Genomic DNA, 40,470 nt, shown 5'->3' with positions numbered 1-40,470 from the left:
TAGTATCATAAAAATTAAACTTTAAGCTAGCTAATTTTTTATAGAATTTGATCAGCTGAGTAAATACTATCATTATTTTTCACATAAAAAATATCCAATCTCATAAGTAAGAGTTTTAGAAGAAAAAGATTTTATCTTAGAGATAGAACTTTTTTTAAAACCAGTAACTCCACTATTTTTTAGATGCTTTAAAGCATCTAATGGTGTATAAAATTCAAGAGAGGTACTCTCTTTTTTATACTTAACTTTTTTAAAATATTTTCTTAATATATTTTCAATCTCCTCAATTTTAAGATAATCAAGAGATATATTAAAATGCTCATTTATCTCTTTTAAATTTCCTGAAATATAGATTGAGAAATATAGATTTTTACAAAAAGATAGTTTTTCTATTAGCTTTTCAAGAGGGGATATCCATTGAAAAACAGAACTAGAAACAATAGTTTCAACTTTTGGAAGTTCAATTTTTAAAATATCTCCAACTAAAAAAGAGTTATAAGGAATATTATTTAAAAATCTTTCAACTTGGAAAAAATCATTTAAAATAATTTTATTTGGAGAGTAACTTTTTAAAAATTCCCTTGTAAATATTCCAGTTCCACAACCAATTTCTAAAATAGATTCAAAACTATTTTTATCATTTTTTATCTCTTTAATAAGTTTAATTAGATGAGAAGCAACTTTTTTTTGAACTATTGCATTTTCATCATAACTATCAAATTTTTTATTAAAATTCATCTTAATTTTCTCCTATTATATCTAACCAACTTTTAAAAAAATTAAAAGGGTAGTGTGGACATTGAATAATAGATACTTCAATGTTGTGACTATTATAGTATTTTTCTTGCCTAAGAGCTGGAATAATTCTATCTTTTTTACCAATAAAAACTTTACTAAAAACATTTTTTTCAGGAGAATAATTATCTTTAAAATATTGAAGCTCAGCTTTTATCTCTTGAAAATTTCTATTAGAAAATAGATTTTCACTATCTACTCCCATATTGTGATAAAATTCCTTTAAAGTCTCAGGAGTAAGGTTTTTAAGAGTAGCTTCAAAAATTCTTTCAGGGATTCCAAACTCCCCTATTGTTTCAGGAACTCCATTAATAGAGATAACTTTATCTAATTTTATATTATTATAGTTTAAATATTTGCATAAATAGTAGCTTCCAAAAGACCAACCAATAGCTATTACATCTTCATAGTTTTTAAAGATAGAGCTATCTAAATCATATGGGAAATTCACTATTTTAACCTCATAATTTTTAGGGATAGTAAGATGATCAACAGCTTTATTATCCATTCCCCAGCCATTAAAGAACACTATCAATTTCATATTTTAACTCCTTTACAAATCTTTCCAGATCTTCCTTAGAAAAGTTAGGGTTTAATCCTATTCTAAATCTAGCACTCCCTTTTGGCACTGTTGGCTCTTTAACTCCATATACTAAAAAACCTTTATTTTTTAGATTTTCAGCTATTTTTATAATTTTTTTATTATCTCCAATTATAATACTAACAATATGTGTAGTAGAGGAAGTATCAATACTATTTTCTTTTAATAGAGATAAAAAATATCTTATTAGCTCTTGTAATCTCTCTCTTTTTTCTAAAAATTCAGGCATCTTTTTTAAAATAAATAGATTCCAGCAATTATTTACAGGAGGTAGAGCAGTTGTAAAGATAAATTTTCTATTTTTATTGATAATATAATCTTTGCAAAGTTGGGAACAAAGAAGATATGAACCAACAGATCCCCCACCTTTTCCTAAGGGGATAACGAGAAAATCAATATCTTGTACAAGATTATTTTCATAGGCAATTCCATATCCATTAACCCCATAAGAGTGAGCTTCATCAACCATCAGATCAAAGTTATATTTTCTTTTTAATTCAACTAATTTTTTTATATCTGCCACATCTCCATCCATACTATAAACAGTTTCAGTAACAACAAGGATATCTTCATATTTATCTCTATATTTTATTAAAAGATTTTCTAAATTTTCCATATCTAAATGCTTATATCTCAATAGTTTTGCTCCAGAGTTAACAATCCCATCATAGATACTTGCATGGTTTAATCTATCACTGATAATAAGTGTATCTTTATTATAAAAAGTCTCAATTATAGATGAATTGGCATCAAAACCAGAGTTGAAAACAATTCCAGCTCTATTGTAGATTTTTTCTAACTCTCTTTCTAACTCCATAACTTCAGGATATGAACCATCTATTAAACGAGATGAGCTAGAGGATAGTTTACAATGATAATTTGAATAAAACTCATTTAAAAGCTCTTTGTCATTTGCTAATCCTAAATAATCATTAGAAGAAAAATTTATAAGTGAAGAGTTACACTCTTTTAAAACTCTAAAGTTGTTAGTTTCTTTAAGAGAGTTTAATTCCTCTTGTAAAAATTTATTATTCATTTAAAGCCTCCAATTTTAACTTTAATATAAAGATAATATCACTAAAAAAAATATATTTCAAATAATAACTAAAATGAAAAATTCTATATAGCTAAATTTCAATAAATAGTATAAAATAGTAAGGTAAAATTTAAAATTTTTGGAGGGAGTTACGTGAATCAAAATAGCTTTATTAAAAAGATTCTATTTTCTATCTTTTGTTATCTTGTAATTATCACAGCAACTGTGGATATGACAAAAAATATCTCATTGGGAAGTGAGAAACCTGAAACAACTACGAAAAGTGAAAATGTAGTTAAGGAATTAAATATGTTAGAGGATAAAGAAGAGGTAGCTGGAGAGAAAAAAGAAGTTGTAAATCCTGTAATCGAGGAGAAAAATATAACTACAACTGATAAGGTAGAGGAAAAAAATACAGAAGTTACAACTGAAAATAAAGGAGAAGAGGTTGTAGTTAAAGAAAATATTGAGGATAAAAAGGTATCAAATAAGTATAAATATGCTAATAAAAGTATAAGAGTATTTGCTGATACTAAAATTACTCCTAAAGCTGAGGATAACTTAAAAATAAGTACTAGGGTTGAAGTTTTAGAGAAAAGAACAGTTGATATTATAAAAAATAAAACTGTTAAAAAAGCTGATGGAAAAAATGAAGTTCAAAAAATCGTTATAAAGGATAACTGGGAAAAAATTGCATATACTAAAAATGGTAAGAGAAAAACTGGTTGGATAAAAGAAAATCAACTTGCTGGAACTATGCAAGAGACTTTACCAAAAAATTGGAAAAATCTTGATTTCTCTCCAGTTGAGAAAAAAGAGTATCCAGATAATAAAAGGGTAAAAGTAAAAGGGATCTATGTAACAAGTAGTTCAGCATCTCTAAATAAAAAGATGGATGAATTAATTGCTCTTACAAAAAGAACTAAGATAAATGCCTTTGTAATTGATGTAAAAGAAGATGATGGAACACTTTTATTTAAAATGGAGGCTGGTGAAAAATATAATCCTTTAGCTAATAGACGTGCTCCAATTAAAGATATTGAAAAATTTATGAAGAGATTAAAAGATAATAATATCTACACAATAGCAAGAATAGTATCTTTTAAAGATCCTACTTATGCTAAGGCAAATCCTGATAAAGCTATAATTAGTAAAGCTACTGGAAAACCTTTTACAAATAGTGATGGTGTTATTTGGGTTTCTCCTCACGATAGATATTTATGGGAATACAATGTAGCGGTGGCAAAAGAAGCAGCAAAAGCTGGATTTGATGAGATTCAATTTGACTATGTAAGATTCCCAGCATCAAATGGAGGAAAGTTAGATAAGGAACTGAATTATAGAAATACAAAAAATGAATCTAAGCCAGAGACAATTCAAAAATATTTAGCTTATGCTAGAAAGGAATTGGAACCTTTAGGAGTATATATAGCAGCAGATGTTTATGGGCAAGTTGGAAGTTTACCAGATGATATGGCATTGGGACAACATTGGGAATCTGTAAGTAATGTAGTTGATTACATCTGTCCAATGATCTATCCAAGCCACTATGGAAGAGGGGTTTATGGACTACCTGTACCAGATGCTTATCCATATAAGACAGTTTATCATTGTACACAAGACTCTATAAATAGAAATGCTAATATTGATACACCAGCTATGATCAGACCATGGATACAAGCATTTACAGCAAAGTGGGTAAAGGGACATATTAATTACGGACCTAAAGAGATAGAACTTCAAGTTCAAGCTCTAAGAGATTTAGGAATAGAGGACTATATATTATGGAGTCCAACAAATAAATATAGAATAGAATAACTATATTTTTCTAAAAATCAGAAACAGTGGTAAAAAAACGTAAATAGAAAAAATTTATAAAAATGTTTGAAAGATGAATAATATATGTTATAATAAAGGATAGTTCTATGCAGGAGTTGATGTTTTGGAAGGGATAATAAATGTAAATAAACCTAGTGGAATAACATCTTTTGATGTAGTTAGAAGGTTGAGAAGATGTCTTCACGAGAGAAAAATAGGACATACTGGAACACTTGATCCATTAGCAACAGGGGTACTTGTAGTATGTGTTGGGAGAGCAACAAGACTTGTAGAAGATATTGAAGGATATGAAAAAATATATACAGCTGGATTTGAACTAGGATATAGAACAGATACTTATGATGTAGAGGGAAAAGTTCTTGACAAAGTAGATGAATTTAATGTTTCAACAGATGATTTGAAGATAGCATTAGAAAGATTTACTGGAGAGATAGATCAAGTACCACCTATGTATTCTGCATTAAAAGTAGATGGAAAAAAACTCTATGAACTTGCAAGACAAGGAATTGAAATAGAGAGAAAATCAAGAAAAGTAACTATCTCTTTTATTGAGATACTGGAATTTGATGGGAGAAAAGGAAAGATTAGATGCAAAGTTTCAAAGGGAACTTATATTAGATCACTTATTAATGATTTAGGAGAGACTTTAGGGACTTTTGCAACAATGACATCTCTAGTTAGAGAGGAAGTTGGAACTTCTAATATTGAAAAAGCCTATACATTAGATTCTATTGAAGAGATGTGTAACAGTGGAGATAGTAGCTTTATAAGTAGTGTTGAAGAATTCTTTGATTATCCAAAGATAACTTTAACTGGAGATAAAAACCTACTTTTATTTAGAAATGGACATACAGTGAGATTTACTACAGAAAATGGAAGATATAGAGTGTATGATATTGAAGGTAAGTTTTTAGGATTATGTAATGTAAGTAATAATTTATTAAAGGGATATAAATATTTTTAATTCCCGTAAGGAAGGTTGAAAAATGAAAATCAAAAACATAGCAATTATTGCCCATGTTGACCACGGAAAAACAACATTAGTAGACTGTCTATTAAGACAAGGTGGAGCATTTGGGAGCCATGAACTTGAAAAAGTAGAAGAAAGAGTAATGGACTCAAATGATATTGAAAGAGAAAGAGGAATAACAATTTTCTCTAAAAATGCCTCTGTAAGATACAAAGACTATAAGATCAATATAGTTGATACTCCAGGACATGCTGACTTTGGAGGAGAGGTACAACGTATTATGAAAATGGTTGATTCAGTAGTACTACTTGTAGATGCTTTTGAAGGACCAATGCCACAAACAAAATATGTATTAAAGAAAGCTCTTGAACAAGGGCACAGACCAATAGTTGTAGTAAATAAAGTTGATAAACCAAATGCAAGACCAGAAGATGTATTATACATGGTTTATGAATTATTTATTGAATTAAATGCAAATGAACTTCAACTTGAATTCCCAGTAATCTATGCATCTGGAAAAGGTGGATTTGCTAAGAGAGAGCTTACTGATGAAAGTTCAGATATGATACCACTATTTGAAACTATTCTTGAGCATGTAGAAGATCCAGAAGGAGATGCTACAAAACCTATGCAATTCTTAATTACTAATATTGCATATGATAACTATGTTGGAAAACTTGCAGTAGGAAGAATCCACAATGGTATAGTTAAGAGAAACCAAGATGTTATGCTTATAAAAAGAGATGGAAAAATGGTAAAAGGAAAAATCTCTGTTTTATATGGTTATGAAGGATTAAAAAGAGTAGAAATTCAAGAAGCTCAAGCTGGAGATATAGTTTGTATAGCTGGAATCGAGGATATTGATATTGGAGAAACTCTTGCAGATATCAATGATCCAGTAGCATTACCATTAATTGATATAGATGAGCCAACACTTGCTATGACATTTATGGTAAACGATTCTCCATTTGCTGGAAAAGAAGGAAAATTTGTAACTTCTAGACACATTTGGGAAAGACTACAAAAAGAATTACAAACAAATGTAAGTATGAGAGTAGAAGCAACAGATGCTCCAGATGCCTTTGTTGTTAAAGGAAGAGGAGAACTTCAACTTTCTATACTTCTTGAAAATATGAGAAGAGAAGGATTTGAAATTCAAGTTTCAAAACCAAGAGTTCTTATGAAAGAGGAAAATGGACAAAAAATGGAGCCTATCGAAATGGCACTAATTGACGTTGATGATTGTTATACAGGTGTAGTTATTGAAAAGATGGGAAGTAGAAAAGGGGAAATGGTAACAATGACTCCTGGAACAGATGGATATACTCGTCTTGAATTTAAAGTACCTGCAAGAGGACTTATTGGATTTAGAAATGAATTCTTAACAGATACTAAAGGAACAGGAATATTAAACCATTCATTCTATAGCTATGAACCATACAAAGGAGAGATCCCTACAAGAACTAAAGGGGTATTAATAGCAACAGAACCTGGAGTAACAGTTCCATATGCTTTAAATAATATTCAAGATAGAGGAATATTATTCTTAGATCCAGGAATTCCTGTATATGAAGGAATGATAGTTGGAGAGCACAGCAGAGAAAATGACCTTGTTGTAAACGTATGTAAAACTAAAAAACTTACAAATATGAGAGCAGCAGGAAGTGACGATGCAGTTAAATTAGCAACTCCAAGAAGATTCTCACTAGAACAAGCACTAGATTATATTGCTGAAGATGAGTTAGTAGAAGTAACTCCTACAAATATTAGACTTAGAAAGAAAGTTCTAAAAGAGGGAGAAAGAAGAAAAGCTGAAAAAAGAAATGAAGACTAATTAACTGGAGAGGTTAAATTTATGAGAAAGCTAATATGTCTAAGTATAATAATAATTATATTTACAAGTTGTTCAATGCTAAAAGACAAGAAAAATGTGGTTATTGCACCTGAAGAGGTGGTAAATGCAATTGAGACAGATAATAGTTTTTTATTAAATAGTTTTTTTTCAGAAAATTTTCCTGTAACATATAGCAAAGATGGAAAAAGTCTGCTTATGATAGCTGTTGAAAATGATAGCCATAATGTATTGGATATGATTCTAATAAGAGGGGCATATCTTGAAGAGGAGATAGAAGATGGAAGAACACCTATTTTCTATGTGAGAAGCTCTGAAGCTTTAAATAAACTTGTTATAGCAGGAGCAGATATAAATAAACTAGATAATAAGAAAGAGAGTGTAATTAGCTATTTTATAAAGAATAAACCTTTTGAGTATAGTGAATATTTAGTTTTAGCAGGGGCAAATTTAGATATAGAAAACAGTGAAGGATGGACACCTATTTTTGATGCAGTAGTTTCTGGTAATATTAAACTTGTAGAACTTATGTTAGAAAGAGGTGGAGATTTTAAAAAAGAGGATATTTATGGAAATATTCCTATTTTCTATACTAATGATGAAAATATGCTTTTAAAACTTTTAGAGATAAAAGATTATAATCTAAATATGAGAAATAGAAAAAATGAGAATATATTTGGTGAAATATATTTGAGAGCAGTAGATAATGGATATGTAAATGTAGTTAAAAAACTATTTGAATTGGGAGTAAATCCTTATTATATGTCTTATGGTGATAGTGCTATATCTATTGCTAAAGAAAAAAATAATTTAGAGATGATTGAACTTTTACAAAGTAAAGGTTTAAAATAGGCTTATAGAAAGGTGTTGAGAGATAGAAACTCAACACCTTTTTTAAAAAAAATAAAAAAGCAGGAGGATCTGCCAAATCCTCCCACATAAAACTTTTATGAATAAAATCTAGTATAAGTTTTTAGATAATAAAAAGAACATTATTATCATGACTAAAATATAAAATAGCCTCTTCACTTCGCACCTCCTTTCTTGAGATGTTCAGATTCGAGGCGGAACTTGATTATTATATCATTGATTTTATTAAAATGCTATGGTATAATTAAGTTGACTAAAAGATAAAATAGTAACAGGAATGAAAAGACAAGGGCTGCCAAAAACCTTGTCTTTTTTATTTTTGCTAAATGACTTCTATATTAGTTTGAAAATTTTTTAAAATAATAGATTATTTTTTAAGAGAAAATAAAAATTTTTTTGACATTTTTTAATATCTTTATTATAATCATTAAAGGTAAAATTTTTTTAAACCCATGTTATCTAAAATTAAATTATTATATATGGAGGTCTAATTCAGTGAAACAAGGGAAAAACACTCTTGCAATAAAGATGACAATAGCTTTAATTGCAGGAATAGTAGCAGGATTTATTTTTATTCTTTTAAGAGAAAAAGTTGGGGGAAATAGTGATACTTGGAAATTTATTAATTCATTACTTTTCCAAGATATTTCAGCTAAGGGAGCAGAAAGATCATTAGGTATTTTCTATATTATAGGGCAACTTTTTGTAAATTCATTACAACTAGTAATAATTCCAATGGTATTTACATCTATAACTTTAGCTATGTGTCACATTAGTGACTCAAAAAAATTAGGGCGTATATCATATAAAACTTTAAGTTTCTTTTTAATTTCTTCACTAATTGCTTTAGTTATGGCAGGTATTGTGGGAATGCTTGTATATAAATCAGGTGGATTTAATGTAAAAATTTCTACTGGAATTAACATGGTAAAAGGAAAATCAGGAAGTAACCCATTACTTGTATTTATGAGTGTTGTGCCTAACAATATTTTCTCAGCATTTTCAAATAATGGTGGAGTATTAGCAACTGTATTTTTAGCAGTTTCAACAGGACTTTGTATAAATAGTTTAGGAGATAGAGTAAAATATTTAAAAAATGTACTTCAAGAGATCAACGATATAGTTGTTAAGTTCTTATCTTTTGTTATAAATAAATTTGGACCAATAGCTATATTTGTACTTTTAACAAGAACATTTGCATCATATGGAGTAGATCACTTAAAACCAGCTATGGTGTATGTTGTGGTTACAACTATTAGTTTATTGATATTCTTAGTATTTGGATATTCACTTCTAATAGCAGTTTCAACAGGATTAAGTCCAATTCCTTTTGTTAGAAAAGCAGCTAAAGTTGCATTATTTGGATTCTCAACTTCTTCAAGTGCAGCAACACTACCTTTAAATAAAAAGACAACAGTTGAAGAATTGGGAGTAAGTGATGATATAGCATCATTTGTCCTACCTTTAGGAATGACAACAAATATGAATGGAACAGCAATAATGCAGGTTATAGCAGCAGTATTTGTTGCAGCAGCAGCTGGATATGAAGTTACAATGACAAATATTTTTGTTATAGGATTATTAGCTTTAGTGGCATCAGTAGGAACTCCAGCAGCACCAGGAGCTGGAGCAGTAGTATTATTTACAATTCTAAGTGGTTTAGGATATGTAAATGATGCAGCTATCTTAGTTTATTCATTGATTTTAGCAATAAATAGACCTATTGAAATGCTAGTTACTTCACTAAATGTAATTGGAGATAGTGCAACAAGTATTTATGTAGCAAAGAGTGAAAATATGCTAGATATAGATACTTATAATAAATAAAAAATATTAAAGAAAAAATATTATTGAGGATAATTAATAGTTATCCTCAATTTTTTTTAAAAGATTATAAATAAAAAAAGTTTTTTATTGAATATAGTGTAAAATATAACTATCTAGGTATTATTTCTATTGACAATTCAATAAAATTAGAGTAATTATTGTATTAAGATATTAAATCAACAGAGGAGGAGCTAATATGAAAAAACTTTGGAATGGTAAAATAGATAGCTTTGAAGAGGATGATTTAAAATTATGGCAAGTTGTAAAAGATATAAGCGAGGCTCAAGAAAAAGGTGGAGTTTGCTTTGTTGGTTATGATACAGAAGATGGAATTTTAAGAGATGAAGGAGTAGCTGGAGCTTCTGAAGGTGCTAATGCTATTAGAAAAGGATTAAGTGAACTACCAAATATTAAAAATTTAAGAATATATGATTATGGAAACTTAGAGAAAAAAACTTTAGAAGAGGCACAAGAAGAGTACAGTGAAAAGATAGCTGATATTTACTCTAAAGGGCTTTTTCCTATTGGTTTAGGTGGAGGGCACGATATAGTTTATGGAGCTTATAAAGGAATAAGAAAGGCTTTTCCAGATAAAAAAATAGGAATAATTAGTTTTGATGCTCATTTGGATATAAAATCCTATGATGAGAGAATGACATCTGAAACATCTTTTAAAAAGATATTAGATGAAGATAAGAATGTAGAGTATGCAATAACAGGTTTTCAAAGATTGGAAAATAGTAGATCACTTATAAAAAATGCTGATGAAAAAGGTGTTTTAGTTTTAGAAGAGGAGTATCCAGAAGAGTTTACAATATCATCTTTAAAATCTTTTGTTAAGAAGATGGATATAGTTTATGTGACAATATGTATGGATGTCTTTGATGGGGCAGCAGCTCCAGGAGTATCATTTCCAACTGTATTAGGAATGGATTCTAAAAAAGGAAAGAGAATTTTAAGAGCCTTAATGGAAACTAAAAAAGTTGTATGTTTAGACTTTGCAGAGATAAATCCTAGATATGATGTAGCAAATAGAACAAGTAGATTAGCTGGATATATGATATATGAAACTATGGAAAAATTAGTTGATATGTATAGATTTACTAAATGGTTTGATAAAATAAAATAGAAAAAATGTTTTTGATTTTATATAAAGAATGGGGTATAATTGTAACTAAAACAGATATTTTTTAATAGAAAGGGACATAGGTTATGAAGAAGAAAATACTTGGATATTTAGACGACAATTATGATAGCTTTAGTAAAAGTTTTAAAAAAATAGCTGATTATATAAGATATAATCAAAGTATAGTTTCATTTATTTCAATAAATCAATTGGCGAAAGAGACAGATACAAGCCCAGCTACAATAACTAGATTTTCTAAAAACTTAGGGTTTAGAGGATACCCTGATTTTCAAAAGATATTTCAAAAAGAGGTTGAAAAAGAGACTTCTTATATGAAAGGGTTAAAAAATAGTATAGATGAGATGTCTGGTGGAACAAATATTTTACAAGAGGTAATAGATACAAATGTTGAACTTTTGCAAGAGATTGATGTTCTTGAAATTGAAAAGGCATTGGACCAAGCAGTAGAATGGATAAAGAGCAGTAGAAAGCTATATATCTTAGGAGCAAGAGGGTCATATGCACTAGCTTATTATCTATACTTTATGCTTAAAGAGTTTAGAGAAGGTGTAGAACTTATGATCTCTGGAGCTTCAGATTTTACAGATAAACTTCTTTATTCTCAAAAAGATGATCTTTTATTTACAATTTCATTCCATCCATATACAAACTTCACTTGTCAAGTGACAGAATTCTTTAAGGAGCAAGGAAATAAGGTTATAACAGTAACAGATAAAAAAGATTCAACTCTTGGAAATATATCGGACTTAGTTTTAACAACTAAAAATGGAGAAAAGGCATATACATTTGTACCAGGAATTGTTATTTTAAATGCTCTTTTATTGAAACTTGGAGTAGAGGATAAAGAGGAAGTTTTAGATAAATTTGAAAAACTTAAAGAGATAACAGATAGATTTAATATCTATATAGATAAATAAAATATTTTTTAGGGGGAAAAGATATGGAAAAAATCAAATATTCAGATTTTGCAAAACTTGAAATGAGAGTAGGAAAAATAGTTGAAGTTGAGAAGGTAGCAACTGCAAATAAACTATATAAAGTTCAAATAGATATAGGACATGAAAATACTATTCAAACAGTCACTAGTTTAGTAGATTATTATACTGCTGAAGAATTAATGGGGAAAATTGTAGTTGTACTTGTTAATCTTGAGCCTGCTAAAATGAGAGGAGAAGTATCACAATGTATGTTACTATGTGCAGAAACTGAAGATGCTAGTAAGAGTATTTTATTAACACCTGAAAAAGAGATTGCATTGGGAACAAAAATAGTTTAAATATATAAGAGAGGGAAAAGGAAAATGAAAAAAGTAGGATTTATTGGTTGTGGAAACATGGGAGAAGCCTTTTTAAAGGGGATAATTAATTCTCTTATGGTTGAAATCAATGATATAAGAGTCTATGACTTTTTAAAAGGAAAAGAGATAGAAAAAAAGTATGGAGTAAAAGCATTAGATAGTGAAGTTGCTATTGCTGAAGAGTGTGATATTATTTTCTTAGCAGTAAAACCAAATGTATATATGGATGTTATTGATGAGATAAAAGAGAGTATCAATAGTACAAAGGTTCTTATTGCTATGGCTCCTGGAATAACTATGGAGGATATTTTAGAGGAAACAGAAAATACAAATAGCAAAATAATAAGAACTATGCCAAATCTACCTTTAATGGTTCAAGAGGGATGTGTTGCATATAGCTTTAATGAAAATATTGAAGATGAAGAAAAGGTATATTTTAAAGAGCTATTTGAAAAAATTGGAATGGCAGTAGAGATAAAAGAGGAACTTTTTGATGCTGTAATAGGAGCTTCAGGATCTTCACCAGCATTTATGTTTATGTTTATTGAGGCTCTTGCTGATGCTGTTGTATTAGAGGGGCTTCCTAGAGCAGCAGCTTATAAATTGATTGGACAAACTTTAATAGGAGCAGGAAAGATGTTCCTTGAAAGTGGAAAACACCCTGGAGAGTTAAAGGATAATGTATGTTCACCTGGTGGAACAACTATTGAAGGGGTAAAAACTTTAGAGGAAAATGGATTCAGAGGAGCAATAATAAAAGCTGTTACTGATACTATAAAAAAATCTAAAGAGATGACTTTAAATAATAAATAAGAGATAAAAGCTCTTTGCACTGCATTCAAACTTTTAAAATAGTATGGATGCAGTTTTTTTATAGATATATATTTTATAGGGTTAAAATTTGTGTTATAATAAAAAAGTTATAAAAATAAAAAGGAGTTATATTTCAAAATGAAAGTAGATTTACATTTGCATGATAATAAATATTCTACAGATAGTCACATATCTATAGAAGAGATAGTTAGAGAAGCAAAGAGAAAAGGACTTGATGGGATAGCACTTACAAATCATGAAAATCCAGATGTTATAAAAGAAATTGATGAGCTTGTAAAAAAATATGATTTTGTTATTTTTCCAGGGGTAGAGTATCTAACAAAGGATGGAGATATTGTTGCTTTTGGAATAGATAAACTGCCAGAAGAACAGATGAGTGCTCAAGAGTTTATTGAGTATGTAGATAAATTTGGTGGAACTTGTACAGCAGCTCACCCATATAGAACAAATAATAGAGGGTTAGAGGATAAACTATATACAGTTAAAGGACTTACAGCAATAGAGGGATACAATGGAAGTACAAGTGATTATCATAATGGATTAGCAGTTAAAGCAGGAAAGGAACTTGGAATACAAGTGATTGGTTCAAGTGATGCTCATGTAGTAGAAAAAGTTGGAGTATATGCAACACTTTTACCATACAAAGTTAAAAATGTAAAAGAGTTAATTGAAGCATTGAAAACTAATAGATGTAAACCTTTAAAATATGTAAATAATAACTATGAAATAATAGAGTAAACCTGAGGAGGAAAGAATGAAAAAGAGAGCATTGACATTTTTAATTTTTTTATTAGGATTAAGTAGCTTAGTTTTTGCAGAGGGAAGTTTAAAAGTTGTAGCTGCTTATGGAGGAAAAGAAAAGATATTTCAACAATTTACAAAGGATACAGGAATAAAAGTTGATTTTATAGATATGTCTTCTGGAGAGCTTTTATCAAAATTAGAAGCTGAACAAGGAAAACCATCAGCAGATGTTTGGTTTGGTGGAGGATTAGATAGTTTTATAGCTGCTAAAAATAAAGGACTTTTAGAAAAATATGTTTCTCCAGAAATGGAAGAAGTTCCTTTAAAATATAGAGATAAAGATGGATATTGGTCTGGAGTATCATTGGTACTAGTAGGATTTATGGTAAATAATGATATTTTAGAAGAAAAAGGATTAAAAGCTCCAAAAACTTGGGCTGATTTAGCAAAACCAGAATATAGAGATGAAGTTATAATGGCAAACCCTGCTATTTCTGGAACAAACTATGCTTTAGTTCACAACTTAATTCAAGCATTAGGAGAGGAAAAAGCATGGGCATACTTTGAAGAATTAGGTAAAAATATTCCATTCTTAGCAAAAAGAGGAGGAGAACCACCTTTAAAAGTTACAAGTGGAGAGTTTGGAGTTGCAGTAATTCCAATGTCAGGTGAATTTATATTAATGGAAGGAAAATATCCAGTAACAACTATTTATCCTGAAGATATGATTCCTTGGGTACCAGCAGGAATGGCTATATTTAAAAATGCTGAAAATCTAGATGAAGCTAAGAAATTTATTGACTGGGCACTATCAGAAAAAGGTCAAATAGTTATAAGAGATGAAGATCCTAGAGCTATGGTAAGAAATGGAGTAGAGATTCCAAAAAGCATAAAAACAGTTGATATGAATAAATTAGTAGATATTGATATTGAAAGACTAGGAACTGAAAGAGAAAAGGTTTTAAATGAGTGGAAATCAAGATTTGGAAATAAAGCAAAATAATTTTAGCTATAATTTAATATTATTTCTAGTTATTATTGGGGTAGTACTTTTTTGTTTCTACCCCATTTATAAAATTATAGTTACTAGTTTTTTTGATAATAATAGTTTTACTTTAAAATTTTATAAGGGAATTTTTAATGAAAATTATTTGCTATTGAAAAATAGCATGATAACATCATCAATATCAGCTGGGATTGCATCTATATTTGGAGGAATAATAGCTTACTATATGCTTTTTTCTAGTGAGAGAGTAAGAAAATTTTATTATTATCTATTGATGTTGACTATGATCTCTCCACCATTTATATTCGGGATCTCTTATATAATGCTTTTTGGGAGAAGAGGACTTATAACATATAGAGTTTTAGGACTTCATACAAATCCATATGGTTTAAAAGGGATAGTTATGCTTCAACTTATTGGAGAGATCTCCTTTGCAACCTTTATGTTATATGAGATATTTAAAAATTTTGATTATACTTTGATAAATGCCTCAAGAGCTTTAGGAGCTTCACCTTGGGAAAGTTTAAAGAGAGTGGTTTTTCCAATCTCTGTTCCAGCTTTTTTAGGGACTTTTTTTATACTTTTTACAAAAAATTTATCTGATTTTGGAAGTGCTATAATAATAGGAGGAAGAGAAAGTACTTTAGCAACTGAGGCATATTTGACAGTAATTGGTGAAGGAAATATGCCAAAAGCAGCGGCAATGACATTGTTACTTATATTTCCAGCACTTTTAGCTTTTCTATTGTACAAGAGAATACTTTTGAAAAAATTTAGCAGTTTTTCAGTGGGAAAGGGTATGGAGTCTAAAAATATCTCTTATTCTCTTCCATTGGGAGTAAAGATTCTTTTTAAAGTAGTAGCTTATCTATTTGTATTGATAATGTTTATTCAATATTCAGCTATATTTTTTTCAGGGTTTTATAATTATACTTCAAAAGGGATAGAGTTTACCTTAGAGTATATAGAAAAATTTAAGCTTTCATCTACAAGGGTATTTTTAAGAACAATAGTTTATGCTTTTATATCTGGTGCAATATCCTCTACTATAGGAATTTTAATCTCGTATTATAATAGAGAAAGAAACAGTTATTTCTTTAAGGGGATAGAGTTTTTAGGGGGATTGCCTTATATTATTCCAGGAACATTTTTTGGATTAGGATATATTTTAGCTTTTAATAGTGGAATCTTTACTTTAACAGGAACAGCTACAATAGTGATTTTAAACTGTGCTTTTAGACAGATAAGTATTGGAATAAAAGCTGGAGACTCAATATTTTCTACATTGAATCCAAATATAGAAAAAGCAGGTAGAGATTTAGGAGCATCTAAGATGAGAATACTTTTAGATATAATATTTCCACTATTGAAACCAGCATTTTTAATCTCTTTTGTTAATTGTTTTATAGCAACAATGACAACTATAGGGGCTATAATATTCTTGGTGTCTCCAGGGAATAATGTTGCCACAATAATGCTTTTTACACAGGTTGCACAAGGGGAGTATGGAGCAGCTTCAATAACAGCTTTAGCAATAACTTTTATCACTTTTTCTTTAAATATTTTTGTAGCAAAAGTATTAAAAAAATAGATTTTGGAGAAAAATATGTATTTAAGAATTGAAAATTTAAAAAAGATTTTTGAAGAAAATAGAGGAATAGAAAAGATAGATTTTAGTATAGAAAAAGGGGAATTAATCTCTCTATTAGGTCCCAGTGGTTGTGGAAAAACTACACTTTTAAATATAATAGGTGGATTTTTAAAACCAGATAATGGAAAAATCTATTTAGAAGATAGAGATATAACAGATATTCCACCAGAAAAAAGAGATATTTCAACAGTTTTTCAAAGCTATGCACTTTTCCCCCATATGAATGTTTTAGAAAATATTAAGTATGGTTTGAAATATAAGAAATTTACAAAGAAAGAGCAAAATGAATTAGCTTTAGAATACTTGAAAATAGTTGGTTTAGATGGATATGAAAAAAAATCTATCCAAGAGTTAAGTGGTGGACAACAGCAAAGAGTAGCACTGGCTAGAGCTTTGGTGCTATATCCTAAGATACTTTTATTAGATGAGCCATTTAGTAATCTTGATGCTAAATTAAAAATCAGCATGAGAGAGGAGCTAAAGGAGTTACAAAAAAACTTAAAAATAAGTATGATATTTGTCACACATGATCAAGAGGAAGCATTGAGCATATCAGATAAAGTAGTGGTTATGAACAATGGAAAAATAGAGCAAATAGGGACTCCTGAAGAGATCTATTACTCTCCTATAAATGAGTATGTAGCTAATTTTATTGGAAAATCTAATTTTATATTAAAAGATGGGGTTAAAAAGTTGATACGTCCAGAAAATATAAAGATAGAAAAAAATCAAAAAGGTAGTTGGAAAATTATAAATAAAGAGTTTATGGGGGCTTATACTATCTTAAAAATAAAAAATGAAACAGAAGAAATCTATGTAAATATTCAAGGAGAAGAGGGAAGAGAGTATAAATTAGGAGATTTAGTAGAGATATCTATATAGTTTTATCAATAAAAAAAGTTATTGTAAGTTAAAAACTACAATAACTTTTTTGCTATTTAGAGAAAAGATTCATTTGAGTACATCTAAATAGTGCTATAACTTTTCCAGTTTTCTCATCAGAAACTTCAGCATCCCAAACTTGTGTATTTCTACCTAAATGCATAGCTGTAGCAACACAGAATATTCCACCCTCTCTAACAGTTCCTAAATGGTTACTTTTAAGTTCAATAGTACAAAGACTTTCGGCTCCCTCAGGAAGATGAGCAAAAGAGGCATATCCACAAGTTGTATCAGCTAAAGATATTACAGTAGCAGCATGAAGAAAACCATTTGGGGCTATATGATGAGGCTTTATAGTTAATCTACTTGTCATCTTTCCTTCTTCAATTGAAAGTATTTCTACTCCCATAAATTCAGGAAGATATCCTTTTCCCATCTCTTTTAAGAATTCAATAGTTATATTTTTATTTAACATTGCTTTTCTCCTTTTAAATAATAATATAAATTATATGATTATTTAAAAAACATGTCAAATAAAAGGAGAAATTAATATTATTTTACTTTTGCTACCCAAGCATTTATTCTTTCATCTGTAAGGTTACTTTGATTATTTTCATCAATAACTAATCCTATAAATTCACCATCTTCAGCAGCTCTTGAAGAAGAGAAAGAGTATCCATCAGTAGAAGTTTTTCCAACTAATGTAATTCCTTTATCTTTTATTTCATCATAAATAATTCCTATACCATCAACAAAAGTATCTCCAAACCCCTCTTGATCTCCAACTCCAATAAATCCTATTTTTTTACTAGTAATGTTAAGAGTTTTTAATTTATCAAGTGCATCTATCCATTCATCTTGAAGATCTCCCATTCCCCAAGTAGAAGTTGCTAAAATAGCAAAATCATAATCACAGATCTTTTCAATGTCAGAAGCTGAAAAAATATCAGCATTTAAAAGTTTTCCAACTCTTTCAGCTATATCTTGAGTAACTCCAGTAGTACTTCCATAAAAAATTGCAGTTTTCATAATATTAACACTCCTTTGGTAATTTATTTTAATCTGTTTTAATTATAAAACATTTTAATTTGAAAATCAATATATTTTTTAATAAAATATTTTTTGAAAGAACTTTAAAATATAATTTATGGCTCTAATAAAAAGTAAAAATAGATTATCCCTAACATCAAGTTGACGTAATTTCCAAAAGTAAGGGAGTGCAAACGACTATTACTTTTGAGACACAAGCGAAGTACTGTGCTACATTAATTTTTTAGAAGCCCTTAGCGAAATGCAGTTAAGAAAATGCAACGTGTTTGAGCGGAGCCTGCGGAGCGAGTTTTGCATTTTCAACGGAATAAGCTATAGGGATTCTTTATTCACTGACATGGAGACAACTTGATGTTAAAAAAAGAAATAGAGATAACTAAGCTTGACTAATAATCGCTAAATCCAAAGGTACTTTGTCAAAACCTAGTGATGTGCTAGATAACTGAGCTTAGGTAGATAAACTATAGTTTAGTAATAAAAAAGGGTTTGCTTTAAAGCAAACCCAAAATTATTAAACAAAACTCTTTGTAACCCACTTTTTACTTTTCCATCTTAAATACATTGCTATACCCCTAAACCATTCATCAGCAGCATTGGCAATCCAGATACCAACAAGTCCCCAACCTAATTTTATTCCTAAAATATATGAGAAAGGAACTGCTACAATAAATATAAATATTATTCCCATAAACATAGGGAATTGAATATCCCCAGCAGCATGAAGTGAGTTTATAATTACTATATTAAAGACTCTTCCAACTTCTAAGATAATCATAATAGGGAAAACTTTTAATGATATTTCTAAAATAGCGGCATCATTTGTAAATAAACTCATAACTTGATTTTTAAATAGAGCTATAATTGTTGTAACTAAAAATGCAAGTATAATTGACAGTTTAAGACTTTTAAAACATTTATCATATGCTTCTTCAGTTTCATGAGCTCCAACTAATTGCCCAACTTGAATAGCAGTAGCATGTCCTAAGGAAATAGAGAAAGTCATAACAAATGTGGCAACTAACATAAGATAAGTTCTTGATGCAATAAAGTTAGTTCCAAGAGCATTAACCATTGCTAATATCATAAGTTGTCCAATATTCCAAGCTAAGTTTTCTCCGGCAGTTGGAATACCAATAGCTAAAAGATTTTTTATAACATGGAAGGGGAAAGGTTGAAGATATTGTTTTTTAAATCTAAATTTACAATATCTCATCATAACTATTACTCCAACAATACAACCTATACCTCTAGAGAATACAGTGGAGATTCCAACCCCAGTAGTTCCTAAAATTGGCATACCAAACCAACCAAAGATAAACATACCGTTTCCTAATATATTAATAAGGTTTACCCCTATATTTACAAATAACATAGGTTTAGGGTTTCCATGGCTTTTCATTATAGCTCCACAAGTAAGAGTGACAGCTTGAAATACACACAATCCTCCAACTAATTTAAAGTAAGTTTTTCCCATATCCATAAGTTCGAAAGGAAGTTTAATTTTAATTAGAATTTGTTTCCAAAAAACTAGATAGATAAGTCCCATTAAAATTCCAAGGCAGACATTTAAAAAGACAGAAACAGAGATAACCTCTCTAATCTTTTTGCTGTTTCTAGCACCGATATACTGAGCAATTAGAATACTTGTTCCCAACGAGATAAAACCGAATATAACATTCTGGATATTAAGAACTTGGCTAATACCTCCAACAGCTCCAACAGCTTTATCACTGTATTTTCCAAGCATAATAGTATCAATATTTCCAACTATATTAACTAATAAAAGTTCTAAAAATATTGGAATAGTAAGTGAAAGTAAAGATTTTATTTTGATTTTCTCCAAAATATTTCCCCCCATTAAAATTTATTTCAACAAGTATTTTATAGTATTTTTCCAAAATAATCTATAAAAATTTAGAAAAGAAAAGAGAAATATTTAGACAAACTTATTTTAAATATATGTAGCCTATGATATAATAAATATTGATAAAAAATAAAGAAAGGATAGGGAAAAATGGAAGTTATAAGTAAAGATAAACCAAAAGGATTAGCTTATTCAAAATATAAGAAAATGAAAAAAGCAAAGAGATTAGAAGAGGAAAAGAAATTTAGAAGATTAACAGAGAATAAGAGAAAAAATGCTGAGAATAGAAAAGAGAGAGCTATTGAAAAAGAAGCAGAAAGTAGAGTTTCAGAAGTGACAATTTTAGGGTACAATAAAGGTATGCTTATTGTTATGATAGATGGAAAAGAGGAGAAAAGAGCATTATTATTTGATAAAAAGCTTATTAATAAAAGTAATATAAATAGTGAAATTAGAAATTGTGAAGTTAAACTTTATGGTGAAAATTGGAAGATATCAAAACTTAAAAATTTTGATGAAATAAAAGATCAACTTATTTGGGAGATCTCTGAGGAGATATAAGATGATATTAAATAGAGATTTTTACATTAAAGATGGTATTACACTTGCCAAAGATCTTTTAGGAAAAATCTTAGTTAAAGAGATAGATGGAGTATTATACAAAGGAAGAATTGTTGAAACAGAAGCGTATATGGGAATTATAGATAAAGCTTGCCACGCATATAACAACAGGAGAACCAAGAGAACAGAAGCAATGTATAGAGAGGGTGGATATTCATATATTTACTTAATCTATGGAATGTATCATTGTTTCAATGTGACAGCCTCTATTAAAAATAATCCAGAAGCAGTACTTATAAGAGCATTAGAACCTTTAGATAATAAAGATATTATGTTAAAAATAAGAAAAGTTAAGAGTGAAAAATATATTGCTAATGGACCGGGAAAATTGACAAAAGCTTTAGGAATAATCTCTGATGACAATAACATGGATTTAACATTGGGAAAAAATATCTGGATTGAGGATGACGGATATGTTCCTAATAAAATTACAGAAACAACAAGAGTAGGAATCGATTATGCAGAGGAATTTAAAGATAAACCTTGGCGATTTTATATAAGTGAAAATAACAATGTCTCTAAAAAATAAAAAATAGGAGTGTTGTCTATTTTATGAATTAAAAAAACTTTTTGTTGAAATGTTAAATTTATGTTGACAAAATGTTAAATTGAGGGTAATTATTATAGTAGATAAAAAATTAAGGGGGAAGTCTGATGGATAATATTATCATGACCGTAGGAACAAGTTTAGTAGAAAATTATATTGCTAATAATCCTAAAAAAGAAAATATCACAAAAGAAGATATCTTAAGATATTATGAAGAGGAAAAAATCGAGGATTTTAGAGATAGAAGATATGGAGCAGAGGTAATCGCTCTTGAGAATCTTTTAGAAAAAGGAATTTTCTCTGGTGACAGAATATTTCTTGTAATACACAACACTGTAAATGGAAAATTAGCAGGAGATGTACTTGAAGAGTTTATTCTTGCAAAGAAAATAGCTAAGAGAGTTGAAAAAAGAATAATTTTTGGACTAGATAAAAGAAATCACGAGGTATTTAGAACAGAAGGATTAACTAATCTAACTGAAGAAATTAGAAATATAGTTAATAAAATTGGAAATAAATACAATGTAGCTGTTTGCACAGTTGGTGGATATAAAGCTGAAATATTTATGGTAGGATTAATGGCTCAATTACTTCATATTAAATCATACTTTATGTTTGATGAATTTACTGAAGTAACAGAAATTTCTCCTCTTCCAATAAAAGCAGATCAAAATATCTATCTTGAAAATAAAGAGTTCTTTAGATTGTTAGATAGAGTTGGAAAAGTAAAACTTTCTGAAGTTAAAGCTGAACTTGATTCAAAAATTGACTTAAATAACTTTATTGAATTTGTAGAGGAAAATGGAGAAACTTATGTAAGATTCTCTTCAATGGGAGAATATTATGTAAGAAGAATGAGAGAAACTAGCTATCTACCACCAGCAAGCATGATCAGTCATGCTCCAGCAGGAAAAATTATGGAAGGAAGTGTACAAGTAGAAGAGTTAGAAGGAATTGTAAACTCTTTATCAACATGTTCATATGTAGAAAAATTAAAAGTTGTATACTATAATCCAGATAGAAAAGTAGCCTTCTCAAAATTTGCTTTAGCTCAAAACTACCATGAACAAATGATAATTACATTAGAGTATAAATGTAAAAAAGGTGTAGCAAGAGTAGATGTTTACACAGTAGGTGGAACTGAAAAAGAGATGGATTCATTAGTAGCTTACTTTAATGAAAACTTCTTAGATTAATTTTATAATGTAAGATAAAAGGGAGTACTGTTTAGCAGTATTCCCTTTTTAAATAGTAACTATTTAGATTAAAAAACCGTCATCTATAACAGAGATATTTTTTATAGATTCCTTTAAAGAGGAGATAAAATTTTTAATATAGATGCTTTGTTCTCTCTCTAAAGAGTATACAAGGATATCTTTTGTTATAATTTTTAAATCAGCACACTCTCTTTGAACTAACTTATTTCTTTTTAGTATATTTTCAGGAAGTATAGGTACCCACATAAATGCCTCTTTTACATTTACCAAAAGATTTACATGGCTCCCCCTATCATAGACACTTATACTTTGAGGAGAGGGTTGGTAAGAGGTTGAAAGGTTGCTGCTTTTATCAACAGGAACTTTCATATCACCTTGGACAATTTCTATATATTTTTTTAACATTTCAGATTTTATCTCTTTTTCAGATATAAGAGAATGATTTTCAGAGAAAGTTAAAAATAGTTTAGATTCCCATAGAGGCTCAAAAATAAGATTTTTACTTTTTAAAAGTGATACAAAGTAATTTTCGTGAATATTTTGATAACGAATAATTCCTATTTCAGCATTTCCATTTGCCACTTCATTGATAACATTTAAAGAGTTAGTCTCATTAAAATTAACTGTCATCCCTTTTTTATTTTTTAAATTATTTATAAAATTTGAGATAGCTATTGTAATATAAGTAGCTCTACATGCAGCAATACTGAAATGTATAGGCAGATTATTAGTATTAGGTTTATACAAAGATTTTAACTCATTAACTTGAGAAATTATTTTTTTAGCATGAAAAAGAAACTTCTCCCCCTCTTTAGTAGCAAATACTCCTTTTTTACTTCTGTAAAAAATAGAGATTCCCAGTTCCTTTTCTAGCTCTTTTATAGCAGCACTTAGATTTGGTTGTCCCATATAAAGATTTTTCGCTGCTTTATTTATAGAGCCAGTTTTATCCACCTCAACAACATATTTTAAATATTGAATATTCATCCTTATCTTTCTCCCCTTATATCTATAATCATATAATATGATATATAGATTATAGATTATACAAAATATTTTTTCAATGCTAAAATATAAAAAGCTAAAAAAACAGTAGGAATATTGAACATTTTATACTAAGGAGTGATTTTAATGGCTGAATTAGTAGCGGTTTTAGGTGGAGGAAATGGAGCACATGCAGCAGCAGCAGATTTTGCAAGAAGAGGTTTTGAAGTACGTATGTTTGAAGATGCAAAATTTGCAGGGAAGATGCAAAAAGTTTTTGAAACAAAACAAATAGTTCAACATGGAGCTTTAGGAGAAGGAATAGGAAATCTTGCAATGGTTACAACAGATATTGTTGAAGCTATAAAAGGTGTAAAATATATAGTTATTGCAGTTCCAGCATTTGGACATAGTTATTATGCAGATCTTCTTATAGATCATTTAGAAGATGGGCAAATAGTTTTAATTCTTGCAGGAACATTTGGTTCACTTATTTTCTGGAACAAGATGAAACAAAAAGGTATAAAAAAAGATGTAGCATTTGCTGAATCATATACACTACCATATGATACAAGACTTATGGGACCAGGAGAATCAATGGTAATGGGAGTACACTCTCCTTTAAAAACAGGAGTTATGCCAGCTAAGAAAACAGCTGAAGTTATAGAAGAACTTAAAAAATTCTATCCTGTATCTGCAAGTGAAAGTGTAATAGAAAGTGGATTATTTACTCTAAATCCTGTTGTTCATGTGCCAGGATGTATAATGAATGCTGGAAGAATAGAGCTTATGAAAGGTGAGTTTTGGTTCTATAAAGAAGGAATTACTCCTTGTGTAGGAACAGTAACAGAAGCTCTTGATGAAGAAAGAATGAATATTATGAAAAAACTTGGATATAAAGCTATTTCTGTAGTAGATGCTCTTGGATCTTCAGGAAGTGTAAAAACAAATATCTATGAAGCTATTACAAAAAATGAGCAATTTGGAAAAATCAAAGGACCTGATGGTTTAAAAAATAGATACTTTACAGAAGATATTCCATTTGGTTTAGTAGGTTGGAGCGTAATTGCTAAATTAACTGGAGTTGAAACTCCTATAATGGATGCTCTTATCACTATAGGAAGCATAGCTATGGGGCAAGATTGCCGTAAAACAGGAAGAACTGTGGAAGAATTAGGACTTTCAGGAATGAATATTGAGCAATTAAAAACTTATTTATATGAAGGATAAAATTAGAAATATGGAGGAAAGTAATTATGGCATTTCATGAAATTAAACCTGCTGAGTTAAAAGAAAATACTTTTAATCTTTTTGCAAAAGATTGGTTTTTAATGACAGCAGAAAAAGAAGGAAAAGTAAACACAATGACTGTTGGTTGGGGTGGATTTGGAGTAATGTGGAAAAAGGATGTTGTTTTTGTAGCAGTACGTCCTGAAAGATACACTTATGAATTTTTAGAGGCAGCAGATACATTCTCATTAACAGTTTTTGATCCATCTTTCAAGAAAAAACTTGCATATTGTGGAGTAGTTTCAGGAAGAGATGAAGATAAAATAGCAAAATGTGAATTTACAGTAGCACATGATGGAGAGACTCCTTACTTTGAAGAAGCAAGAATGAGTTTTACTTGTAGAAAACTTTGTACTACTCCTCTTAGACCTGAAGATTTTATGGATTCTGAATTTGCAGGAAAATGGTATGGTGGAGAAAATAATGCAAATGGAGAGGGTGGAGGATATCACCTTATCTATATAGCAGAAATAGAAAAAATTCTTGTAAAAGATTAAAATTAAAAAAGCATATAAAAAGAGAGAACTGAATGAATTTTCAGTTCTTTTTTTGTTTGAATAAACTTTACAGAAAGTAAAATTTCAGTTAAAATATTAGTGAGGAAAATCTTATAGATAACATAAATAGTTACATATATACTTAAAAAGAGGGTGGAAAAAATGATAGTAGGTCTTACTGGTGGAATTGCTAGTGGAAAATCAACTGTAAGCAATTATTTTAGAGAGTTTGGAGCAGAGGTATTAGATGCTGATGTAGTAGCAAAAGAGTTAAGTGAAAAAGAGGAAAATGTAGCTAAAATAATTGAGATATTTGGAAATGAAATTTTAGATGAAAATGGAAATATCTCAAGAAAAAAAATGAGAGAGAGAGCATTTTTAGAAAAGGATAAATTAAAACAATTAAATGAACTTCTTCATCCACAAGTTATAGAGGTATTTAAAAATAAAAAAGAAAATACTAAAGAAGATGAGATTGTAATATTTGATATTCCTCTATTGTTTGAGGCTGGAATGGAAAACCTATGTGATACAGTAATAGTGGTTTATATAAGTAAAAGAGTGCAGCTAGAAAGAATGATGAAAAGAGATAGACATGGAATAGATTTAGCTGAGAGAATTATTGAATCACAGATGAGTATGAGTGACAAAATAGATAAAGCAGATATTATTATAAATAATAATTGCACTTTGGAAGATTTAAAAAATAATGTAAATGTGGTATACTATAATCTACAAAAAAAATAAATGAGAGGTAGAAGATGAAAATAGTAGCTCCAGCAGGAAATATGGAGAGATTTTATGCTGCTGTAAAAGCAGGGGCACAAGAGATCTATATGGGATTAAAGGGATTTGGTGCTAGAAGAAATGCAGAGAATTTCACTTTAGATGAATATAAAGAAGCTTTAGATTATGCACATAAAAGAGGAGTGAGAATATTTCTTACTTTGAATACTATTATGATGGAAAAAGAGATGGAGTTTCTCTATGAAAATGTAAAGGTATTGTATGAACATGGGCTTGATGCAATTATTGTTCAAGATTTAGGATATTTTAGATATCTGAAAGAGAATTTTCCAGAGATTGAGTTTCACGGTAGTACTCAAATGACAGTAGGGAATCATGTAGAAGCTGAATATCTTAGAAAATTAGGATTTAAAAGAGTTGTACTTCCTAGAGAGATGACTTTTGAAGAGATAAAAAAGATAAGAGAGAATACAAGCATAGAGCTTGAAATCTTTGTATCTGGTGCATTGTGTATCTGTTATTCTGGAAACTGCTATATGAGTAGTTTTATAGGAAGTAGAAGTGGAAATAGAGGAATGTGTGCTCAACCATGTAGAAAAGAGTATACAGATAGTACAGGAAAGAAAGGGTATCTATTAAGTCCAAAAGATCAACTTTATGGATATGATGAGATACAAAAATTAAAATCTATTGGAATAGAAAGCATAAAAGTAGAAGGAAGAATGAAAGATCCTAATTATGTTTTTGAAACAGTAGGATATTATAAAAATCTTATAGATGGAGAAAAAGTTCAAGAAAATGTGTCTGAAATATTTAATAGAGGGTATAGCAAAGGATATTTTAATGGTGCAGATAATAGAATTATAAATAAAAATTACTCATATAATCTTGGAAAAGAGATAGGAATAGTTTTTGGTAAAGAGTTAAAATTAAAAGATAGAGTTGTTCTTGGTGATGGAATAATATATCTATCTAAAGATTTTGAAAAGCTTGGTGGAGGATATCTTAATAAAATTGAGATAAAGAACTCAAGAGATAAGAGAAAATCTGCTGAAGTGGGAGAAGCTATAATTTTAAAAGACGTGCCAAGAGGAAGTAAATATGTATTCAAAAGTTTTGCTAAAGAGATCAATGATAATATAGAGTTAAAATTAAAGAAACAAGATCAAAAATTTGGAATAAAAGCTAAATTCTTTGCTGAACTTGGAAAAAATCCATATATAGTTTTAGAAGCTTTAAATAACAATGGTAAAAAAATTATTGTTGAAAAAGTAGGAGATACTGTTATAGAAAAAGCTAGTAAGAAAGCTGTTACATCTCAAGATATTAAAGATAAACTTATGGAAACAGGAGATAGTACATTTGTTTTAAATGAAGTAGAAACATATATTTCAGATGGGATTTTTCTTCCTGTATCTGTAATTAAATCTTTAAGAAGAGATGCCCTTGTTGAATTGGAAGAAAAGCTAGTTGAAAGTTATAGAAGAAAAGCAGGTGTAAGATATCAACTTCCTAAATTGTCAGAGGAGAAGAGGGATGTAGTTATATCTGCAATAGTTTCAACTGCTTCTCAAAGAAAAGTTGTAGAGGAGTTTGGAATAGAAAAAATCTATAATAGAGGATTTGATATAGCTAGAGAGGGAGCTTTAAATGAGCAAGATTTAAATAGTAATTTAGCCTCAAATTTATATCAAGTTTTAGAAAATAAAAGTGATAAGATTATAGTTAACTGGAACTTGAATATCTCTAATAGATATACAGTAGAGGAACTTGGAAAAATAAAAGGTGTTGAAACTGTTATTCTATCTCCAGAGTTAAGTTTTGAAAGAATAAAAGAGATAGGGGGAACATCTCTTAAAAAAGCTATCTTAGGATACTCAAGATTAAAGGGAATGTATATTGAAATTGATATTCTTGGAAAAAATAGAGAAAAGATAACTAATGTTGAGGGAGATAGTTTTACAGTGGTACAAAATAGAATTGGAAACAGTGAGATTTTCTTCGAAAAACCTCTTAATATCTTAAACGATATGAAAAAGCTGCCAGATCTATTTATAGATGAGGTTGTACTTGAATTTACCATTGAAACTCCTGATGAAGTTAGAGAGATATTACAAGGAATGAGAGACAGAAATGGAGTATACCGTGCTTACAACTATGAAAGGGGGGTATATTAAAATTGGACAAAAATAAAAAGATTATAAGAGATTTAGGAACTTGGTTTGGATTGGGAGATCTTCCAAAAGCACCGGGAACTTTTGGGACTTTAGGAGGAATACCAGTTTTCATATTGCTATCATATATTAGAAGATTTTTCCCTAATAATATGGTATATAATTCATTTTATTTTATGTTTTTAATCACATTTTTTGCTGTTGCAGTATATGTTTGTGATATTTGTGAAAGAGATATATTTAAGAAAAAAGATCCTCAAAATGTTGTAATAGATGAGGTTCTAGGATACTTAACTACGCTATTTTTAATAAATCCTGTTGGAGCATCTAAAAATATGATAGCTATGGCACTTGCCTTTGTAATATTTAGATTTTTTGATATTACAAAGCTTGGACCAATAGATAAATCACAAAATTTTCCACATGGAGTGGGGGTAGTTTTAGATGATTTCTTAGCAGGAATAATAGGAAATTTTTTATTAGTATGTATTTGGACTATATTTTTTTAGGGGGCATTTCAAATGAAAGCAGCTTTAATTCTTGTAGGAACAGAACTTCTTAATGGAGGAATGTTAGACACAAATAGTTTATACATTGCAGAAGAGTTAAATCAATATGGGATAGAGATTGAATTTAAAATAACTGTAAGAGATTTTATGGATGAGATCTTAAAAGCCATAGATTATGCTAAAAAAAATGTTGATCTAGTAATAATGTCTGGAGGATTAGGACCAACAATAGATGATATAACAAAGGAAGCTATAGGAAAATATCTGAATAAACCACTTATAGTAGAAGATGATGAGTTAGCAGAATTAAAAGAAAAATTTAAAAAAGCTAATATCAATTTTATAAAAATAAATGTAAAAGAGGTAGAGAAACCTCAAGGGGCAGTTAGTTTTAAAAATGATGTAGGAATGGCTCCAGCTATCTATATAGATGGAATAGCAGCATTTCCTGGAGTGCCAAGAGAGTTATATAATATGTTTCCTAAATTTATCTCTTGGTATAGTAAAGAAAAAAAACTTTTAAAAGATGGAATATATATAAAAGATGTTCTAACTTTTGGAATGGCAGAATCCCTATTAGACGAGTCTATACGTGAGTTTTTTACAGAAGATGGAATATACTATGAGTTTCTTGTAAAAAATTATGGTATCTTAATAAGGCTACAAAGCACAGAAAGTAATAAAAATAAAGTAGAAAAAATAGTAGAAAAGATATATAATAAAATAGGCGTGTACATTTTTGGAGAAGATGAAGATAGGTTGGAGAAAAAAGTAGTTCAAATGGTAACAGATCTTGGAATGAATATTTCAACTGCTGAATCTTGTACAGGTGGAATGATTGCTAGCCGTCTAGTAGATGTTCCAGGAGTATCATCTGTTTTAAAAGAGGGAGTAGTTACTTATAGTAATGAAGCTAAGATAAAGAGATTAGGTGTAAAAAAAGAAACATTAGAAAAATATGGTGCAGTAAGTGAGGAAACTGCAAGAGAGATGGTACTAGGACTAGATTCGGATATAGCTATTGCTACAACAGGAATAGCTGGACCAGATGGTGGAACTCAAGAGAAGCCAGTAGGACTTGTGTACATAGGTATAAGAGTAAAAGATAAAGTTTATGTAGAGAGAAAAATATTTAATGGATCAAGGAATAAAGTTAGAGAAAGGGCAATGTTGCAAAGTCTTTTTAGCCTAATAAAAATATTAAAAAAAGGAGAGAGTAATGAGTAGTATAGGAGAAAGAATAAAAAAAAGTAGAAATGATAAGGGACTATCTTTGAGAGAATTGGCTTCAAGAGTGGATCTTTCTGCCAGTTTTTTATCTCAAATAGAACAAGGAAAGGCTTCTCCTTCTATTGAAAATTTAAAGAAAATTGCAACATCACTAGATGTAAAAGTTAGCTACCTTATAGAAGATGAAGAGGAAACTAAAAACATGGAGGTAGTTAAAAGAAATGAGAGAAAATATATAGAAAGTGTTGATTCAAATACAAAGATGGCACTATTAACTACTTCAAATATTGATAAAACAATGGAGCCAATCTTATATGAAATTGGACCAAATGGTGAAAGTGGCAGAAGTTTTTATACACATAATGGAGAGGAGTTTATTTTTATACTTGAAGGTAGCCTAGATGTGTATATTGATGAAGTTGTACATAGCCTAAATGAGGGAGATAGCCTATATTTTAAATCAAGTCAAAAGCATAGATTTAAAAATAGCACTGATAAATTGACAAGAGCAATATGGGTTGTAAATCCTCCAACATTTTAATAAAAAAATAAAATAAGAGATTATTTGGAGGTAAAAAATATATGAAAATAGAGGTAAAAGTACTTAACTCTATAAGATTAACAAAGTTATTAATTGCAGCAAGTAGATGGCTTTCAAAATATGCAGACGTTTTAAATGATTTGAATGTATATCCTGTTCCAGATGGAGATACAGGAACAAATATGTCTATGACTCTTCAATCAGTTGAAAATGAGTTAATTAAGATGAATCACGAGCCTACAATGAATGAACTTGTAGAGATAGTATCAGAGGCTATTTTACTTGGAGCAAGAGGAAACTCTGGAACTATTCTTTCTCAAATAATTCAAGGATTTTTAAATGGAGTAAGAGATAAAGAGGAGATCACAGTTGATGATACTATAAAAGCTTTTGTTATGGCAAAGGAAAAGGCATATCAAGCTGTGTCAGAGCCAGTAGAAGGGACAATGCTTACAGTTATTAGAAGAGTAGCTGAAGAGGCTGTAGCATATCAAGGCGATAGAGATGACTTTATTATGTTCCTTGTACATCTAAAAAATGTAGCTTATGAAGCTGTAGAAAATACTCCAAATCAACTACCAAAGCTTAAAGAAGCTGGAGTAGTTGATGCTGGTGGAAAAGGAATATTCTATGTTCTAGAAGGATTTGAAAAATCTGTTACAGATCCAGAGATGTTAAAGGATTTGGAAAGAATAGTAAGATCTAGAGCAAATAGAAAAGAGAGATTAGAAGTAACTCATGAGATGGAAGATATTAAATTTAAATATTGTACAGAGTTTATAATTGAGTCTGGTTCTTTTGATCTAAATGAGTATAAAGCTAAAATTATGTCATTAGGAGATTCGATGGTGTGTGCTCAAACTTCTAAAAAGACAAAGACACATATACATACAAATCATCCAGGACAAGTTCTTGAAATAGCTGGAGCTTTAGGAAATCTAAATAATATAAAAATAGAAAATATGGAGATTCAGCATAAAAATCTTCTTTTAACTGAAGAGGAAAATTATCAACTACAATCAACAGAGAAGATTTTCTTAAGAAATGAAAATGCGTCACCAGTTGCCTATTTTGCAATAGTTGATAACAAAGAATTAGGAACACTATTCTTAGACACTGGTGCAACAGGGGTATTGATTGGTGGACAAACTCAAAATCCAAGTGTTGCAGATATTGAAGAGGGTATTAAGAAAATAGAAGCTGAAAAAATAATTATTTTACCTAATAACAAGAATATTATTTCAGCAGCTAAAATTGCAGCAGAAAGATCTAATAAAGAGGTTATAGTATTAGAAACTAAGAGTATGCTAGAGGGGCATTTCATAGTTAAAAATAGATTTGAAAATATTGAATCTGTGCTTAAACAAGCTGCTCAAAATAGATCTATTGAGATTACAAAAGCTGTTAGAAATACAAAAGTAGATGATATTCAAATTGAAGTAGGAGATTACATAGCTTTAGTTAATGGAAAAATAGGACATAAATCTAAAGATATGGGAGAGTTAATCTCTAATATTTATAATACATATATAAATGATGATACACTTCATGTGTTTAGTGTTCTTGGGGCAGAATCTAATGATGCAACAAATAAGATTGTTAGAGATGTAAAAGGAATTAGATACAATGAGTTTTTAGCAGGGCAAGAAAACTATCCATATTATATCTATATTGAGCAAAGAGATCCTGATCTGCCAGAGATTGCTATTGTAACAGATTCTACATCTGATTTAACAAAAGAGTTTATTGGAGATTTAGGAATCAATATAATTCCATTGAAAATTAAGTTAAATGACAACTATTATAGAGATGGTGTAGATATAAGCAAGAGAGAATTTTGGAAGAGATTATTAACAGAGGGAGTAATACCAAAAACTTCTCAACCTTCTCCTGCTGAGTTTAAAGAGATGTATGAAAAATTATTTAATAAAGGATACAAAAAAATTATTTCTATTCATATTTCTAGTAGATTGAGTGGAACACAACAAGCTGCAAGAGTGGCTAAAGGTATGCTTTCAAGAGGTGAAGATATAGCTATAGTAGACTCTAAAGCTGTAACTTTTGCTTTGGGACATCAAGTATTAGAAGCTGCTAAAATGGTAAAATCAGGTGTAAGCTATGATGGAATTTTAGAGAGATTATATGAGATGCAAGAAAAAATGAAAGTATATTTTGTTGTAAATGACTTGACTTTTTTAGAAAAAGGTGGAAGAATAGGAAGAGCATCATCAATAATTGGTGGATTGCTAAAGGTAAAATCTGTATTAAAACTTGAAAATGGAGAGGTTACTGTGGAAACTAAAACTTTTGGAGAAAGAGGAGCCTTTTCATATATGGAGAAACTTATCAAAGGTGAAAGTAAGAAAAATAGCGTAATTTTATATACTGCATGGGGAGGAACTAATAAGGAACTTGCAAATGCAGATGGTATAAAAAATACAGGTGAAAGTTCTAAGAAAGTGGAATATAGAGGAAGATTTGAAATTGGAGCAACAATAGGGGCACATACAGGACCAGTATTTGGTTTTGGAATGATTTCAAAAATATTTTAAAAAATAAAAAAATTTAAAGGGATAATAAAATTTATTTAGTATAAGTTAAAAGTTCCATAAAGGAGCTAACTTTTTAAGGTGTCTATTATATTTTAGTAGAAGTATAATAGAATTTAAAATTATTTAGATATTTTATATAATATTTTTTAATTAAAGATTGAGAACTATAGGGTAAGTAATGTATAATTGTTACTTACTCTATAGAGCTCTATTTTGTAAAATTAATATTATATAAGGCAAAAAGTTATAAATAAAGGGGCACTTTATGCTGTACCTTTAGTTCTCTTGGTGTGGGCATCTCTAAATAGAGGGGGTATCTTCATCAGGAGAACTAAGTATTTTTACTTAGACTCCGAAAATTTTTTTAAGGGGGAGGCATAAAGTGGAGAATTTTAAACTTTTTGCGGGGATTTTTATTTTCTGTGTATCTTTTTATTTTATTCTTTTTGGGAAGCAACCAAAATCTTTAACTGCTATAATAGGTGGTAGTTTAATGGTATTGACTGGAATCTTAGACCAAGAGGAAGCATTACATGCAGTAGGGAAAAACTTAGAGATTTTTCTATTGTTAATGGGGCTTATGATGGTAGTTGAGATAATGTCTGAAACTGGGATTTTCCAATGGGCAGCAATAACAGTTGCTCAAAAAGCAAAGGGAGATCCAATAAAGGTTTTGATTATGCTTTCAATAGTAACAGCTATATGCTCAGCATTTTTAGATAATGTTACTACTATATTATTGATAGTTCCTATGACAGCACTGTTAGCTAGAAAACTAGAACTAGATCCATTTCCATTTATTATAGTGCAAATTTTTGCTTGTAATATTGGAGGAACAGCTACAATGATAGGGGATCCACCAAACCTTATTATTGCAAGTATGGGAAAACTAGATTTTAACCATTTTATATTTAACTTAACTCCATTAGTAGTTGTTAATATGGTAGTATTAATAATTACTGCAAAACTATTATTTAAGAAAAAAATGGTTGTATCAAGAGAGTTAAGAGCAAGTATAATGGATTTAGAGCCTAACAGAAGTATTAAAAACAAGACTCTTTTAATTCAATCTTGTTGTTTATTTGGATTGATTTTAATAGGATTCTTAACAAATATGGTAACAAATATAGGACTAGCAATAATATCTATAATGGGATCAGTGTTATTACTTTCTTTAAGTAAGAAAAGTCCAGAGGAGATTTATAAAAAGGTAGAGTGGGAAACTTTATTCTTCTTTGGAGGACTTTTTGTTCTTGTTGAGGGAGTAGATAAACTTGGAATTATATCTAAAATAGGAGAACTTTTAGTAGAATTTACAGATGGAGATTTAGAGCTAACAAGTTCTGTAGTAGTAGTACTATCAGCAATACTATCACCAATTTTAGGTTCTGTTCCTTATACACTTTCATTCTCTAAAATTATAGCAAGTATAGTTCCAGATTTTGTAGGAAATACAGATGTATTATGGTGGGCATTATCATTAGGAGCATGTTTAGGAGGAAATATGACAATGGTTGGAGCACCAGCAAATATAGTTGGAGTTTCAATAGCAGGAAAAGCTGATGTACATATAAGCTTTATGGATTTCTTTAAGTATGGAATATTGGTAGTGGCAGAATCAGTAATATTAAGTATAATTTATATTAATTTGAGATATTAAATTTAAAGGAGGAAAATATGAAATTTTCAAGTTATTTAGACCCACAATTTATATTTACAGACTTAAAGGGAACTACACCAGAAGAGATAATAAAAGAGATGGTAGGAAGAATAGCAGAAAAAGATAAAAAAGTTTCAGAATTTAAAGAGCAAATTATATCATCTGTTATTAAAAGAGAAAGAGAAATATCTACTGGAATGGGAAATGGAATAGCTATTCCTCATGCTAGAATGGAAAAATTTGATGATTTTATAGTTTCAATTGGAGTTTTAGAAAATCCAATTGAAGTTGAAATTGCAGCAACTAACAAATTAGACGAAGTAAAATTAGTATTTTTAATTGTTTCAGATGTATTGAAAAATAAAAATATTTTAAAAGTGATGAGTGCTGTTTCAAGAATAGCTACAAAACATAAAGATCTTTTAGCTAAAATAAAAGAGGAAAAAAGAGCAGCTAAAATAGTTAGTTACATTCAAGAATCAAATATTGAAATTGATCATAGAATAACTGCTGAAGACGTTTTAAGTCCAGATATTAGACCAGCTCTTTTAACTAATACTTTGGAAGAGATAGCAAAAAGACTTATACTTGAACAAACAAGTGGATTACCAGTTGTAGATGAAAATGGATATTTCTTAGGAGAGATAACAGAGAGAGAGCTAATTGATTATGGAATGCCAGATTATCTTTCTCTAATGGGAGATTTAAACTTCCTTACAGTAGGAGAACCATTTGAAGAATATTTAGTAAATGAATCTACTACTACAATAGAAAAACTATATAGAAAAGATGAGGATATAAAGATAGACAGAAAAACACCGATTATGGAAATCTGCTTTATCATGGTAAAAAAAGGAGTTACAAGACTATATGTTCTTGATGACGAAGGAAAATACTATGGTATGATAAAAAGATCAGATATAATCAAAAAAGTACTTCATATTTAAACTTTTTTAATCTTTGGGAAAGGATTTAGATTAAATAAGGAGGAAAAAAATTATGATATATATGGCAGTGGGAATAGCTATATTTTTTATCGTGTTTTATTTAATGATAACTGAAAAAGTACCTGGACCATGGGCAACAATGATAGGTGGACTTATAATGGCTCTTGTGGGAATTATTAATGAGGAAGATGCTTTAGAGGCGATTTCAGAGAGATTGGAAATTCTATTTCTTTTAATAGGAATGATGATAATAGTTCATTTAGTTTCAGAAACAGGGGTTTTCCAATGGTTTGCAATTAAGGTAGCACAGTTGGTAAGAGGAGAGCCCTTTAGATTGGTAGTTTTATTGGCAATAGTAACAGCACTATGCTCAGCATTTCTTGATAATGTAACTACTATTTTATTAATGGCACCAGTATCAATTTTGTTGGCAAAACAGTTAAGACTTGATCCTTTTCCATTTATAATAACAGAAGTAATGTCTGCAAATATAGGAGGACTAGCAACTTTAATAGGTGACCCTACACAACTTATTATAGGAGCTGAAGGAAACTTAGGATTTAATGAATTTTTGCTTAATACTGCTCCAGTAGCTGTATTATCAATGATTTTATTAATAACAAATGTATATCTTATCTATGGTAAAAATATGAAGGTATCTAATGAATTAAAAGCTAGAGTAATGGAATTAGATTCTTCAAGAAGTTTGAAAGATCCAGTATTATTAAAACAAGCAGCAGTAATATTTGCTTTAGTGTTAATTGGATTTATATTAAATAATTTTATAAATAAAGGTTTAGCAATTATATCTCTATCAGGTGCGATATTCCTTGTAGTTATAACTAAGAGAAAACCTAAAGAGATATTTGAAAATGTAGAATGGGAAACACTATTCTTCTTTATAGGTCTATTTATGATGATTAGAGGAATTGAAAACTTAAATATTATAAATATAGTTGGAGATAAACTTATTAAAATAACTTCAGGTAAATTTGACATGGCTGTTTTTGCAGTAACATGGTTATCTGCAGGATTTACTTCAATTATAGGAAATGTTGCTAACGCAGCAACAATTTCTAAAATTTTAGGTGTTATGATTCCTACATTTGAAAAGATAGGAGAGACAAAGGCTTTTTGGTGGGCACTATCTTTTGGATCATGCCTAGGAGGAAATATAACAATGCTAGGATCAGCTACTAACGTAGTTGCTGTAGGAGCTGCTGCAAAAGCTGGTTGTAAAATAGACTTTTTTAAATTCTTTAAATTTGGTGGGCTTATAGCTTTTCAAACTTTAATTTTAGCAAGTGTATATCTTTATGTAAGATATATGTAATGAGGTGACAAATGAGGATATTTAGATTTTCAGAGATTGACTCTACAAGTGATTTTTTAAAAAGAAAAGATGATAAAAGAGATTATGACTTAGCAATAGCTGAAACTCAAACTCATGGAAGAGGGAGAAGAGGCAATAACTGGGTATCACAAAAGGGAATGGCTCTTTTTAGTTTTCTATTAAAAGTAGAAGAAAACATCTCAATAGAAGAGTATTCTAAATTACCTCTAGTTACTGGAATAGCTGTTTTAAAAGGTTTGAAAAGAATTGAAAATTTAGATTTTAAATTTAAGTGGACAAATGATATATATCTTGAAGATAAAAAAATATGTGGAATTTTAGTTGAAAAAATCCAAGATTTTTTTGTTATAGGGATAGGAATTAATATAAATAATTCACTAGAGGGAGCAGTAGCAGATATTGCTACTGCTCTCACTATATCCACAGGAAAAAAATATATAGTTGAAGATGTTATTTTTACTGTATTAGATGAATTTAAAAAGCAGTATAAAAGATTTTTATGTGGAGAGTGGAATTTTATTTTAGAAGAGATAAACAACAAAAATTATCTTAAAAACAGAGAGATAACTTTAGTTGGTAATAATTGGGAAATTAAAGGAATAGCTGGAGATATAGCCAGTGATGGAAGATTGGAAATAGTGACAGAAAAAGAAAAAATGTTTGCTAATATTGGAGAGATACATATAAAGAGGGACTAAAATGAAATTAAAAAATCTAAAAGAGATGATATTTCGACTTTTAAGAAACGATTTAGATTTGGGATATTTAGTAGATATTATCCGAGATAATCTCAGTATAAGATTAAAATTAAAAATGATAATTTCAGAGTTAAAAAAAAGTGAAAACTATGATTTTATAGTGTTTTTAACTAAGATAACAGGAGTAATATCAGTGGTGTTGCCAATAGTTTTTCAACTTTTTAGTTTAAAAACAATAAATATATTTAAATTAAATTATCAAACTTTTAAGCAGATACCAATACTGTTTATAAGTATTTTTCCTATAATAGTAATAGCTAGAAAAAATTTGATTTTTAAAGATGGAGTTTTAAAAGCACTTTTACTTATAGTTTACTATATTATATTTATGCCAATAACCATAATTATTTTTGGTTTAGATATAGAGCGTATAGGTGGAGTGAGTTATGAAGAACTATATGTTTTAGTTTATATAGTAAATATATTTTTGCTTTTTACTAGCCATGTAGTTTTGATAAAATATTGTGTAACAGATATAATTTTAAATAGAAGAAAGGTAAAAAGTAGTGATATTGTAATTACTCTTTTAACATATATAACATTAGGAATAAGCTTTGGGGCACTATATTCAGTTATAAATATATGTTATGATGGTCAGGCATTTCATGGAATGGAAAATGTAAATACAACTTTGTATTTCTATTTTAAACATATTTATTTTAGTTTTGTTACTTTAACAACTTTAGGTTATGGAGATATTTATCCATTGACTTTTTGGGGAGAATTTTTTGTAATTATTGAATCTTTAACAGGAATATTTTTATTAAATTTTTCTTTAGGAATAACATTGAGTTCAGGAATATTAAATTCTCGTAAAAATGATTCTCAAGAGGATAAAAAGGAAATAGGAGATTGATGAGAGATAAAAAGAAAATTGTAATAGGAATGAGTGGGGGAGTAGACTCCTCAGTAGCTGCCTATCTTTTAAAAAGTGAAGGATATGAAGTTATCGGAGTTACCCTTGATCATAATGAGGAAAAAAGTTTAAAATTAGAGATAGCAGGAGCTAAAGAGATATGTAATTTTTTAGGAATAAAACATATTGTTGTAGATATTCAGGAGTTATTTAGAAAAGAGGTAATAGAAAACTTTTTAGATGGGTATTCTAATGGAATTACCCCCTCACCATGTGTAATATGTGATGAAAGGGTAAAATTGAAAACTCTTTTTAAAATAGCAGATGAGGAGAATGCTGAATATGTAGCCACAGGGCATTACTGTTCAGTTGAATATTTAGATGAGTTTGAAAGTTATCTTTTAAAGATCTCGATTAATAAGAGAAAAGATCAAAGTTATATGTTATATAGATTGGACAGAGATAAAATCGAAAGATTAAAGTTCCCACTATATAATTATGAGAAATCTGAGATTAGAGAGATAGCTAAAAATATAGGGCTAAAAGTTCATGATAAAGGGGACAGTCAGGGGATTTGCTTTGCTAAAAATGGATATATAGATTTCTTGAGAGAAAATCTTGGAGATAAGATAAAAAAAGGTAAATTTTTGAATAAAGATGGCAAAGTTTTAGGAGAACATCAAGGATATCAGCTTTATACAATAGGGCAAAGAAGAGGGTTAGGCTTAAAATTACCTAAACCACACTTTATTGTAAATATAAAAAAAGAGAGTAATGAGATAATTTTAGGAGATTATGAAGAGTTATATAAAAAAGAGGTTAAATTATTAGAGTTTAAATCTCCAGTTGAATTAGATAAATTAATAGGAAAAAAATTAATAGGAAGACCAAGATTTTCAAGTTTTGGTGATTTAGGAGAGATAAAAATCAAAGATAATGAGGTATTTTTTGAATTTGATGAAAGTACACCACAATTAGCACCTGGACAACATTTAGTTTTGTACTATAAAGATTTTGTTTTAGGTGGAGGAATTATCGAAACTTGACAAGTTTTATTAAAAGGGATATAGTATAATTAATATAAAAAAGTAAAATTTTGGAGGAGAATATGGAATCTGCCAAGGGGCTGTATATTGTAATAGGAATAATTATTTTAGTTGTTATTTTTGTAATTGTAAGAAAATATAGTTTAATTGCAAAATTAAAGAGAGTAAATTGTATAGACTTGGATAAAGTTGAAGATAAGAAACTTTTGGGAATAGGAAAACTTTATATAAAAGCTTTAGGTGGAGAAAAGAATATAGTTAGTGTAGATACTTGCTTGACTAGAATAAGAGTTGTTGTTAAAAATGGTAATCTAATTGATGAAAAGAGAATAGCAGTTTTAGGAGCTAAAAAAGTTATCAGATTAACAAATGAAAAGGTACATATAGTACTTGGATTAAAAGCTGAAAAATTAGAGAAAGCTATTAATGAAATTAGAGAAAAGTAAGTTTTAAAATATTGAAGATTTTTAGAGTTGTTGTAAATTGGTGAATCAATCAATTTCTTCAACTCTTTTTTTATTATCTTTAACTATAAACTATCTAATCAAAGCATGTGTTTTATATAAACGATTTAAACTTATATTTGACGTATAAAAAAATATTAATTTAGGCTCTTTGTCAAATAGTGTTGGTGGAAAAAACAAATAAATTTTCAAGTAACTCCAGTGATTTTCG

The 40,470-nt window shown here is 29.2% G+C and carries 38 protein-coding genes; 31 read left to right on the top strand and 7 right to left on the bottom strand.

Features of this window, described 5'->3' with window-relative positions:
• Positions 1-72 precede the first annotated feature (72 nt).
• From I6E31_06955 to I6E31_06945, 3 genes are read right to left on the bottom strand one after another with little or no spacing between them, the layout of a single operon-like run.
• On the bottom strand, positions 73-738 hold the full coding sequence (locus I6E31_06955; protein ID MCF2639714.1) for a malonyl-[acyl-carrier protein] O-methyltransferase BioC: 666 nt from the start codon (positions 736-738) through the stop codon (positions 73-75).
• Position 739: 1 nt separating this feature from the next.
• Positions 740-1,336: a DUF452 family protein gene (locus I6E31_06950; protein ID MCF2639713.1), complete on the bottom strand. Its 597-nt coding sequence runs from the start codon at positions 1,334-1,336 to the stop codon at positions 740-742.
• On the bottom strand, positions 1,314-2,432 hold the full coding sequence (locus tag I6E31_06945; GenBank protein ID MCF2639712.1) for an aminotransferase class I/II-fold pyridoxal phosphate-dependent enzyme: 1,119 nt from the start codon (positions 2,430-2,432) through the stop codon (positions 1,314-1,316). Before I6E31_06945 ends, I6E31_06950 begins: the two co-directional genes overlap by 23 nt.
• 231 nt (positions 2,433-2,663) lie before the next feature.
• Between I6E31_06945 and I6E31_06940 the strand changes: the two genes are divergently transcribed.
• From I6E31_06940 to I6E31_06880, 13 genes are all read left to right on the top strand, one after another.
• Positions 2,664-4,250: a hypothetical protein gene (locus I6E31_06940; protein MCF2639711.1), complete on the top strand. Its 1,587-nt coding sequence runs from the start codon at positions 2,664-2,666 to the stop codon at positions 4,248-4,250.
• Positions 4,251-4,374: 124 nt separating this feature from the next.
• Positions 4,375-5,235, top strand: a complete 861-nt coding sequence (truB, locus tag I6E31_06935; GenBank protein MCF2639710.1) for a tRNA pseudouridine(55) synthase TruB — start codon at positions 4,375-4,377, stop codon at positions 5,233-5,235.
• Positions 5,236-5,257: 22 nt separating this feature from the next.
• Positions 5,258-7,075, top strand: a complete 1,818-nt coding sequence (typA, locus tag I6E31_06930) for a translational GTPase TypA (protein MCF2639709.1) — start codon at positions 5,258-5,260, stop codon at positions 7,073-7,075.
• Between the two features lie 21 nt (positions 7,076-7,096).
• Positions 7,097-7,945, top strand: a complete 849-nt coding sequence (locus tag I6E31_06925; protein ID MCF2639708.1) for an ankyrin repeat domain-containing protein — start codon at positions 7,097-7,099, stop codon at positions 7,943-7,945.
• A gap of 513 nt (positions 7,946-8,458) precedes the next feature.
• Positions 8,459-9,790: a dicarboxylate/amino acid:cation symporter gene (locus I6E31_06920; protein ID MCF2639707.1), complete on the top strand. Its 1,332-nt coding sequence runs from the start codon at positions 8,459-8,461 to the stop codon at positions 9,788-9,790.
• Between the two features lie 196 nt (positions 9,791-9,986).
• Positions 9,987-10,919 (top strand): formimidoylglutamase, encoded by a 933-nt coding sequence (locus I6E31_06915; GenBank protein ID MCF2639706.1) that lies wholly within the window; start codon positions 9,987-9,989, stop codon positions 10,917-10,919.
• An 83-nt stretch (positions 10,920-11,002) separates the two neighbouring features.
• Positions 11,003-11,854 (top strand): MurR/RpiR family transcriptional regulator, encoded by an 852-nt coding sequence (locus I6E31_06910; protein MCF2639705.1) that lies wholly within the window; start codon positions 11,003-11,005, stop codon positions 11,852-11,854.
• Between the two features lie 23 nt (positions 11,855-11,877).
• Complete coding sequence (locus tag I6E31_06905; GenBank protein MCF2639704.1) at positions 11,878-12,213, top strand: tRNA-binding protein; 336 nt, start codon at positions 11,878-11,880, stop codon at positions 12,211-12,213.
• A gap of 24 nt (positions 12,214-12,237) precedes the next feature.
• The gene (proC, locus tag I6E31_06900; protein MCF2639703.1) at positions 12,238-13,047 is read left to right on the top strand and encodes a pyrroline-5-carboxylate reductase; all 810 of its coding nucleotides are present in this window, start codon (positions 12,238-12,240) and stop codon (positions 13,045-13,047) included.
• 138 nt (positions 13,048-13,185) lie between these two features.
• The gene (locus I6E31_06895) at positions 13,186-13,806 is read left to right on the top strand and encodes a PHP domain-containing protein (protein MCF2639702.1); all 621 of its coding nucleotides are present in this window, start codon (positions 13,186-13,188) and stop codon (positions 13,804-13,806) included.
• A 16-nt stretch (positions 13,807-13,822) separates the two neighbouring features.
• Positions 13,823-14,815, top strand: coding sequence for an ABC transporter substrate-binding protein (locus I6E31_06890; protein ID MCF2639701.1), 993 nt, complete (start codon positions 13,823-13,825; stop codon positions 14,813-14,815).
• Positions 14,778-16,409: an iron ABC transporter permease gene (locus I6E31_06885; protein MCF2639700.1), complete on the top strand. Its 1,632-nt coding sequence runs from the start codon at positions 14,778-14,780 to the stop codon at positions 16,407-16,409. The genes I6E31_06890 and I6E31_06885 overlap by 38 nt, the downstream gene beginning before the upstream one ends.
• Before the next feature lie 15 nt (positions 16,410-16,424).
• Positions 16,425-17,351 carry an ABC transporter ATP-binding protein gene (locus tag I6E31_06880; protein MCF2639699.1) on the top strand — a complete coding sequence of 309 codons (927 nt, stop codon included), beginning with the start codon at positions 16,425-16,427 and terminating at the stop codon, positions 17,349-17,351.
• 52 nt (positions 17,352-17,403) lie between these two features.
• On the opposite strand, the gene I6E31_06875 is transcribed toward I6E31_06880, so the two are convergent.
• From I6E31_06875 to I6E31_06865, 3 genes are all read right to left on the bottom strand, one after another.
• Complete coding sequence (locus I6E31_06875) at positions 17,404-17,826, bottom strand: PaaI family thioesterase (GenBank protein MCF2639698.1); 423 nt, start codon at positions 17,824-17,826, stop codon at positions 17,404-17,406.
• Between the two features lie 77 nt (positions 17,827-17,903).
• Positions 17,904-18,380, bottom strand: coding sequence for a flavodoxin (locus tag I6E31_06870; protein MCF2639697.1), 477 nt, complete (start codon positions 18,378-18,380; stop codon positions 17,904-17,906).
• A 532-nt stretch (positions 18,381-18,912) separates the two neighbouring features.
• Positions 18,913-20,259 carry an MATE family efflux transporter gene (locus tag I6E31_06865; GenBank protein ID MCF2639696.1) on the bottom strand — a complete coding sequence of 449 codons (1,347 nt, stop codon included), beginning with the start codon at positions 20,257-20,259 and terminating at the stop codon, positions 18,913-18,915.
• A gap of 156 nt (positions 20,260-20,415) precedes the next feature.
• Between I6E31_06865 and I6E31_06860 the strand changes: the two genes are divergently transcribed.
• The 3 genes from I6E31_06860 to I6E31_06850 all read left to right on the top strand — a co-directional run bounded on the left by I6E31_06860 (position 20,416) and on the right by I6E31_06850 (position 22,629).
• Positions 20,416-20,826, top strand: coding sequence for a hypothetical protein (locus I6E31_06860; protein MCF2639695.1), 411 nt, complete (start codon positions 20,416-20,418; stop codon positions 20,824-20,826).
• Position 20,827: 1 nt separating this feature from the next.
• The gene (locus tag I6E31_06855) at positions 20,828-21,415 is read left to right on the top strand and encodes a DNA-3-methyladenine glycosylase (protein ID MCF2639694.1); all 588 of its coding nucleotides are present in this window, start codon (positions 20,828-20,830) and stop codon (positions 21,413-21,415) included.
• Positions 21,416-21,540: 125 nt separating this feature from the next.
• The gene (locus I6E31_06850) at positions 21,541-22,629 is read left to right on the top strand and encodes an antitoxin (protein ID MCF2639693.1); all 1,089 of its coding nucleotides are present in this window, start codon (positions 21,541-21,543) and stop codon (positions 22,627-22,629) included.
• A gap of 63 nt (positions 22,630-22,692) precedes the next feature.
• Here the strand turns inward: I6E31_06850 and I6E31_06845 are convergent, their stop codons facing one another.
• Positions 22,693-23,637 (bottom strand): LysR family transcriptional regulator, encoded by a 945-nt coding sequence (locus I6E31_06845; GenBank protein ID MCF2639692.1) that lies wholly within the window; start codon positions 23,635-23,637, stop codon positions 22,693-22,695.
• Positions 23,638-23,781: 144 nt separating this feature from the next.
• On the opposite strand from I6E31_06845, the gene I6E31_06840 reads away from it, so the two are divergent.
• From I6E31_06840 to I6E31_06770, 15 genes are all read left to right on the top strand, one after another.
• Positions 23,782-24,864, top strand: a complete 1,083-nt coding sequence (locus I6E31_06840) for an NAD/NADP octopine/nopaline dehydrogenase family protein (GenBank protein ID MCF2639691.1) — start codon at positions 23,782-23,784, stop codon at positions 24,862-24,864.
• 26 nt (positions 24,865-24,890) lie between these two features.
• Entirely contained in the window at positions 24,891-25,421 is a 531-nt protein-coding gene (locus I6E31_06835) for a flavin reductase (protein MCF2639690.1), read from the top strand.
• A gap of 162 nt (positions 25,422-25,583) precedes the next feature.
• Positions 25,584-26,168 carry a dephospho-CoA kinase gene (locus I6E31_06830; protein MCF2639689.1) on the top strand — a complete coding sequence of 195 codons (585 nt, stop codon included), beginning with the start codon at positions 25,584-25,586 and terminating at the stop codon, positions 26,166-26,168.
• A 14-nt stretch (positions 26,169-26,182) separates the two neighbouring features.
• A complete protein-coding gene (locus I6E31_06825) occupies positions 26,183-28,345 on the top strand; it encodes a U32 family peptidase (GenBank protein ID MCF2639688.1) in 2,163 nt (720 codons plus the stop codon).
• Between the two features lie 2 nt (positions 28,346-28,347).
• Entirely contained in the window at positions 28,348-28,851 is a 504-nt protein-coding gene (locus I6E31_06820) for a phosphatidylglycerophosphatase A (GenBank protein MCF2639687.1), read from the top strand.
• Between the two features lie 12 nt (positions 28,852-28,863).
• On the top strand, positions 28,864-30,078 hold the full coding sequence (locus tag I6E31_06815) for a CinA family nicotinamide mononucleotide deamidase-related protein (GenBank protein MCF2639686.1): 1,215 nt from the start codon (positions 28,864-28,866) through the stop codon (positions 30,076-30,078).
• A complete protein-coding gene (locus I6E31_06810; GenBank protein ID MCF2639685.1) occupies positions 30,071-30,622 on the top strand; it encodes a cupin domain-containing protein in 552 nt (183 codons plus the stop codon). The genes I6E31_06815 and I6E31_06810 overlap by 8 nt, the downstream gene beginning before the upstream one ends.
• Before the next feature lie 41 nt (positions 30,623-30,663).
• Positions 30,664-33,174, top strand: coding sequence for a DegV family protein (locus tag I6E31_06805; protein ID MCF2639684.1), 2,511 nt, complete (start codon positions 30,664-30,666; stop codon positions 33,172-33,174).
• A 382-nt stretch (positions 33,175-33,556) separates the two neighbouring features.
• Positions 33,557-34,834 (top strand): ArsB/NhaD family transporter, encoded by a 1,278-nt coding sequence (locus tag I6E31_06800; protein ID MCF2639683.1) that lies wholly within the window; start codon positions 33,557-33,559, stop codon positions 34,832-34,834.
• A gap of 17 nt (positions 34,835-34,851) precedes the next feature.
• Positions 34,852-35,781, top strand: a complete 930-nt coding sequence (locus I6E31_06795) for a PTS sugar transporter subunit IIA (GenBank protein ID MCF2639682.1) — start codon at positions 34,852-34,854, stop codon at positions 35,779-35,781.
• 52 nt (positions 35,782-35,833) lie between these two features.
• Positions 35,834-37,114 (top strand): ArsB/NhaD family transporter, encoded by a 1,281-nt coding sequence (locus I6E31_06790; GenBank protein MCF2639681.1) that lies wholly within the window; start codon positions 35,834-35,836, stop codon positions 37,112-37,114.
• An 11-nt stretch (positions 37,115-37,125) separates the two neighbouring features.
• Positions 37,126-37,833 (top strand): biotin--[acetyl-CoA-carboxylase] ligase, encoded by a 708-nt coding sequence (locus tag I6E31_06785; GenBank protein MCF2639680.1) that lies wholly within the window; start codon positions 37,126-37,128, stop codon positions 37,831-37,833.
• Position 37,834: 1 nt separating this feature from the next.
• Entirely contained in the window at positions 37,835-38,749 is a 915-nt protein-coding gene (locus I6E31_06780) for a two pore domain potassium channel family protein (GenBank protein ID MCF2639679.1), read from the top strand.
• Complete coding sequence (mnmA, locus tag I6E31_06775) at positions 38,749-39,795, top strand: tRNA 2-thiouridine(34) synthase MnmA (protein MCF2639678.1); 1,047 nt, start codon at positions 38,749-38,751, stop codon at positions 39,793-39,795. Before I6E31_06780 ends, mnmA begins: the two co-directional genes overlap by 1 nt.
• A gap of 62 nt (positions 39,796-39,857) precedes the next feature.
• Complete coding sequence (locus I6E31_06770) at positions 39,858-40,241, top strand: PTS transporter subunit EIIB (GenBank protein MCF2639677.1); 384 nt, start codon at positions 39,858-39,860, stop codon at positions 40,239-40,241.
• The last annotated feature ends 229 nt before the right edge of the window (positions 40,242-40,470 follow it).

Source organism: Fusobacterium varium (assembly GCA_021531615.1).
GTDB lineage: Bacteria > Fusobacteriota > Fusobacteriia > Fusobacteriales > Fusobacteriaceae > Fusobacterium_A > Fusobacterium_A varium_C.
Note: the sequence above shows the minus strand (reverse complement) of the source record. Positions and strands in the feature narration are given on the sequence as shown.

Excerpts from the sequence above, each read along its gene's own strand:
- I6E31_06955 (MCF2639714.1), bottom strand. The coding sequence starts at position 738 with ATGAATTTTAATAAAAAATTTGATAGTTATGATGAAAATGCAATAGTT.
- I6E31_06950 (MCF2639713.1), bottom strand. The coding sequence starts at position 1,336 with ATGAAATTGATAGTGTTCTTTAATGGCTGGGGAATGGATAATAAAGCT.
- I6E31_06945 (MCF2639712.1), bottom strand. The coding sequence starts at position 2,432 with ATGAATAATAAATTTTTACAAGAGGAATTAAACTCTCTTAAAGAAACT.
- I6E31_06940 (MCF2639711.1), top strand. The coding sequence starts at position 2,664 with ATGACAAAAAATATCTCATTGGGAAGTGAGAAACCTGAAACAACTACG.
- typA (MCF2639709.1), top strand. The coding sequence starts at position 5,258 with ATGAAAATCAAAAACATAGCAATTATTGCCCATGTTGACCACGGAAAA.
- I6E31_06925 (MCF2639708.1), top strand. The coding sequence starts at position 7,097 with ATGAGAAAGCTAATATGTCTAAGTATAATAATAATTATATTTACAAGT.
- I6E31_06915 (MCF2639706.1), top strand. The coding sequence starts at position 9,987 with ATGAAAAAACTTTGGAATGGTAAAATAGATAGCTTTGAAGAGGATGAT.
- I6E31_06910 (MCF2639705.1), top strand. The coding sequence starts at position 11,003 with ATGAAGAAGAAAATACTTGGATATTTAGACGACAATTATGATAGCTTT.
- I6E31_06905 (MCF2639704.1), top strand. The coding sequence starts at position 11,878 with ATGGAAAAAATCAAATATTCAGATTTTGCAAAACTTGAAATGAGAGTA.
- proC (MCF2639703.1), top strand. The coding sequence starts at position 12,238 with ATGAAAAAAGTAGGATTTATTGGTTGTGGAAACATGGGAGAAGCCTTT.
- I6E31_06895 (MCF2639702.1), top strand. The coding sequence starts at position 13,186 with ATGAAAGTAGATTTACATTTGCATGATAATAAATATTCTACAGATAGT.
- I6E31_06890 (MCF2639701.1), top strand. The coding sequence starts at position 13,823 with ATGAAAAAGAGAGCATTGACATTTTTAATTTTTTTATTAGGATTAAGT.
- I6E31_06885 (MCF2639700.1), top strand. The coding sequence starts at position 14,778 with ATGAGTGGAAATCAAGATTTGGAAATAAAGCAAAATAATTTTAGCTAT.
- I6E31_06880 (MCF2639699.1), top strand. The coding sequence starts at position 16,425 with ATGTATTTAAGAATTGAAAATTTAAAAAAGATTTTTGAAGAAAATAGA.
- I6E31_06875 (MCF2639698.1), bottom strand. The coding sequence starts at position 17,826 with ATGTTAAATAAAAATATAACTATTGAATTCTTAAAAGAGATGGGAAAA.
- I6E31_06870 (MCF2639697.1), bottom strand. The coding sequence starts at position 18,380 with ATGAAAACTGCAATTTTTTATGGAAGTACTACTGGAGTTACTCAAGAT.
- I6E31_06865 (MCF2639696.1), bottom strand. The coding sequence starts at position 20,259 with ATGGGGGGAAATATTTTGGAGAAAATCAAAATAAAATCTTTACTTTCA.
- I6E31_06860 (MCF2639695.1), top strand. The coding sequence starts at position 20,416 with ATGGAAGTTATAAGTAAAGATAAACCAAAAGGATTAGCTTATTCAAAA.
- I6E31_06855 (MCF2639694.1), top strand. The coding sequence starts at position 20,828 with ATGATATTAAATAGAGATTTTTACATTAAAGATGGTATTACACTTGCC.
- I6E31_06850 (MCF2639693.1), top strand. The coding sequence starts at position 21,541 with ATGGATAATATTATCATGACCGTAGGAACAAGTTTAGTAGAAAATTAT.
- I6E31_06845 (MCF2639692.1), bottom strand. The coding sequence starts at position 23,637 with ATGAATATTCAATATTTAAAATATGTTGTTGAGGTGGATAAAACTGGC.
- I6E31_06840 (MCF2639691.1), top strand. The coding sequence starts at position 23,782 with ATGGCTGAATTAGTAGCGGTTTTAGGTGGAGGAAATGGAGCACATGCA.
- I6E31_06835 (MCF2639690.1), top strand. The coding sequence starts at position 24,891 with ATGGCATTTCATGAAATTAAACCTGCTGAGTTAAAAGAAAATACTTTT.
- I6E31_06830 (MCF2639689.1), top strand. The coding sequence starts at position 25,584 with ATGATAGTAGGTCTTACTGGTGGAATTGCTAGTGGAAAATCAACTGTA.
- I6E31_06825 (MCF2639688.1), top strand. The coding sequence starts at position 26,183 with ATGAAAATAGTAGCTCCAGCAGGAAATATGGAGAGATTTTATGCTGCT.
- I6E31_06815 (MCF2639686.1), top strand. The coding sequence starts at position 28,864 with ATGAAAGCAGCTTTAATTCTTGTAGGAACAGAACTTCTTAATGGAGGA.
- I6E31_06810 (MCF2639685.1), top strand. The coding sequence starts at position 30,071 with ATGAGTAGTATAGGAGAAAGAATAAAAAAAAGTAGAAATGATAAGGGA.
- I6E31_06805 (MCF2639684.1), top strand. The coding sequence starts at position 30,664 with ATGAAAATAGAGGTAAAAGTACTTAACTCTATAAGATTAACAAAGTTA.
- I6E31_06795 (MCF2639682.1), top strand. The coding sequence starts at position 34,852 with ATGAAATTTTCAAGTTATTTAGACCCACAATTTATATTTACAGACTTA.
- I6E31_06790 (MCF2639681.1), top strand. The coding sequence starts at position 35,834 with ATGATATATATGGCAGTGGGAATAGCTATATTTTTTATCGTGTTTTAT.
- I6E31_06785 (MCF2639680.1), top strand. The coding sequence starts at position 37,126 with ATGAGGATATTTAGATTTTCAGAGATTGACTCTACAAGTGATTTTTTA.
- I6E31_06780 (MCF2639679.1), top strand. The coding sequence starts at position 37,835 with ATGAAATTAAAAAATCTAAAAGAGATGATATTTCGACTTTTAAGAAAC.
- mnmA (MCF2639678.1), top strand. The coding sequence starts at position 38,749 with ATGAGAGATAAAAAGAAAATTGTAATAGGAATGAGTGGGGGAGTAGAC.
- I6E31_06770 (MCF2639677.1), top strand. The coding sequence starts at position 39,858 with ATGGAATCTGCCAAGGGGCTGTATATTGTAATAGGAATAATTATTTTA.